42 protein-coding genes (2 of these 42 only partly in view) are annotated in these 57671 nt (G+C 72.5%); 13 read left to right on the forward strand and 29 right to left on the reverse strand.

Going from position 1 to position 57671, the window contains the following annotated elements; all coding sequences use genetic code 11:
- The 5 genes from CTZ28_RS01005 to CTZ28_RS01025 form a co-directional block, all read right to left on the reverse strand.
- Positions 1-542, reverse strand: partial view of an ABC transporter ATP-binding protein gene (locus tag CTZ28_RS01005; protein ID WP_183154205.1) — the 5' portion only. Its footprint begins 385 nt before the window's first position; 542 of the gene's 927 nt are visible here — the first part of the coding sequence; its start codon is at positions 540-542; its stop codon lies beyond the left edge, outside the window.
- A gap of 192 nt (positions 543-734) precedes the next feature.
- The gene (locus CTZ28_RS01010) at positions 735-2963 is read right to left on the reverse strand and encodes a hypothetical protein (protein ID WP_121887242.1); all 2229 of its coding nucleotides are present in this window, start codon (positions 2961-2963) and stop codon (positions 735-737) included.
- A gap of 195 nt (positions 2964-3158) precedes the next feature.
- Positions 3159-3584 (reverse strand): DUF6113 family protein, encoded by a 426-nt coding sequence (locus CTZ28_RS01015; RefSeq protein WP_121887243.1) that lies wholly within the window; start codon positions 3582-3584, stop codon positions 3159-3161.
- Positions 3581-4444, reverse strand: coding sequence for an N-acetyl-1-D-myo-inositol-2-amino-2-deoxy-alpha-D-glucopyranoside deacetylase (gene mshB, locus CTZ28_RS01020; protein WP_121887244.1), 864 nt, complete (start codon positions 4442-4444; stop codon positions 3581-3583). Before mshB ends, CTZ28_RS01015 begins: the two co-directional genes overlap by 4 nt.
- Positions 4445-4501: 57 nt before the next feature.
- Positions 4502-4696: a hypothetical protein gene (locus CTZ28_RS01025; protein ID WP_121887245.1), complete on the reverse strand. Its 195-nt coding sequence runs from the start codon at positions 4694-4696 to the stop codon at positions 4502-4504.
- A 201-nt stretch (positions 4697-4897) separates the two neighbouring features.
- On the opposite strand from CTZ28_RS01025, the gene CTZ28_RS01030 reads away from it, so the two are divergent.
- A complete protein-coding gene (locus CTZ28_RS01030) occupies positions 4898-7009 on the forward strand; it encodes a S9 family peptidase (RefSeq protein ID WP_121887246.1) in 2112 nt (703 codons plus the stop codon).
- A 128-nt stretch (positions 7010-7137) separates the two neighbouring features.
- On the opposite strand, the gene CTZ28_RS01035 is transcribed toward CTZ28_RS01030, so the two are convergent.
- From CTZ28_RS01035 to CTZ28_RS01055, 5 genes are read right to left on the reverse strand one after another with little or no spacing between them, the layout of a single operon-like run.
- Positions 7138-8187: an ABC transporter ATP-binding protein gene (locus CTZ28_RS01035; protein WP_121887247.1), complete on the reverse strand. Its 1050-nt coding sequence runs from the start codon at positions 8185-8187 to the stop codon at positions 7138-7140.
- Positions 8180-9154, reverse strand: coding sequence for an ABC transporter ATP-binding protein (locus tag CTZ28_RS01040; protein ID WP_121887248.1), 975 nt, complete (start codon positions 9152-9154; stop codon positions 8180-8182). The genes CTZ28_RS01035 and CTZ28_RS01040 overlap by 8 nt, the downstream gene beginning before the upstream one ends.
- Before the next feature lie 6 nt (positions 9155-9160).
- Complete coding sequence (locus tag CTZ28_RS01045) at positions 9161-10138, reverse strand: ABC transporter permease (RefSeq protein ID WP_121887249.1); 978 nt, start codon at positions 10136-10138, stop codon at positions 9161-9163.
- Positions 10131-11054: an ABC transporter permease gene (locus CTZ28_RS01050; protein WP_121887250.1), complete on the reverse strand. Its 924-nt coding sequence runs from the start codon at positions 11052-11054 to the stop codon at positions 10131-10133. Before CTZ28_RS01050 ends, CTZ28_RS01045 begins: the two co-directional genes overlap by 8 nt.
- A 6-nt stretch (positions 11055-11060) precedes the next feature.
- Positions 11061-12683: a peptide ABC transporter substrate-binding protein gene (locus CTZ28_RS01055; RefSeq protein WP_121887251.1), complete on the reverse strand. Its 1623-nt coding sequence runs from the start codon at positions 12681-12683 to the stop codon at positions 11061-11063.
- Between the two features lie 204 nt (positions 12684-12887).
- Between CTZ28_RS01055 and CTZ28_RS01060 the strand changes: the two genes are divergently transcribed.
- The 6 genes from CTZ28_RS01060 to CTZ28_RS01085 all read left to right on the forward strand — a co-directional run bounded on the left by CTZ28_RS01060 (position 12888) and on the right by CTZ28_RS01085 (position 19742).
- Positions 12888-13628, forward strand: a complete 741-nt coding sequence (locus tag CTZ28_RS01060; RefSeq protein WP_121887252.1) for a class I SAM-dependent DNA methyltransferase — start codon at positions 12888-12890, stop codon at positions 13626-13628.
- Positions 13629-13867: 239 nt separating this feature from the next.
- Positions 13868-15742: an ABC transporter substrate-binding protein gene (locus CTZ28_RS01065; protein ID WP_121887253.1), complete on the forward strand. Its 1875-nt coding sequence runs from the start codon at positions 13868-13870 to the stop codon at positions 15740-15742.
- 43 nt (positions 15743-15785) lie between these two features.
- Positions 15786-16850: an ABC transporter permease gene (locus tag CTZ28_RS01070; RefSeq protein WP_121887254.1), complete on the forward strand. Its 1065-nt coding sequence runs from the start codon at positions 15786-15788 to the stop codon at positions 16848-16850.
- The gene (locus CTZ28_RS01075; protein WP_121887255.1) at positions 16847-17758 is read left to right on the forward strand and encodes an ABC transporter permease; all 912 of its coding nucleotides are present in this window, start codon (positions 16847-16849) and stop codon (positions 17756-17758) included. Before CTZ28_RS01070 ends, CTZ28_RS01075 begins: the two co-directional genes overlap by 4 nt.
- Complete coding sequence (locus tag CTZ28_RS01080) at positions 17755-18753, forward strand: ABC transporter ATP-binding protein (protein ID WP_121887256.1); 999 nt, start codon at positions 17755-17757, stop codon at positions 18751-18753. Before CTZ28_RS01075 ends, CTZ28_RS01080 begins: the two co-directional genes overlap by 4 nt.
- Complete coding sequence (locus CTZ28_RS01085) at positions 18750-19742, forward strand: ABC transporter ATP-binding protein (protein WP_121887257.1); 993 nt, start codon at positions 18750-18752, stop codon at positions 19740-19742. Before CTZ28_RS01080 ends, CTZ28_RS01085 begins: the two co-directional genes overlap by 4 nt.
- A gap of 16 nt (positions 19743-19758) precedes the next feature.
- Here CTZ28_RS01085 and CTZ28_RS01090 read toward each other — a convergent pair whose 3' ends face one another.
- From CTZ28_RS01090 to CTZ28_RS01135, 9 genes are all read right to left on the reverse strand, one after another.
- Positions 19759-20127, reverse strand: a complete 369-nt coding sequence (locus CTZ28_RS01090; protein WP_121887614.1) for a PIN domain-containing protein — start codon at positions 20125-20127, stop codon at positions 19759-19761.
- A gap of 8 nt (positions 20128-20135) precedes the next feature.
- Positions 20136-20393, reverse strand: a complete 258-nt coding sequence (locus tag CTZ28_RS01095) for a hypothetical protein (RefSeq protein ID WP_121887258.1) — start codon at positions 20391-20393, stop codon at positions 20136-20138.
- A gap of 178 nt (positions 20394-20571) precedes the next feature.
- Positions 20572-21720, reverse strand: a complete 1149-nt coding sequence (locus tag CTZ28_RS01100) for an ABC transporter ATP-binding protein (protein WP_121887259.1) — start codon at positions 21718-21720, stop codon at positions 20572-20574.
- Positions 21713-22771, reverse strand: coding sequence for an ABC transporter ATP-binding protein (locus tag CTZ28_RS01105; protein ID WP_121887260.1), 1059 nt, complete (start codon positions 22769-22771; stop codon positions 21713-21715). The genes CTZ28_RS01100 and CTZ28_RS01105 overlap by 8 nt, the downstream gene beginning before the upstream one ends.
- A gap of 11 nt (positions 22772-22782) precedes the next feature.
- Positions 22783-23733, reverse strand: coding sequence for an ABC transporter permease (locus CTZ28_RS01110; protein WP_121887261.1), 951 nt, complete (start codon positions 23731-23733; stop codon positions 22783-22785).
- Entirely contained in the window at positions 23726-24658 is a 933-nt protein-coding gene (locus tag CTZ28_RS01115) for an ABC transporter permease (RefSeq protein WP_121887262.1), read from the reverse strand. Before CTZ28_RS01115 ends, CTZ28_RS01110 begins: the two co-directional genes overlap by 8 nt.
- 139 nt (positions 24659-24797) lie before the next feature.
- Positions 24798-26426 (reverse strand): peptide ABC transporter substrate-binding protein, encoded by a 1629-nt coding sequence (locus tag CTZ28_RS01120; protein WP_121887263.1) that lies wholly within the window; start codon positions 26424-26426, stop codon positions 24798-24800.
- A 769-nt stretch (positions 26427-27195) separates the two neighbouring features.
- Complete coding sequence (typA, locus tag CTZ28_RS01130) at positions 27196-29112, reverse strand: translational GTPase TypA (protein ID WP_121887265.1); 1917 nt, start codon at positions 29110-29112, stop codon at positions 27196-27198.
- 139 nt (positions 29113-29251) lie between these two features.
- Positions 29252-31447, reverse strand: a complete 2196-nt coding sequence (locus CTZ28_RS01135; protein WP_121887266.1) for an ABC transporter substrate-binding protein — start codon at positions 31445-31447, stop codon at positions 29252-29254.
- Between the two features lie 321 nt (positions 31448-31768).
- Here CTZ28_RS01135 and CTZ28_RS01140 point away from each other — a divergent pair, with 321 nt between their 5' ends.
- From CTZ28_RS01140 to CTZ28_RS01160, 5 genes are all read left to right on the forward strand, one after another.
- A complete protein-coding gene (locus CTZ28_RS01140; RefSeq protein WP_121887267.1) occupies positions 31769-32059 on the forward strand; it encodes a hypothetical protein in 291 nt (96 codons plus the stop codon).
- Between the two features lie 67 nt (positions 32060-32126).
- On the forward strand, positions 32127-32948 hold the full coding sequence (locus tag CTZ28_RS01145) for a hypothetical protein (RefSeq protein ID WP_121887268.1): 822 nt from the start codon (positions 32127-32129) through the stop codon (positions 32946-32948).
- A 19-nt stretch (positions 32949-32967) separates the two neighbouring features.
- Complete coding sequence (locus CTZ28_RS01150) at positions 32968-34977, forward strand: fumarate reductase/succinate dehydrogenase flavoprotein subunit (protein WP_121887269.1); 2010 nt, start codon at positions 32968-32970, stop codon at positions 34975-34977.
- Positions 34974-35750, forward strand: a complete 777-nt coding sequence (locus CTZ28_RS01155; protein WP_121887270.1) for a succinate dehydrogenase/fumarate reductase iron-sulfur subunit — start codon at positions 34974-34976, stop codon at positions 35748-35750. Before CTZ28_RS01150 ends, CTZ28_RS01155 begins: the two co-directional genes overlap by 4 nt.
- Before the next feature lie 174 nt (positions 35751-35924).
- Entirely contained in the window at positions 35925-37592 is a 1668-nt protein-coding gene (locus CTZ28_RS01160; RefSeq protein WP_121887271.1) for a hypothetical protein, read from the forward strand.
- 133 nt (positions 37593-37725) lie between these two features.
- On the opposite strand, the gene CTZ28_RS01165 is transcribed toward CTZ28_RS01160, so the two are convergent.
- From CTZ28_RS01165 to CTZ28_RS01190, 6 genes are all read right to left on the reverse strand, one after another.
- Entirely contained in the window at positions 37726-40314 is a 2589-nt protein-coding gene (locus CTZ28_RS01165; protein ID WP_121887272.1) for a SpoIIE family protein phosphatase, read from the reverse strand.
- A 703-nt stretch (positions 40315-41017) separates the two neighbouring features.
- On the reverse strand, positions 41018-41446 hold the full coding sequence (locus CTZ28_RS01170) for an ATP-binding protein (RefSeq protein ID WP_121887273.1): 429 nt from the start codon (positions 41444-41446) through the stop codon (positions 41018-41020).
- A 100-nt stretch (positions 41447-41546) separates the two neighbouring features.
- On the reverse strand, positions 41547-41957 hold the full coding sequence (locus CTZ28_RS01175; protein ID WP_121887274.1) for a (deoxy)nucleoside triphosphate pyrophosphohydrolase: 411 nt from the start codon (positions 41955-41957) through the stop codon (positions 41547-41549).
- Between the two features lie 30 nt (positions 41958-41987).
- Positions 41988-42179, reverse strand: a complete 192-nt coding sequence (locus tag CTZ28_RS01180; RefSeq protein ID WP_121887275.1) for an SPOR domain-containing protein — start codon at positions 42177-42179, stop codon at positions 41988-41990.
- A 293-nt stretch (positions 42180-42472) separates the two neighbouring features.
- Positions 42473-43225: a GntR family transcriptional regulator gene (locus CTZ28_RS01185; RefSeq protein WP_121887276.1), complete on the reverse strand. Its 753-nt coding sequence runs from the start codon at positions 43223-43225 to the stop codon at positions 42473-42475.
- Between the two features lie 149 nt (positions 43226-43374).
- On the reverse strand, positions 43375-44637 hold the full coding sequence (locus CTZ28_RS01190) for a DUF4190 domain-containing protein (protein ID WP_121887277.1): 1263 nt from the start codon (positions 44635-44637) through the stop codon (positions 43375-43377).
- A gap of 177 nt (positions 44638-44814) precedes the next feature.
- On the opposite strand from CTZ28_RS01190, the gene CTZ28_RS01195 reads away from it, so the two are divergent.
- Complete coding sequence (locus CTZ28_RS01195) at positions 44815-46005, forward strand: serpin family protein (protein ID WP_259471410.1); 1191 nt, start codon at positions 44815-44817, stop codon at positions 46003-46005.
- Positions 46006-46130: 125 nt separating this feature from the next.
- Here CTZ28_RS01195 and CTZ28_RS01200 read toward each other — a convergent pair whose 3' ends face one another.
- The 4 genes from CTZ28_RS01200 to CTZ28_RS46795 all read right to left on the reverse strand — a co-directional run.
- A complete protein-coding gene (locus CTZ28_RS01200) occupies positions 46131-47333 on the reverse strand; it encodes an RICIN domain-containing protein (protein ID WP_121887278.1) in 1203 nt (400 codons plus the stop codon).
- A 46-nt stretch (positions 47334-47379) separates the two neighbouring features.
- Complete coding sequence (locus tag CTZ28_RS01205; protein WP_121887279.1) at positions 47380-50436, reverse strand: hypothetical protein; 3057 nt, start codon at positions 50434-50436, stop codon at positions 47380-47382.
- 196 nt (positions 50437-50632) lie between these two features.
- Positions 50633-51340: a type VII secretion system-associated protein gene (locus tag CTZ28_RS01210; protein ID WP_121887280.1), complete on the reverse strand. Its 708-nt coding sequence runs from the start codon at positions 51338-51340 to the stop codon at positions 50633-50635.
- Positions 51341-51375: 35 nt separating this feature from the next.
- Positions 51376-57671 carry the end of a lonely Cys domain-containing protein gene (locus tag CTZ28_RS46795; RefSeq protein ID WP_183154206.1) on the reverse strand. 16411 nt of this gene lie beyond the right edge of the window, so 6296 of the gene's 22707 nt are visible here — the last part of the coding sequence; the start codon falls outside the window, past its right edge; the stop codon is at positions 51376-51378.

The raw sequence follows: 57671 nt of genomic DNA on the forward strand, positions 1-57671 counted from the left end.
TCACGCAGGGTGGCCCAGAACGCCCGGCGGGCGGAGACGTCCATGCCGGTGGTGGGCTCGTCGAGGACGATCAGGTCGCTGTCGCCTGCGGTGGCGAGGGCGAAGCGGACACGCTGGGCCTGGCCGCCGGAGAGCTTGTCGACCTTGCGGTCGGCGATCCCGGTGAGCCCGGCGCGGGCCAGCACGTCGGCGACGGGGTACGGCCGCGGGTGCAGCGCGCAGCCGAGCCTGACCAGTTCGGCGACGGTCACCTCGTCCGTCAGCCCGCCGGACTGCAGCATGGCGCCCACCCGGCCGGCCACGATCGCCTCGCGCGGGCCGGTGCCGAAGACGCGGACCGTGCCGCTGTCGGGCCGCTTGAGGCCGAGCAGCAGGTCCAGGGTGGTGGACTTGCCGGCCCCGTTGGGCCCGAGCAGGGCCACGGTCTCCCCCGGGCGGAGCGCGAGCGAGAGCCCGTCCACGGCCCGCACGCGCCCGTACACCTTGCTCACGTGTTCGAACCCGACCACGGGGGTGGTGGCCGGTGCCGCTGTCGTCGTCATGGCGTTCATGGTGACGGCGCGGGCCGGGGGCACGGCAGTGCCGGCCGTCCCGAGTGCCGGATGACAGATGTCATGTCCGTACCGGCACGGGGCGGCACCCCACGGCCCCGTGCCGCATCGCATGTCCGGGACGGTGTGCGGCCCGGGAGGGCTCGTCCACGGGGGCTGGCCCTCCTGCGGGACGGCCGGGCGTCAGTTCGGGTTGGTGTCGATGACTCCGATGCGCTCCGCCTGCGTCGTACCGCGCAGAGCCTTGCGCAGCGCGGCGACGACGTCCTGCGGCTGGACACCGCGCTTTCCGGTGGCGGTCTCGATCTGCACACCGTCGAAGGTGCTGCCGTACGCCTTCTTGAGCGCGTCGAGGTCGTACGTGTCGACGAGCTTGCCGCCGACGGCCTTGACGCCGAGGATCTTCGGCAGGGACAGCGGGCCGAACGGGATGCTGTGCGCCGCGTCGGTCTGCACGGTGACGATGTCGGACATCGCGGGCTCGGCGAACTCCTTCATCATCCGGTCGACCTCGGCGTTCGAGATCGTCGGCTGCTGGGCCGTGGTGGGCACGGTCACCGGGGCCGCCGAGCCGGTCTCCACCAGGGTGCGGTAGGCCTGTTCGACGGCCCGTACGGACTGGCCGGCGTCGATGCCCTTGCCCGCCTTGCCGTAGACGGCGACGGCCTTGCCGGACTCGAACTTGATCGTGCCCTCGGTGACCGAGCCGGAGTCGCCGCCGGCCTCCGCCAGGGCGGCCTGGAGCTTCTCCTCGTCGACCGGCATCGCCGGTTCGACCTCGCGCTTCTGGCCGAACAGGGAGCCGACCACGGACACCGGGTTGTAGTCGCTCCGCGCGGCCGTGCCCACCGTGGCCTGGAAGTCGAACTGGAGGCCCGCCTTGTCCGGTGCCAGGGAGACCGACGTGCCGTCCACCGACAGCTTCAGCGGCTTGCCGGTCCGGCTGCCGAACGCGTCGTCGAGCTTCTTGACGGCGTCGTCGCGGGTGCCGCCGCCGATGTCGACGCCGAGCACGGTGGTGCCCTTGGGCACGTCGGAGTGGTTCATCAGCAGCCCGGCGCCGTAGACACCGGCGCCGAGGAAGACGACGACGCCGCCGAGCAGCACCAGTTTGCTGCGGCCCTTCTTCTTCGGCTTGGCCTTCGGCACGTTCTGCGCGACCGGCTCGGGCAGCTTCGGGGCGGTGTGCGGCACCGGTCCCTCGGGCGTGCCCGGCGCGAACGCGGCGTCGGGGCCGGGCGGGACGACCGGGATGCCGCTGGTGAGGGTGTGTCCTGAGACGTTGTCGAGCGGGGCGCCGTAGCCGGAATCGGCCGGTTCCGGGACCTGCTTCTGCGGGGTGAGGACCGCGGTGTCGTCGCTGAGCCCGCCGCCGGGGCCGTGGTGCGCGCCGGCGCCGGGCCGGACGCCGGGGCCGCCCGGGCCGGGGTGGCCGCCGGGAGCGACGCCGTTCGGGCCGTCGAAGGGCTCGCCCCCCGCCAGGCCGTGGTCGCCGCGGCCGGCCGGGCGCGCGGCCGCCGGTGGCACCATCGGCCCGTCCCCGGTGACCGGTCCGCTGGTCGGCCCGGCGGGCCCGCCCGGTCCTGGCAGTCCCCCGGGGCCGCCGGGTCCGCCCTGGCCGCCCTGTCCGTGGGTGCCGTCGAGGCCGCCTGGCCCGTGCTCCGGGAAGTACGGCAGGTCGTCGTGGCGGGGCTCGCCCGCGCCGTCCGGGCCGGGCCGCGGGCCGCCGCCCAGCGGGCCGGAGGCGAGCGCCTCGGTCACGTCGAAGGAGCCGGTGCCGCCGCCGTGTCCGGGGGCGACGGGTCCGCCGGTGGCACCGCCGGGCAGCCCCGCCCCGTTCGTGCCGCCACCGCCGGGCCGGGGGCCGCCCGGCACGCTCATGGCGCCGACGATGCCGCCGGGCCGGCCGCCGCCACCGGGCCGCGGCGCGCCGGGCGTGCCCGGGGCCGCCGCGCCGCCGGCCGCCGAAGCGCCGGGCGCCGCGGCCCCGTTGGCGCCGCCGCCCGGACCGCCTTTGGCCGGGCCGGACTTGCGGGGGGCGAACCAGTCGCTCGCCTTCTCCTTTCCCGCGACCGCGGGGGCGGGTTCGGCCGGGGCCGCGCCGGGGCCGGCGAACGGCTGGACGGGAGTGGGCTGCGCGTCGGCGCCGGGGCCCTCGGCGGGGCTCTCGGCGTCCGCGACGGGCGTGCGCACGACGACCGGCGGGATGGGCCGCGATCCGGGGATGTTGATCCGGATCCGGGTCGTCAGCGTGGTCTCGGTCTTGCGCTCCTCCGGCTGCGTGGCCGAACGGCCCGCGTCCGCGCCGCCGTCGGCTGCCATGGGGGTTCCGTACGGCGGTGTGCCCGAGGGGTATGCGGCTCCGCCGCGCCCGTCGGGCCCGGAGGACGGAGTGTCAGTTTCACGACTCAAGACAGGTTCTCCCGGTTGGCTCCACCGCCCATGACAACCTCAGTGTGGGGGTCCCCCCGGCACGAGCGGAGTCGAGTGCTTGGGGAAGGCTCGGCGGCGCGCACCACCATACTGTCCGCTTCGGGCGCGTATCCCATGACCACCGGGGAAACCCGCACCGGACTCGCACGTGCGCCGCGCGGCGAAAGCGGTACGTCACTTGCCAAGTCGGACGCTGTCACCGTCCGGTTGCCGCCCCGGCCCAAGCGTGGCGCAGATCACAGCGGCGGCCATCCCGCCGAGCAGGAAGAGATACGAGCCGATCCCGGCGCCGAACAGGAAGTCCCCTTCCGGACGGCTTGCGGTGAGCAGCATGACGGCGACGACCCAGCCGGCGGCGGGCGCGACCGCGCCGCCGCGGGTGCCGGTGGCGCGTGCCCCGCCGAGGAACAGCCCCGCGGCGCCCGCCAGCGCGAGCAGCAGCCCGCCCGGGAACCAGCCGCTCTGCACCAGTGCCCCGGCCAGCGCGGCCACGACACCGAGCACGAGCAGCCCGGCGTAGGCCGCGATCCGCCCGGCGGAGGGGCGGTGCAGCGGCTGGGCGAGCAGCGGTCCGTGTCGTTCCCGGCCCGTTCCGCTCATGACGCCTCCTCGGGGGCGAGCCCGGCGAACAGATCGGTCTCGCGCGTGTCCGGCCGGGGGCCGCGCACCAACTCGTAGTGCTCCGTGGTGAACAGCGGCTGCGCCTGTTCGTTGGAGAGCGCGAACCAGGGCTCGGCCACCTCGATCTGGGTGGCGTGGGCACGCATCGCGGCGGCCTTGGCCGCGGCGTGCGCGGTGCCGTCGACCGCGGTGGTGATCCGGTCGTCGTCCACCACGCCCGGCAGGTCGTCGACGGAGCCGCTCCGGGCGAAGGGGAGGCCGGGCAGCTCGGTCCTGAGCCGGGCGAAGGCGGCCTCGGCGACGGAGCGCGGGATGCGGTTCCAGTAGACCTTGGGGACGCTCCAGCCGGCGTCGGCGGCCAGTTCGACGGCGCGCATGGCGACGCGGTGGGCCTGGATGTGGTCCGGGTGCCCGTAGCCGCCGTTGTCGTCGTAGGTGACCAGGACCTGGGGGCGCACCTCGGTCACGACCTCGGCCAGCCGGCCGGCGGCCTCGTCGAGGTCGGCCTGCCAGAAGCAGTCGGGGGCGTCGTTGTCGGGCAGGCCCATCATCCCGGAGTCGCCGTAGCGGCCGGCGCCGCCGAGCAGCCGGACGTCCGTGACGCCCAGCTCGCCCAGGGCGGACCGCAGTTCGGTCAGCCGGTGCGCGCCGAGGGCGGCCCCGGTCAGATGCCGCAGCCGGGGCGGAATGACCTCGCCCCGCTCCCCCAGGGTGCAGGTCACCAGCGTCACCTGCGCTCCCTGGGTCGCGTACCGGGCCATGGTCGCGCCGTTGTTGATCGACTCGTCGTCCGGGTGCGCGTGCACCAGGAGCAGACGGCGGGATGGCTGTTCCGTCATGCACCCCACCCTACGCAGCCGCGCCGGCGGTGCCGGGCGGCCCGGGTGGGAGGCGGGTCAGAACTTGATGCCGCCGATCATGCTGGCGACGTTCGTCGTCAGCTCGCTGATCGTGGGCGCGATGGTGGAGGAGGCGAGATAGAAGCCGAGCAGGATGCAGACGGCCGCATGGCCGCCCTTCAGTCCTGACTTCTTGATCAGCAGGAAGACGATGACCGCCAGCAGCACCACCGCCGAAATCGAAAGTGCCACGGCGGCTCACCTCCAAGGATCCCAGGGACGCGGGGGGTTCGGACTATGGGGGGTGTGGATCAGTTGTAGCGCAGAACAGCAAACCCATGCGGAAGCCAGCAGGTTCATACCCACTCAGCGATAGTGATCATAACTATCCGTGCTCGCGCATCCGTCGGCGCACGGCCGCACAAGGGGGCGCATGGCCAATATGGTCGAGGCATGACGACCGAGCCTGACTCCTTCCCCCGACGGCACGCCCGGACCCAGCGGTTCACCCTCGGCGCGCCGCGCGCCTTCACCGTGGCGCCCGACGGATCCCGTGTCGTGTTCCTTCGCTCACATTCCGGTACGGACCGGGCCAACTCCCTGTGGGTGCTCGACACGGCGGACGGCCGGGAGCGCCTTGCGGCCGACCCGCGTGCCCTGCTGGGCGGCGCCGCCGAGCACCTGTCGCCCGAGGAACGGGCGCGCCGCGAGCGCAGCCGCGAGGGCGGGGCCGGCATCGTCGGCTATGCCACCGACACGGCCCTGGAGTTGGCCTCTTTCGCGTTGTCAGGGCGGCTTTTCACGGCGGAGCTGCGGGCCGGAACGGCGCGTGAACTCCCGGTGCCCGGGCCGGTGATCGACCCCCGTCCCGCCCCCGACGGACGGCATGTCGCCTATGTGGCGCGGGGCGCGCTGCGGGTGGTGGACGCCGCGGGCGAGCAGGACCGGGCGCTGGCGGAGCCGGAATCGGAGGGGGTCGGCTACGGGCTGGCCGAGTTCGTGGCGGCCGAGGAGATGGGGCGGGCGCGGGGCTTCTGGTGGGCGCCGGAGGGGGACCGGCTGCTCGTGGCGCGCGTGGACGACACGCCGGTGCAGCGGTGGTGGATCGCGGATCCCGCCCGGCCGGAACGTGAGCCACACCACGTCGGCTATCCGGCGGCGGGCACCGCGAACGCGGACGTACGGCTGTTCGTGATCGGTCTGGACGGGGCGCGCACGGAGGTCGTCTGGGACCGGGAGCGCTATCCGTATCTGGCTCGTGTGCACTGGTCAGAGGCGGGTGCGCCGCTGCTCCTGGTGCAGCCGCGGGACCAGCGCAGCCAGCTGTTCCTTGCCGTCGACCCGGAGTCGGGTGCGACCCGGATGGTGCACGCCGACGAAGATCCAACATGGCTTGAACTTTTCCCTGGGGTGCCCTGCTGGAGCCCGTCGGGACAGCTCGTCCGGATCGCCGACGAAGGCGGCGCGCGGGTGCTCGCGGTGGGTGAACGTCCCCTGACGGGTGCCCAGTTGCACATCCGTGCGATGCTCGACGTCGGCGCCGACGACGTGCTGGTCTCGGCCTCGGCCGGCGAGGAGGCCGAGGCGGCCGAAATCGGCGAGGTGCATGTCTACCGGGTGAACGAGCTGGGCGTGGAGCGGGTGTCCCGGGAGCCCGGTGTGCACACGGCGGTGCGCGCCGGCGGCGTGACGGTGCTGGTCTCGACCACGCTCGACCGGCCGGGCGCCACGTGCCAGGTGCTGCGTGACGGAAAACCGTTGGCGACTGTCCGCTCGCACGCCGAAGACCCCGGTTTGTCCCCGCGCGTGACCCTCACCGAGGGGGGCGCACGCCGAATTCCGTGCGCCGTACTTATGCCACGGGACTACCCCTCCGACACGCTCCTGCCCGTGCTCCTCGATCCCTACGGCGGACCGCACGGACCGCGCGTGGTCGCCGCGCACAACGCGCATCTGACCTCGCAGTGGTTCGCCGACCAGGGCTTCGCGGTGCTCGTCGCCGACGGCCGCGGCACCCCCGGCCGCTCGCCGGCCTGGGAGAAGGCGGTGCACCGCGACTTCACCGTCTCCCTCGACGACCAGATCGAGGCGCTCCAGGACCTCGCCAAGACCCATCCGCTGGACCTGAGCCGGGTGGCGATCCGCGGCTGGTCCTACGGCGGCTGGCTGGCCGCCCTCGCCGTGCTGCGCCGCCCGGACGTCTTCCACGCGGGCGTCGCGGGCGCCCCGGTCACCGACTGGCGGCTGTACGACACCCACTACACCGAGCGCTACCTCGGCGACCCGGTGCGGGACGCGGAGGCGTACGCCCGCAGTTCCCTCGTCACCGACGAGGGGCTCTCGGCGCCGGCCGAACCGCACCGCCCGCTGATGATCGTGCACGGGCTGGCCGACGACAACGTGGTGGTCGCGCACGCGCTGCGGCTGTCCTCCGCGCTGCTGGCCGCGGGCCGCCCGCACGAGGTGCTGCCGCTGTCCGGCGTCACCCATATGACCCCGCAGGAACAGGTCGCCGAGAACCTGCTGCTGCTCCAGGTGGACTTCCTCAAGCGCTCCCTGGCATAGCCGGACAAACACCCGCGAACTGCTGTAACACGCAGGCAACTTCACGGAAGCGGTACCGATATACGGACGCGGGACGCTGAACAGCGTACGGCCGTGCGGGTGCCGTAAACGGGCCGGGGTGCGCCATGTCACCCCGGCCCGTTGCCGTGCTCCTCCACCGGCACCACCTGTTTCTCCTCCGCGAAGTGGCACGCCGAGTCGTGGGCCGCCGGTCCGGAGGTGTGCCGGAACGCCTCCGGGACCGCGAGGGCCGGCACCTCCAGCGCGCACCGCTCCCGCGCCTTCCAGCAGCGGGTGCGGAACCGGCAGCCGGAGGGGATGTCCGTCGGCGACGGCACCTCGCCCGTCAGGATGATCCGCTCACGGTGCTCGCGCGCCGCCGGGTCGGGCACGGGCACCGCGGAGAGCAGCGCCTGGGTGTAGGGGTGCGTGGGGTGGTCGTAGATCTGCGTGTCGCTGCCGGTCTCCACGATCCGCCCGAGGTACATCACCCCGACCCGGTCCGCGATGTGCCGCACGATCGACAGATCGTGCGCGATGAAGACATAGCTGAGGTCGAACTCCGCCTGGAGCCGCTCCAGCAGGTTGATCACCTGCGCCTGTACCGACACGTCCAGGGCCGACACCGGCTCGTCGGCGACGATGATCTCGGGACGCAGCGCCAGCCCGCGCGCGATGCCGATGCGCTGGCGCTGGCCCCCGGAGAACTGGTGCGGATAGCGGTTGACGTACTCCGGGTCGAGGCCGACGACGTCCAGCAGTTCCCGGACCCGTCGGCGCCGGTCGCCCCTGGGGGCCGCCTCCGGGTGGATCTCGAACGGCTCCCCGATGATGTCGCCCACCGTCATCCGCGGGTTGAGGGAGGTGTACGGGTCCTGGAAGACCATCTGGATGTTGCGCCGTACGGCCTTCAGGGCGCGGCCGGAGAGCCTGGTGATCTCCTCGCCCTTGAACCGGATCGAACCGGCCGTCGGCCGTTCGAGGTTGCACAGCAGCCGGGCGACCGTCGACTTGCCGCAGCCCGACTCGCCGACCAGGCCGAGGGTTTCGCCCTTGGCCAGCGTGAAGTCGACGCCGTCGACCGCCTTCACCGCGCCGGTCTGCTTCTTGAACAGGATGCCGCGGGTGAGCGGGTAGTGCTTGACCAGCCCGCTGACCTCCAGGATCGGCTCAGCCATCCAGGCACTCCCGCCAGAAGTGACAGGCGCTCCCGCGGTCCTCGTCCACGGCGTGCAGCGGGGGTTCGTCCGTCCGGCACACGTCCCGCGCCATCGGACAGCGCGGATGGAAGGCGCAGCCGGACGGGATGCGCATGAGGTTCGGCGGCAGGCCCTTGATCGCGTACAGCTCCCGGCCCTTGCGGTCCAGGCGCGGGATGGAGTCCAGCAGCCCCCGGGTGTAGGGGTGCGCCGGGGCCTTGTAGAGGGCGTGCACCGGGGCCGACTCGACGATCCGGCCCGCGTACATCACGGCGATCCTGTCGGCGACGTCCGCGACCACGCCCAGGTCGTGGGTGATCAGGACGAGCCCCATGGTGTACGCGCGCTGCAGCTCGGCCAGCAGATCCATGACCTGGGCCTGGACCGTGACGTCGAGCGCGGTGGTGGGCTCGTCGGCGATCACCAGGGCCGGCTCGAGGGCCAGTGCCATGGCGATCATGATGCGCTGGCGCATGCCGCCGGAGAACTGGTGCGGATAGTCGCGCACGCGCTGCGCCGCGCCCGGGATGCGCACCCGCTCCATCAGCTCGACCGCCCTGGCCCGGGCGTCCCTCTTCGACATGCCGCGGTGCACCACGAACATCTCGCCGAGCTGGTCGCCCACGCTGAGCACCGGGTTGAGGGCGGACAGCGCGTCCTGGAAGATCATGGCCAGTTCGGCGCCGCGGACCCTGCGCCGCTCGTCCTCCTTCAGCTTCAGCAGATCACGGCCGCGGAAGAAGACCTCACCGGCGGTGATCCGGCCGGGCGGCATGTCCAGGATCCCCAGCACGGCCTGCGCGGTCACCGACTTGCCGGAGCCCGACTCGCCGAGCACGGCCAGGGTCTCCCCCGCCGCCACCTGGCAGCTGACCCCGTTGACGGCCCGCGCGACGCCGTCCCGGGTCCTGAACTCCACGTGCAGGTCGCGCACTTCGAGCAGCACGCCGGCTCACCTCAGCCTCGGGTCGAGGGCGTCGCGCACCGCGTCGCCGAGCATGATGAACGCCAGGACGGTGATCGCCAGGGCGCCGGAGGGCCACAGCAGCGCGTGCGGGGCGTTGCGGATGTACGGGGAGGCGGCGGAGATGTCGATCCCCCAGGAGACGCTGGGCGGCTTCAGGCCGACGCCGAGGTACGACAGGGTCGCCTCCAGCGCGATGTAGGTGCCGAGCGCGATGGTCGCCACCACGATCACCGGCGCGACCGCGTTGGGCGCGATGTGCCGCAGCAGGATGCGGGCCGGGGAGGCGCCGAGCGCCCGGGCGGCCTGTACGTAGTCGTTCTGCCGGGCGGTGATGACCGCGCCCCGCGCGATGCGGGAGATCTGCGGCCAGCCCAGCAGCACCATGAACCCGACGACCGGCCAGACCGTGTTGCTGGTCACCACGGAGAGCAGCACGAGACCGCCGAGCACGACCGGGATCGCGAAGAACACATCGGTGAGGCGGGACAGGACCGCGTCCCCCAGTCCGCCGAAGAACCCGGCGAGCCCGCCGAGGACCGAGCCGAGGACGGCCACCCCCAGCGTGGCGCAGACCCCGACCGTGACGGACGCCCGGGCGCCGTACACGGTCCGTGTGTAGACGTCGCAGCCCTGGCCGTCGAAGCCGAAGGGATGGCCGGGCTGGGAGCCCTCCTGGGCCTTGGCGAGGTCGCAGGTGAGGGGGTTGCCCGAGGTGATCAGCGAGGGCCACAGGGAGATCAGGACGAGGAAGAGGATCACCAGGGCGGAGCCCAGGAAGACCGGATTGCGGCGCAGGTCGCGCCAGGCGTCCGACCAGAGGCTGCGCGGCCTGCCCCGGGGGCCGGCGCCCCCGGGCCCGCCGGGCGTCCGCTCCAGCGTGGCCGCCTCGGCGGCGGCGAGGTCCATCGCGCCGCCCATGCCGGCGGCGGAGACGGCACCGTCGGGCTCGTGCTGCTCAGGCATACCGGATCCTCGGGTCGAGTACGGCGTACAGCAGGTCGACGAGCAGATTGGCGATCAGGAAGACCAGCACGAGGACGGTGACGAAGCCGACCACGGTCTGGGTGTTCTGCCGCACGATCCCCTGGTAGAGCTGGTAGCCGACGCCGTGGATGTTGAAGATCCGCTCGGTCACGATCGCGCCGCCCATGAGGGCGCCGATGTCGGCGCCGATGAAGGTGACGACGGGGATCAGGGAGTTGCGCAGCAGATGCCGGGTGATCACCCGGTGCGGGGGCAGCCCCTTGGCGATCGCCGTGCGGACGTAGTCGGAGCGCCGGTTCTCCGCGAGGGAGGTGCGGGTCAGCCGGGTGACGTAGGCGAGCGAGACGGAGGCCAGGACGAGGCCCGGCACGATCAGCTCGCCGAAGGCGGCCGCCGGCGACACCGACGGCCTGATCCAGCCCCAGGCGACGCCGAGCAGCAGCTGGAGCAGCAGCCCGGTGACGAAGGTCGGTACGGAGATGACGACCAGGGTGGCCAGCAGCACACCCGTGTCGACGGGCCGTCCGCGGCGCAGCCCGGTCAGCACGCCCAGCGCGATGCCGACGACGACCTCGAAGAGGATCGCCACGATCGTCAGCCGGACGGTGACGGGGAACGCCGTCGCCATCAGCTCGGTGACCGGCTGGCCGTTGAACGCGGTGCCGAAGTCGCCGGTGAAGACCTTCCCCATGTAGGTCAGGTATTGCTGCCACACCGGCTTGTCGAGGCCGAGATCCCGCTTCAGCCGGGCGGCCGTCGCCGGGTCGCACTGCCGCTCGCCGCACAGGCCGGCGACCGGGTCGCCCATCACGTTCACCATCAGGAAGATCAGCAGCGTGGCCCCGACGAACACCGGGATCATCTGGAGCAGCCGCCGGACGACATAGCGCCCCATGACGGCTCAGCCGGCCTTGATCTCGTTGTAGACGGGGACGCTGAACGGGTTGAGCGCCACGTGGGACAGCCGCTGCGAGTAGCCCGCGCTGCCGTTCTGGTACCAGAGCGGGACGGCCGCCATCTGGTCCCGGACGACCCGCTCGGCCTGCTGGAAGGTGGCGACCGACCTGCGGGTGTCGGTCTCGGCGTTGGCCCGGTCGACGAGCCGGTCGAAGCCCTTGTCGGACCACTTGCCGTCGTTGGAGGAGGCGTTGGTGTAGTAGAGCGGCTGCAGGAAGTTCTGGATGAGCGGGTAGTCCATCTGCCAGCCGGACCGGAACGGGCCCGTCATCCGGTGCCGGCCGATCTGGTTGCGGAAGTCGGCGAAGGTGCCGACCGGGTTGCCGATGCAGGCCTTGTCGTTGCCGAGCGCGTTGTTGATGGAGTTGCACACGGCGTCCACCCACTCCCGGTGCGAACCGCTGTCCGCGTTGTAGGTGATCGTGACCTGGCCGCCGGGGAGGCCGCCGCCCTCCTGGACCAGCTTCCTGGCCCCGGCGGGGTCGTAGTCGCAGGCCCTGCCGCACAGGCCCGCCTGGTGACCGCCCTCCGCGCCGAGCACGGGCGAGGTCCAGTCGGTGGCCGGGGTGCGGGTGTTCCGGAAGATCGTCTCGGTGATCTGCCTGCGGTTGATCGCCATGGACAGGCCGGTGCGGACCTTCTCCGCGCCGGGCCTGCTCCAGTCCTTGTCGTAGTACGGGAAGGCGAGGGTCTGGATGATGCCGGCCGGGCTGTTGATGTAGCGGCCGTCGAGGTCGCTCCTGACGTTCTTGAGCTGCGCGGCCGGTACGTCGTCGACCAGGTCGAGATTGCCGGCCAACAGGTCGGTGTAGGCGGTGTTGTTGTCCGTGTAGACCATGAGGTTCACGCCGTCGTTGCGGGCCTTGTCGGCGCCGGGGTAGGCGCCCCACTTCCGCAGGGCCATCTGGAAGCCCCTGGTGTAGGAGTCGATCGTGTAGGGCCCGTTGCCCACGGGCTTGGCCAGCCAGGCCGCGTGGTCGGTGAAGAAGGCCCGGGGCAGCGGGGCGAAGGCCGCGTAGCCGAGGGTGTCCGGGAAGCTGGAGAACTTCTGGTTGAGCCTGACCGTGAAGGTGCGGTCGTCGACGACCTTCAGGCCGGAGAGCGTGCCGGCGCTCTGGGCGCCGCTCTCCGGGTGGACCTTGTCGTAGCCGTCGATGTAGCCGAAGAAGTAGGCGTTCTTCTGGTTGTTCTTCAGGCTCGCGCCGTAGTTCCAGGCGTCGACGAAGGACCGGGCGGTCACCTTCTCGCCGTTGGAGAAGGTCCAGCCGTCCCTGAGCGTGATCCTGAAGTGCTGCGAGTCGGTGGTGTCGATCCGCTGCGCCAGCATGTCCATGGCCCGGCCGGTTCTCGGGTCGTACCGCTTCAGGCCGCGGAAGATCATGTCGAGCACCTTGCCGCCCTGGACCTCGTTGGTGTTCGCCGGCTCCAGCGGGTTCTGCGGATCGCTCCAGGAGGCGCTGAACACCGAGCCGCGCGCCGCGCCGGTGCCGCTCCCGCCGCAGCCGGCCGCCGCGAGCACCACCGCCGCCGTGCACACGGCCCACGTCGTGTGGCTGGCTCGACGCATGGAGTGCCTCCTCCGGAACACGCGGCTACGCACTGTGACGCCAACCCCTGAGCACCGATCGATTACCAGCCAATATCACCGCAAGGCGCTCATAAAAGGTATGAAGGACACTCGTCGGCGAAACAGTCCACCCGTACGAGGGGTGAGACCGGGGCGGCGCCGAACGAGGCGGGACCGGGGCCCGGTGTATGACACACTGCCGCGGTGGTCGATCGCTCGTTCAGGGATCTTTCGCTCGCCTCGCTGTACGACGCCCTCAACCCATGGGGGCCTGACAGCGACTTCTATCTGGACCTGGTGATGTCCGCCCGGTCGGTGCTCGATGTGGGGTGCGGCACGGGCCAGTTGCTGGCGCGGGCCAGGCGCGCCGGACACGACGGCCTGCTCATGGGGCTGGATCCGGCCGCCGCGATGCTCGTCCAGGCGCGACGGCGCGAACCCGGCGTCGACTGGGTGCTCGGCGGTCTCGGGACCCGGCTGTGGAACGGCGGGTTCGATCTGGTCGTGATGACCGGGCACACCTTCCAGGCGCTCGTCCACGACGAGGAGTTGCGGCTCGCGCTGCGCGCCGTCAGGACCGCCCTGTCGCCCGGCGGCCGGTTCGTGTTCGAGACCCGGCATCCGGCGGCCCGCGCCTGGACGGGATGGACCACCGAGCACGTACGCTCCGTCAGCGACGCCGACGGCCGTGCCGTACGGGTGTGGCACGAGGTCGACGGGCCGCCCGTCGGCGACCGGGTGCGGCTCAAGGAGACGTTCGACGGGGCGGCTTGGGACCGGCCGCGGGTCAGCCGCTCCACGCTGCGCTTCCTCGGCCCGGACGCGCTGACACGGTTCCTCCGGGAGGCGGGACTTGGCGTGGTGGAACAGTACGGCGACTGGGCACAGGGGCCGTTGACGCAGGACAGCGCCGAGATCATCACCGTAGCGGCGCCCGTCCGCTGACCGCGGCCGTCCCGGCGCCAGCGCACCACCAGGCCCGCTTCACCGGTCTACACCAATGTTTGCTTCATCAAACATCAACTCGCCGTTTCCGCAGGCCAAAGGTGCTGCACACGGGCCGTTGACGCGCGCAGACCGCCGCTGATAGACACACTCATCACCCGCCCGGCGCCACCAGGCCACATCCGGCTGAAGTCCGAACAGACCGTCCCTGTGCGAGCGATGACGCGAGGTCACGATTCATGAGCAGGCAAGACCGGCACGGCAGCAGGCGTTCACTACCGAGAAGCCCACGATTCCGCATGCCCCGGCTGGTCGCCGCCGCCGGCGCCCTCGCCGTGACCCTCACCGCGGGCCTCGCGACCCCCCTCGACCCGGCGCCCCGGCGGGCGGAGGCCGCCCCGGCCGAGAAGGTCCTCACCGTCGCCGTCGCGCAGAGCGTCGACTCGCTCAGCCCCTTCCTGGCGGTGCGTCTGGTCAGCACGAGCATCCTGCGGCTCACCTACGAATATCTGACCGACTACGACCCCGCGGACGCCCGTCCGGTCCCCGGCCTGGCCACCGACTGGGCGCCGTCCGCGGACAAGCTCACCTGGACGTACACGATCCGCTCCGACGCGACATGGTCGGACGGGCAGAAGGTGACCGCGCAGGACGCGGCGTGGACGTTCGACAAGCTGATGACCGATGAGGCGGCCGCCACCGCGAACGGCAGCTTCGTCTCCAACTTCCGCAAGGTGACGGCCCCGAGCCCCACCAAGCTGGTCATCGAGCTGAAGAAGCCACAGGCCACGATGACCGCGCTGGACGTGCCGATCGTGCCCCGGCACGTCTGGGAGAAGGTCACGGACTTCTCGGCGTTCAACAACGACAAGACCTTCCCGATCGTCGGCGACGGCCCGTTCGTGCTCACCGACTACCGGCCCGACAGCTACGTGCGGCTGAAGGCCAACAAGACGTTCTGGCGCGGGGCACCGAAGTTCGACGAGCTGGTCTTCAAGTACTACAAGGACCAGGACGCCGCGGTGGCCGCGCTGCGCAAGGGCGAGGTCTCCTTCGTCGCCGGCTCGCCCTCCCTGACGCCCGCCCAGGCCGCGTCCCTCAAGGGCGAGAAGAACGTCCGCGTCAACGACGCCCCCGGCCGCCGCTTCTACGCCCTCGCCACCAACCCCGGTGCCAGGGCCAGGAACGGCGAGAAGTTCGGCGACGGCGATCCCTCCCTGCTCGACCGACGGGTGCGGCACGCCCTGTTCATGGCGGTCGACCGCAAGACCCTCGTCGACAAGGTCTTCCAGGGCCACGCCGTCGAGGGCCAGGGCTACCTCCCGCCCCGCTTCTCCTCGTACTTCTGGCAGCCGTCCGCGAGCCAGGAGCTCACCCACGACCCCGCGCGGGCCGCCGAGCTCCTCGACCGGGCGGGCTACCGGAAGAACGCGGACGGCAAGCGCGTCGGCAAGGACGGCAAGCCGCTGAACTACCGCGTCCTGTGCCACGCCACCGACCCGAACGACAAGGCGGTCGGCCAGTACCTCGAGGAGTGGTGGGGCGAGCTCGGCATCGGCATGCGGCTCGACTGCCTCGACAACGTCACCGACCCCTGGCTCGCGGGCGAGTACGACCTCGCCTTCGACGGCTGGTCCGTCAACCCCGACCCGGACTTCGTGCTGTCCATCCACACCTGCGCGGCCCTGCCCGGCACGCCGAAGGACACCGGGGCCACGGACAACTTCATCTGCGACAGGACGTACGACAACCTGTACACGCGGCAGCTGGCCGAGTACGACTCCGCCGAGCGGGCCACACTCGTGAAGCAGGCGGAGTCGAGGCTGTACGACCTGGGGTACATGAACGTCATGGCGTACCCGAACGCTGTCGAGGCCTACCGCACCGACCAGATCGCGTCGATCACGACGATGCCCGAGGCCGCGGGCAACATCTACGGCCAGGACGGCTACTGGAGCTGGTGGTCGGCGGTCCCGGCCGACGACTCCGGCTCGTCCGGCGGCGGCGGTTCGACCGGCGTCGTCATCGGTGTCGTCGCGGGCGTCGTGGTCCTCGCCGGCGCCGGGCTCTTCCTCGCGCGCCGCCGCCGCGCCACCGCCGACGACCGCGAATAGCCGATGCACCCGACCCTCGCACCGACTCAGCAGGCGGCCCGCCATGGCCGCTGACACCGCGTCGACGCCGGCCGAGGCCGCCGGTCCGGTTCCCGCCGGACCGGCGGCCGGCCGGCCGCGGGCCCGCTCCTGGACCGGATATCTGCGGTACGGGGCCGGAAAGCTGGGCGGCGCCGTCGTCTCGCTGCTCGCCGTCCTCGTCACCGGCTTCTTCCTGTTCCGGCTGATCCCCGGCGACCCGGTCCGGACCCTGACGGGCGGCCGGCAGGTCTCGGCCGAGCAACTGGACGAGTACCGGCGGGAGTTCGGGCTGGACCTGCCGCTCTGGGAGCAGTTCACGGACTACTGCGGCAAGGCGCTCACCGGCGATCTGGGCACCTCGTACCAGTTCCACGCCCCGGTCATCGACAAGATCACCGAAGCCCTGCCGAACACCCTGCTGCTGACCGGCACCGCGTTCGTGCTGTACACCGCGCTCGGCATGTACCTCGGCACCCGCTCGGCATGGCGGCACGGCCGCCTCGGCGACCGGCTGCACACCGGCCTGGCGCTGACCCTGTACTCCGTCCCGTCGTTCTGGCTCGGTCTGCTGCTCATCATCGTGTTCTCGGTGGGCCTGGGCCCCGTCCCCGGGCTGTTCCCGACCGGCGGCATGGAGTCGGGCGGCGAGGAGGGCTTCGGCTACGTCCTCGACGTGGCTCACCACCTCGTCCTGCCGGTGATCACCCTGGTCGCGGTCGAGTACGGGCAGACCCTGCTGGTCACCCGCTCGGCGCTGCTCGACGAGATGGGCAGCGACTATCTGACGACCGCGCGTGCCAAGGGCCTGCGGGACGACCTGGTACGGCGCCGGCACGCCGTGCCCAACGCGCTGCTGCCCACCGTCACCCTCGTCTTCGTCAACCTCGGCCGGACCGTCGCCGGTGTGATCCTGGTCGAGACGGTGTTCTCCTGGCCGGGCCTCGGCGGACTCTTCTACCAGGCACTGAGCGTGCCCGACCTGCCCCTGGTGCAGGGCCTGTTCCTCTTCTTCGCCGCGGCGGTGATCGTCATGAACACATTGGCCGATCTGCTCTATCCGCTGCTCGACCCGCGGGTGGGCCGATGAGCACCGAGGCCGCACGGCGCGGCCCGCGGGCCCTGGCCCGGCAGCGCCGCCGCCGGTCCGCGGCGCGGTTCTGGCAGCAGTACCGCACCCATCGCGCCGGGCTGCTGGGCCTCGCCGCGCTCGTCCTGTTCGCGCTGGTGGCACTGACCGCACCGCTGACCGTCGGCTCCGGCGTGTCCGACGTGACCGACGCGCCGGGCCGCCCCCTGGAGGCGCCCAGCGGGCGGTTCCCGCTCGGCACGGACCGGTTCGGCCGCGATCTGCTGGGCCTGGTGGTCTGGGGCTCGCGGGTCTCCCTGCTGGTCGGGCTGCTCGCCGCCGTGCTGTCGGTGGCGATCGGCGCGGTGGTCGGCATCTCCGCCGGGCACTTCCGGGGCGCGTACGGGACCGTGCTGATGCGGATCACGGACTGGTTCCTGGTGATGCCGACGCTGGTGCTCGCGATCGCGCTGGCCACCGTCATGTCCCGCTCCCTGGGCACGGTCGTCCTCGCCATCGGTGTCACCTCCTGGCCGACGACGGCACGGCTGGTGCGGGCGCAGACGCTGGCGGTGGAGTCCCGTCCCTACATCGAGCGGGCCAGGGCGCTCGGCGGCGGCCACTGGCACGTCATGACCCGGCACGTGCTGCCCAATGTGATGCCCCTCGTGCTGGCGCAGACCACACTGATGGTCTCCTCCTCCATCCTCGCCGAGGCGACCCTGGCGTTCCTCGGCCTCGGCGATCCGACGGTCGTCTCCTGGGGCGGGCTGCTCCAGGACGCGCGTGAGGCGGGCGCGGTCAGCGCCGGCGACTGGTGGTACCTGGTGCCGCCCGGCATCGCGATCGCCCTGGTCGCGCTGGCGTTCACGCTGTGCGGGCGCGCGGTGGAGTCCGTGCTCAATCCCAGGCTGGGGGTGACCCGTTGACGCTCCTCGACGTCAGGAACCTGACGGTGACGTATGCCGGCGGGGCCGCCGCCGTGCGCGGTGTGGACCTGTCGCTGGCGGCGGGACAGAAGCTCGGGATCGCCGGCGAGTCGGGCTGCGGCAAGTCCACGCTGGCGCTCGCGCTGCTGCGGCTGCTGCCCGCCGGCACCCGGGTCGGCGGGGAGATCCTGCTCGACGGCGAGGATGTCCTGGCGATGCGCTGGGGGCGGGTGCGGGCGGTGCGCTGGGCGGGCGCGTCGATCGTCTTCCAGGGGGCCATGCACTCGCTCAACCCCGTGCACCGGGTCGGCGACCAGATCGCCGAGCCGATCCTGCTGCACGGCCGGGCGACCGCTGCCGCGGCGCGGAAACGGACCGGCGAGCTCCTGGAACAGGTCGGCCTGCCCACGGCCCGGGCGACGGCGTACCCGCATGAACTCTCCGGCGGCCAGCGGCAGCGCGTCATGATCGCCATGGCGCTCGCCTGCGCACCGCGGCTGGTCATCGCCGACGAGCCGACCACCGCCCTGGACGTGATGATCCAGGCGCAGATCCTGCGGCTGATCGAGCAGCTCGTCACCGAGCAGGACCTGGGACTGATCATGATCAGCCACGATCTGGCGGTGCTGGCCGACACCTGCGACCGGCTGGCGGTGATGTACGCGGGCCGGGTGGTCGAGGAGGGCCCGGCCCGCACCGTCCACGAGGACGCCCGGCACCCGTACGGCAAGGCGCTGTCGACGGCGTTCCCGCACATCGGCGATCCGGCCTCCCGGTTCGCGCCCCAGGGTCTGCCCGGCGACCCGCCCGATCCGTTCGCGCTGCCCTCCGGCTGCGCGTTCCATCCGCGCTGCCCGGTCGCCCTGGACGTCTGCGCCACTCAGGACCAGATGCTGCACGAGGTGACCGGGGGACGGCGGGCCGCGTGCGTACACGTCGCCGCGGCCGTCCCGGGGCCCGCCGCCGGGGCAGCGGACACGAGGAGCACCACATGACGACACCGGCGTCTCCCCTGCTCAGCGTCCAGGGACTGCGGGTGGTCTTCCCCGGACGGCACGGTGCCCCCGAGGCACGGGCCGTGGACGGCGTCGAGCTGGACATCCGGGCCGGCGAGATCGTGGCGCTGGTCGGCGAGTCGGGCTGCGGCAAGACGACGCTGGCACGGTCCCTGCTCGGTCTGGAGCGGCCCGCCGCCGGCGTCGTGCGATTCGACGGGAAGCCGCTGGAGTACTCGTCGCGGGCGCTGCGGGCCTACCGGCGCCGCGTCCAGCTGGTGCTCCAGGATCCCAGCGGATCGCTGAACCCACGGCACACCGTGTACGACGCGGTGGCCGAAGGGCTGCGGATCCACAGGCACGCCGGGGACGAACGGAAGGCGGTCGCCGACGCCCTCTCCCGGGCGGGGCTGCGGCCGCCGGAGCGGTTCTTCCTGCGCTACCCGCACGAGTTGTCCGGCGGCCAGCGGCAGCGGGTGGTGATCGCGGGCGCGCTCGTCCTGGAGCCCGAACTCCTCGTCGCCGACGAGCCGGTGGCCTCGCTGGACGCCTCCGTGCGCGGTGAGATCCTGGCCCTGCTGCTGCGGCTGCGCACCGAACTGGGGCTCGCCGCCCTGGTCGTGACCCATGACCTCGGGCTGGCCTGGAACATCGCCGACCGGGTCGCGGTGATGTACCTGGGCCGGATCGTGGAGACGGGTCCGGTCGAAGCGGTGCTGACCGCGCCCCGGCACCCGTACACCCAGGCCCTGTTGTCGGTTCTGCCGGAGGCACCGGGCGAACCGGTCGTGCTGGCCGGTGAGCCCCCGGACCCCTCCCGCATCCCGTCCGGCTGCCGCTTCCGGGCCCGCTGCCCGATCCTGGCGAACGGCGAGGCCGACCGAGCGGGCGTCGCCGACCGCTGCCGCGCCGAGGACCCCGGCGTCCTGAACGCCGGCGGGGAGTCGCAGGCCGCCTGCCACTGGGCCGCGGAACGGGTCGGTGCCTGACGGCGGCGGGCCTCGCTCAGGAACTGAGATCGAGGACGCGGACCTTGCGCCCCTGCCGGCTCTGCGCGACGACCGTGGCAATGACCGCTCCGTCGGGTCGTTCGGGCGTCGGCCGGGCCGCGTACTCGATCTGCGCCGGAGCCCAGGTGGTGTCGTGCGCGACGGCCAGAGCCGCGGGCAGGTCCAGTTCGAGGACGGCGATGCCGGGCATGGCCGCAATGTGCTCGGCCGTACCCGGCCGGGTACGGTCGGCTTCCACCAACGCGCACGCGGGCGCGTACAGGAACCAGCCGGGTACGGCGTGGGCACGGTGAATCAGGCGGGACGCCAGGGCGTTTCCCGAAGCGGCGGCCACCATCGCCGTGGCGTCGAGGATCACATGCAGGGAGTCGGTCAGGAACCGGCCGCCGCGGCCAGCCTGCGGTCGAGCTCCGCGTCCAGGTCGGCCTCTTCCGCCCCACTGGGGTCGTAGCCGTTCCACTCCCGCAGCACAGCACGGGCCTGCGCGGCACGCTCGGCACGCTCGGCGGGTGTGAGCAGACCGTCGGCGAGGCGGGTGAGGTAGGCACGGAGCGACAGCCCCTCGCCGGCCGCTCTTTCGGCGAGCCGGTCACGAGCCTCGGCGGGGATGCGGATGTTGGCGTCGGGCATGGGCGTATCCCTTCACTCACTGCCGGTTCGGGGTACGGGTACAGGCCTGTGGTCACGCTACACATGGGCGAGCCGGTCGGTGGCACGAACGGTCGGCGTTCAGCGAGTCTCCCCCGGGAAACGCCGGTTCCCGGCGCCTGGGAAGGTGCCGGGAACCGGGGTGACAGAACATCAGGGGTCAGGCCGCGTGGACGACGTCCTTCTCCTCGGCGAAGTGGCAGGCCGACTCGTGGGCCGCCGGAGCGTCCGAGGTCTTGAAGCGCTCGGGGACCGCCAGCAGCGGCACCTCCTGGGAGCACTTGTCCTGGGCCTTCCAGCAGCGGGTGCGGAAGCGGCAGCCCGACGGCGGGTTGGCCGGGGACGGCACATCGCCGGTGAGGATGATCCGCTCGCGCTGCTCGCGGGCGTCCGGGTCCGGCACGGGGACCGCCGACAGCAGCGCCTGGGTGTAGGGGTGCGTCGGGTGGTCGTAGATCTGCTCGTCGGTGCCGATCTCGGCGATCCTGCCGAGGTACATCACCCCGACGCGGTCCGAGATGTGCCGGACGATCGACAGGTCGTGCGCGATGAAGATGTAGGACAGGTTGAACTCGTCCTGCAGGCGCTCCATCAGGTTGATGACCTGCGCCTGGACGGACACGTCCAGGGCCGACACCGGCTCGTCGCAGATGATGATCTCCGGGTTGAGCGCAAGGCCACGGGCGATGCCGATGCGCTGACGCTGGCCGCCGGAGAACTGGTGCGGGTACCGGTTGATGTACTCCGGGTTGAGACCCACGACATCCAGCAGCTCCTGCACCCTGCGGCGCCGGTCGCCCTTGGGAGCCACCTCGGGGTGGATGTCGAAGGGCTCGCCGATGATGTCGCCCACCGTCATACGGGGGTTGAGCGACGTGTACGGGTCCTGGAAGACCATCTGGATGTTGCGGCGCACGGCCTTCAGGGCGCGTCCGGACAGCTTGGTGATGTCCTGGCCCTTGTAGAAGATCTCGCCGGCCGTCGCGCGCTCCAGGTTCATCAGGAGCTTGGCGACGGTCGACTTGCCGCAGCCGGACTCACCCACGATGCCCAGGGTCTCGCCCTGGTGCAGGTCGAAGGAGACACCGTCGACGGCCTTGACCGCACCGATCTGACGCTTGAACAGGATGCCCTGCGTGAGCGGGAAGTGCTTCACCAGGTCACGTACCTGGAGAATCGGCTCGCCGCGCTCGACGGGCGCCTCGATGCGGGTGACCGCCTCGTCCTCGCTCCGGGCCTCGACGACGTCCACCTCGGAGACGTTCGGCGTGGCGTCCTGCGGCTCGTCGTTCTTGCTGAGCTCAGCCATGGATCGTCTCCTTCCAGAAGTGGCATGCCGAGGCCCGGCCCACCAGTTCGGTGCCGTCCTGCTCGGTGACCGGCAGCAGCTCCGGGACCTCGGTACGGCAGACGTCCTGGGCCTTGGGGCAGCGCGGGTTGAAGGCGCAACCGGTCGGGACGCGCAGCAGGTTGGGCGGCAGACCCTTGATCGCGTAGAGCTCCTGGCCCTTCTGGTCCAGGCGCGGGATCGAGTCGAGCAGGCCCCGGGTGTACGGGTGCGCGGGACGCTTGTACAGCTCGTGGACCGGGGCGCGCTCCACGATCCGGCCCGCGTACATCACCGCGATCTTGTCGGCGACGTCGGCGACCACGCCCAGGTCGTGGGTGATGAGGATCAGGCCCATGTTGTACTCGCGCTGGAGCTCCGCGAGCAGGTCCATCACCTGGGCCTGGACCGTCACGTCGAGGGCCGTGGTCGGCTCGTCGGCGATGATCAGGTCCGGTTCGAGCGCCAGCGCCATGGCGATCATGATGCGCTGGCGCATGCCGCCCGAGAACTGGTGCGGATAGTCGTTGACCCGGGCCGCCGCGGCCGGGATCTTGACCTTCTCCATCAGCTCGATGGCCTTGACCTTGGCGTCCTTCTTGGACAGGCCCTGGTGGACCCGGAACATCTCGCCGAGCTGGTAGCCGACGCTCAGCACCGGGTTCAGCGAGCTGAGCGCGTCCTGGAAGATCATCGCGATGCGCCTGCCGCGGATGGCGCGGCGCTCCTCGCCGGTCATCTTCAGCATGTCGTGGCCGCGGAAGAGGATCTCGCCCTGCGGGATCTGCGCCGGCGGCATGTCGAGGATGCCCATGACGGCCTGCGCGGTGACGGACTTGCCGGAGCCCGACTCGCCGAGCACGGCGAGGGTCTCACCGGCGTCGACGCTGTAGTTGACGCCGTTGACGGCCCGGACGAGGCCCTCACGGGTGTGGAACTCGACGTGCAGGTCGCGCACTTCGAGCAGCGGTGTGCCGTCCGCCCCGCCCTCGCCGGGCGACGGCACGGGAACGACTTCTTCGATGGTGGTCACGTACGCCTCCCTCAGCGCATCTTCGGGTCGAGGGCGTTGCGTACGGCCTCACCGAGCATGATGAATGCCAGCACCGTGATGCTGAGCATGATCGACGGATACAGCATGATCCACTGGGCGACCCGGATCTGGGCCCCGCCGTCGGAGATGTCGTTGCCCCACGACACGCCGTTGAGCCCCAGGCCCAGGAAGGACAGCGTGGCCTCGGCGCCGATGTAGACACCGAGCGAGATGGTCGCGACCACGATCACCGGGGCCAGGGTGTTCGGCAGGATGTGCCGGAACATGATCCGCGGGGTACTCGCGCCCAGCGCCTTGGCCGCCTGGACGTAGTCGGCCTGCTTGGTGGTGATGACCGCGCCGCGCATCACGCGGGCGATCTGGGTCCAGCCGAAGAAGCCGAGGGCGCCGATGACGACCCAGGCGGTGCGGTTGGTGAAGGAGTTCAGCACGACCATCGTGCCCAGCAGGAAGGGGATGCCGAAGAAAACGTCCGTCAGCCGGGACAGGACGGCGTCCATGGCCCCGCCGAAGTAGCCCGCGATCATGCCGACCAGGCCACCGATCAGGGTGACGACGATGGTGGTGCCGAAGCCGACGGCCACCGAGGCGCGGGTGCCGTAGATCACCCGCGCGTAGACGCTGCGGCCCTGCTGGTCGTAGCCCAGCCAGTCGGGGGCGCCGACGTCCCCGAGGCGCGGCTTCTGCAGGTAGTGCTTGGACAGGTCGCCGAGGACCGGGTCCACACCGGTGAACCAGCCAGGGAAGAAGGTGATCAGCATGAGGATCAGGATCAGCACGCTGGAGACGATGAAGATCCAGCTGCGGCGCAGGTCCGCCCAGGCGTCACCCCACAGGCTGCGGGACTTCTCCGGTTTGGTCTCCGGCAGCGGCCCGCCCGCCGCCGCGACCGCCGCCTCCTCGGCGGCTGCCTCGGGAACGGTCTTGGTCACGTCAGGCATAGCGAATCCTCGGATCCAGGACCGCGTACAGCAGGTCCACGAGCAGGTTGGCGACGAGGTAGACGAGGACCAGGATCGTCACCAGGCCCACGACGGTGGTCCCCTCGCGGCGCACGATGGACTCGTAGATGGTGCCGCCGACGCCCTTGATGTTGAACAGACCCTCGGTGACGACCGCACCGCCCATCAGGGCGCCCAGGTCGGTGCCCAGGTAGGTGATGACGGGGATCAGGGAGTTCCGCATCAGGTGGACACCCACCACGCGGCGCCGGGGCAGGCCCTTGGCGATGGCGGTGCGGATGTAGTCGGCGCGCACGTTCTCGGCGATCGAGGTCCGGGTGAGCCGGGTCACGTACGCGAGTGACGCGGCGGCCAGGACGATCGCGGGCATCAGCAGCTGGCCGTAGTTCGTCGAGTCGTTGACGTTCGGTTCGAGCCAGTGCAACTGCTCGGCGAAGACCAGCTTCAGGATGAAGCCGAGGACGAAGACGGGCACCGAGATGAAGAGCAGCGTGATGACGAGGACGACGTTGTCCGTCGCGCGGCCGGCCCGCAGGCCCGCCACGACGCCGAGGGTGATGCCCAGGACGACCTCGATGGCGAAGGCCAGCGAGGCGAGGCGGAGGGTCACCGGGAAGGCGTCGCCGAGCACGTCGGTGACGGGGCGGCCACTCGCGATCTGCGTGCCGAAGTCGGCATGCAGAATCATGTCCTTCATGTAGTTGAAGTACTGCACCAGGATCGGCTGGTCCAGACCGTACTCATGTCTCAGCGACGCGATGACCTGCGGACTGCCCGCCTTGTCACCGAAGAGTCCGCGCACGGGGTCACCGGGCAGGGCATAGACCATGAGGAAGATCAGCAGGGTTGTCCCGATGAAGACCGGGATCATCTGGAGCAGTCGTCGTGCGACGTAGCGCCCCATCGTGCCTCCATGTCAATCACGGCGGCAGCCGACGGGCCCTTTCCCCGCGCACCGTTGGACGATGCGCGCGGAAAGGGCCCCCCAGCCACTGCCGTCACCCGGGGCGCGGGCGCCGCGCCCCGGGACTACGGGCTTGTGGTTACTTCTTCTTGACCTGGACGCCGGTCAGGATCGGGTCGCCGTCCTGGGCGTACTTGACGCCACTGACGCTCTCCGAGAAGCCCGCGTTGACCTTGTAGTACCAGAGCGGAATGCTCGGCATGTAGTTCGGGAGCTGCTTCTCGATCTCCTGGTACTTCTTCTCCGACTCCTCCAGCGAGCTCGCGGCGTCGGCGGCGGCGATGTCCTGGTCGATCGTCTTGTTGGAGAAGCCGCCCTGGTTGCCGTCCGACTTGGTGCCGAACAGGTCGCGGACGAAGTTGGCGTTGAACGGGTAGTCCAGCACCCAGCCGGAGCGGTACAGCGACTTGACTTCCTTGGCGTCACGCGCGTTCAGGTCGGCCTGGAAGTCGGCCTTCGAGTCGCCCGTGCACTTCACGCCGGTGGCCTTGGTGATGGAGTTGCAGACCGCCTCCACCCAGTCCTTGTGGCCGCCGTCCGCGTTGTACTGGATGGAGATGGCGTTGCCCGGAACGCCGCCGCCCGCCTTGATGAGCTCCTTGGCCTTGGCCGCGTCGTACTTGGTGACGTCACCGGCCGCGTTCGGCTGGTAGCCGAGGACGCCCTTGGCGACCCAGCCGGTGGCCGGCTCACGGGTGCCCTGGAGCACGGTCTTGGTGATGGTGTCGCGGTCGATGGCCATCGACAGGCCCTGCAGGACCTTCGGGTCGATGTCCTTCCACTGCTTGGTGTAGTAGGCGACGGCGATGGTCTGGATCGCGGAGTAGGCCTGGTCCACGGCGCGGTCGCCGAGGTCCGCCTTGTAGACCGGCAGGTCCTTGGGCGCGATCTGGCGCAGGACGTCGACGTTGCCGGACTTCAGGTCCTCGTAGGCCGTCTCCAGGTTGGTGTAGTTCTTGAAGACCACACCACCGTTCTTCGCCTTGTTCGGACCCTGGTAGTCGTCGAAGCGGGTGACCTCGATCTGCTTCTTGTGGTCCCAGCTGACGAACTTGTAGGGGCCGTTGCCGACCGGGTTCTCACCGGCCGCCTTCGGGTCCTTGTAGAAGGACTCCGGCAGCGGGGCGAAGACCTCGTAGCCGAGCTTGTAGACGAAGTACGGGATCGGCTTGCTCAGCGTGATGGTGAAGCTGTTGTCGTCGACGACCTTCAGGCCGGACAGCTCCGTGGCCTTCGGCTTGCCCTCGGCCGGGGCGACCTCGTCGTAGCCCTGGATGTCGGAGAACCAGAAGCTGTTGGTCTGCTTGTTGTCCGGGTTGGCGGCCCAGTTCCACGCCTTGACGTAGGACTCGGCGGTCACCGCGGTGCCGTCGTGGAACTTCCAGCCGGGCTTCAGCTTGACCGTGAAGGTCTTGTTGTCCTTGGAGTCGACCGACTCGGCGTTGACGTAGACGATCTTTCCGTTCTCGTCGTAATCGACGAGACCGGAGAAGAGCGACTTGATGACGATGCTGCCGTTGGACTCCATGGTGTTGGCGGGCTGCAGCGGGTTCTGCGGCTCGCCGACCTCGACCGAGAACTTACCGTTCGGATCGACCGCGGCCTTGCTGTCGCTGCCCTTGTCCCCGTCTCCACCACCGCAGGCGGTCGCGCCCAGCGCCACAACCGCGGCAATCGCGACCCACTTGGCGCTCTTCGCACCGCGCATGGGTTCCTCCTCATGAGTCCAATGGTTCACCGCATGGAGAGGCACACGACACGGCACCGTCACCGGTGCCGGAGAGAGTCGAGTGCCCCCGTGCTCGGAGGTCGGCGCCACCTGAAAGCGCATGACCCGTTGATCCGAGCTCTACGCGCCTAACTATCTGCCATGGGCGAAGACCGAACCACATCCCTAAGGTCTCGGTTCGATCACAGCTAGCGCGAACTTCTTCCAAAATCCGGACAAAGGGTTTGCTGAAAGATCCCTGCGAAACGGACTTGTTACACATCTATCGGCCCCAGGTGTCCGCATTCCGGACACTCGGGATCGGAAATCCGGTTGCGATTAAACTCCGCTTCGTGCGGGGGCTCATCCGGCGTACCCGCATACGGTGCACACCGGAGGCGCAGCGGCCAAAGACTAATGGGATTCGGTCACACCGTGCCGACTGCCGGACGGAACCGAGGGTTTTCCCTAGGTCCTGTCGTCAAACTCCCGTCGTCCGCCCGGAGGGCGGGCCCTGCGGCGTCAGGTGCGTGCTCTCGGTGTGCCGGGCGCAGGTCCTCGTACTGGACGTACTTGGGCCTGTGTCCGGTGCGGCGACTGCGTGCATGGCATCGCGGGGCTGGGGGCACCTCCCGGCCGGAGGCTGGGGGAGGGAGTTTGACGACAGGGCCTAGCGGAACATGACGACGGGGCCGGGCGCTCCTTGAGGGAGGCCCGGCCCCGTCGTGGCTCGGCGGAGCGACAGGGGACCGTGTCCGGGTCCGCGGCCTCAGCCGTGCTTGGCGCGGCTCGCGGCGCGGGCCCGCTCGCGGGCGTCCAGGTTCACCTTGCGGATCCGGACCGCCTCCGGGGTCACCTCGACGCACTCGTCGTCGCGGCAGAACTCCAGCGACTGCTCCAGCGACAGCTTGCGCGGCGGCACGATCGACTCGGCCACGTCGGCCGTCGAGGACCGCATGTTGGTGAGCTTCTTCTCCTTGGTGATGTTCACGTCCATGTCGTCGGAGCGCGAGTTCTCACCGACGATCATGCCCTCGTACACCTCGGTGCCCGGCTCGATGAACAGCACGCCGCGCTCCTGCAGGTTGGTCATCGCGAACGCGGTGACGGCGCCGGCGCGGTCGGCGACCAGCGAACCGTTGTTGCGGGTCTGGAGCGTGCCGAACCAGGGCTCGTGGCCCTCGTGGATGGAGTGGCCGATGCCCGTGCCGCGGGTCTGGGTCAGGAACTCCGTCCGGAAGCCGATCAGACCGCGGGACGGCACGACGAACTCCATGCGCACCCAGCCCGAGCCGTGGTTGGACATGTTGTCCATCCGGCCCTTGCGGACACCCATGAGCTGCGTGACGGCGCCCATGTGCTCCTCGGGCACGTCGATCGTCATGCGCTCGACCGGCTCGTGGACCTTGCCGTCGACGTCCTTGGTGACGACCTGGGGCTTGCCCACGGTCAGCTCGTAGCCCTCGCGGCGCATCTGCTCGACCAGGATGGCGAGCGCCAGCTCGCCGCGGCCCTGGACCTCCCAGGCGTCCGGACGCTCGGTCTCGAGGACGCGCAGGGAGACGTTGCCGATCAGCTCGCGGTCCAGCCGGTCCTTGACCTGGCGGGCCGTGACCTTGCGGTCCTTGACGGCCGACTTCGCGTCGGCGCCCTTGCCGGTGCCGCCGCGGCCGACCAGCGGGGAGGTGTTGGTGCCGATGACCATGGAGATCGCGGGCTCGTCGACCGTGATCAGCGGGAGCGCGACCGGGTTCTCCGGGTCGGCCAGGGTCTCGCCGATCATGATGTCCGGGATACCGGCGACGGCACAGATGTCACCCGGGCCCGCCTTCTCGGCGGGCTTGCGGGTGAGGGCCTCGGTCATCATCAGCTCGCTGATGCGCACATTGCCGATGGAGCCGTCGCGCTTGATCCAGGCGACCGTCTGGCCCTTGCGCAGCTCGCCCTGCTCGACCCGGAGCAGCGCGATGCGGCCGAGGAAGTTGTCGGCGTCCAGGTTGGTGACATGGGCCTGGAGCGGGGCGTCCGCGTCGTAGGTGGGCGCCGGGATGTGCTCCAGGATCGTGGAGAAGAACGGCTCCAGGCTGGTGGAGTCGGCCGGGACGGTGCCGTTGTCCGGCTTGGTGAGCGAGGCGATGCCGTCGCGGCCGCAGGCGTAGACGATCGGGAACTCGATCTGCTCCTCGTCCGCGTCCAGGTCGAGGAACAGGTCGTAGGTCTCGTTGACGACCTCGTCGATACGGGCGTCGGGCCGGTCCGTCTTGTTGATGCACAGGATGACGGGGAGCCGGGCCTGGAGCGCCTTGCGCAGCACGAAGCGGGTCTGCGGCAGCGGGCCCTCGGAGGCGTCCACGAGCAGCACGACGCCGTCGACCATCGACAGACCGCGCTCGACCTCGCCGCCGAAGTCGGCGTGGCCGGGGGTGTCGATGATGTTGATGGTGATCGGGTCCCCGCCGGCCTTGGGGTGATACTTCACCGCCGTGTTCTTGGCGAGGATCGTGATGCCCTTCTCACGCTCCAGGTCGTTCGAGTCCATGACCCGGTCGTCGACCTGCTCGAGCTGGTGGGCGGCGAAGGCGCCGGCCTGCTTGAGCATGGCGTCGACGATGGTGGTCTTGCCGTGGTCGACATGGGCGACGATGGCGACATTGCGGATGTCGTGACGCGTAGCGGTCACAGCCATAGTGCGGCGTACTCCCGGGGTGTGAGGAAGGCCCTCGCGTCGGTTCGTGTGACGCGGGCCCTGCCGGGCTTGACATGCCACGGCCTCACCCCATGTTACGTGGCGCCGCGGGCGGGGACCTCCTCAGCCCCGGGGGGTCTCAGTCACCGGACGGGCCGGGCGCCGCCTTCGCCCCCTTCTTCAGGAACCCCATGTCCTCGTAGAGGGGCGTCCGGAACCCGAAGGAACCCGCGTTGACCAGGTTCTTGCGTACGGCGGTGAGCTGCGGGCGCTGGTAGAGCGGGATGGAGCCGGCCTGGGCCCAGATTCGGGAGTCGGCCTTGCGGATCAGCGCGCGCGACTCGTCCTCGTCAAGCGTGGCGACGGCCTGGTCGAACAGCTGGTCGACCTGGTCGGTGCCGATCCGGGTGTAGTTCTGCTCGACGTTCAGCGAGCCGTCGGCGGCCGGGACCGGCTTGGCGTAGATCGGGCGGGCGTCGGTGGCGGGGAAGGCCGAGGACGGCCAGGAGTACAGGGCCAGGTCGTACTGGCCGGAGGCGATGTGGTCCCGGAAGTAGCTGTCGTCCGGGACCTTGCTGATCTCCGTGGCGATGCCGACCTTGTCCAGCATCTGCGAGATCTGGTCGGCGACGGCCCGCAGGGACTCCGAGCCGGGGCCCGAGGGGAGCACGAAGCGGAGCGTGAGGGCCTTGCCGTCCTTGGCGAGCGGCCCGGACGCGACGGCCGGCGCCGCGGTGCCCCGCGGGGCGTACGCGCCGGGCGCCCCGCCCTGCGGCGGGTGCTGGTCGGTGTGCTGTGGGCCGTCCTGCCCCTGGCGCCTGCCGCCCGCGTTGCCCTCCGACGCGCTGGGCTGCGCCGCCCGCTCCTCGGAGTCCTTCGGGTCGTCGCCGGTGGCCCGGTGCGGCGGCTTGTCGTCCTGGCCGACGATGTAGGTGCCGTCGCCGCCCGCGGACTCCTTGACCGCCGGGGCGCCGGCCGCCTTGTCCGGCTTCTTCTCCGTGATCGGGCCGCCGGGCACCCACCCGGCGTCGGCGAGCAGGGACTGCGCCTGCGCGGCGTCCTGGCTGCCCAGGGAGCCGCTGCCGTCGGTGTAGGCGGGCTGGCCGGACAGCGCGAGGTGGCTGCCGACCGGGACCGCGGGCAGGCCGAGGGGGCCGAGCACCACCTTGGCGAGCGCCTTGCGGTCGAGGGCGCGGGCGACGGCACGGCGCACCCGCTCGTCGGCGAGGGGACCCGTGGAGCCGTTGAGGGCGAGCTGGGTGTAGGCGGGCTCCAGGGACTTGCGGACCTCGACGTCGCGCAGGGCCTCCTGCTCGCGCAGATACGTCGTGATCTTCTTGCGCGTCGTCGTCCCCTCGGGCAGCTGGTCCGCGGGGAAGCCCTGCTCCAGGGCCACGTCGCGCAGCTTCTTCGCGGAGGTGCGCCCGGCGCCCAGGAGGGGAGCGCCGCCGCTGCCCTGCGCGGCGCGGTCGATCCGGTCGACGTCCGCGGGGTCGATGTCGGCGAGGTCCACGGTGCCGTTCGCCAGCGCGGTGGCCCGCTGGTCGCGGGGCACGGCCTGGAGCACCAGCTCGGACAGCTTCGCGGGCTGCCCCCACCAGCGCGGATTGCGGTTCAGGACGACGCCCTTGGCCTTCGTGTCGACCTTGTCCAGCCGGAACGGCCCGGCGGTGACCGGGAGCTTGCGGCGCGCGCCGTCGTTGAAGGCGTCGGGGGTGCCCATGACGTCCTTCGGGTACAGCGGGGAGAACAGCGACCGCCAGTCGGCGTAGGGGCGGCTGAAGGTGACCCGGACCTCCAGGTCGTCGGCGCCGCGTTCGATCTTCTCGATGCGGTCGTAGCCGGCGTTGCGGGCGGTCCAGTAGGCGGTGTCCTTGCCGGACAGGGCGCGCCACTGGGCGGCGAAGTCGGCGGCGCCGATCTCCCGGCCGTCGCTCCACACGGCCTGCTGGTCGAGCTTGTACAGGACGACCTGGCGCGGCTCGGTCTCGACGACCTTGGCGGACTCCAGGTAGTCGGGGTTGCGGACCGGCTGCCCGTTGCCGTCGAGGCGGAACATCGACGGCAGGACTGCCTGGGCGACCCGCGTGGTGCCCGCGTCGGCGTCGGCCTGGAAGACGTTCAGGGTCTCCGGCAGCCGGTCCACGGCCCAGCGCAGGGTGCCGCCGTCGGTGACCTTGTCGCGGGAGACGGCGGCGATGTCCTGTCCGGCCAGCGGACGGCTCGCCTCGTCGTCGGAGCCGCAGCCGGCGAGGACGGACACCGCGAGCGCGCCCGCGGTGAGGAAGGCGGCCGAGCGCATGATCGCGCGTGGTCCGACGCCGGCGTGGGACATCGTGCTACCTCCGGGGAGCCCGGTGACAAGGTGGGTTCTGACACGTTTGGCGGTATTTTGGTGCTCATCAGATCTACGGACCCACTGAAAAGGAAAGGGTTCGCCGGCCGGGGGCGACACGGCGGCGGGGGCTGCCAAGCCCACCCGTGCGGCGCAACACGCACCCCGGCGCACACAGAGCGCGTGCGGGCGTGCGGCGACGGGGCGCGATCCACCAATCGCTGCACATGCCTTCACATCGGCAGGTGTGACGCGCAACACTCGCAGGCGCATGAACGTTGCCGCCTTGGACCGCGAGGTCCGCGGAAGTGAGGTCACGTCATGTCCGTGCACGACGACCTGACGTCAGTCCAGCGTTGCCTCGACGACCTGTCCCGGTCCGTCGGCCGCCTGGAGCAGCAGCTCGGGAGCGGCGGACTGGAGATGCGCCGCGTCCGTGCGGACGCCGATCACCTGCGCGAGAGCGTGTCGCTGCTGCGGGAGGCGGCCCCCGGGCTCGCCGAGCCGCGCCGCCCCGATCTCGTCACCATCTCCGACGCACCGTACGACGTCAGCCTGTGGACGGACTCGGACGACGAGGGTCTCGGCGCCCGCGACCGCCACGCCCCCTAGGCACTACCGCCCCCTCCCCCGGAAAAAACCGCAGGCCCCGCCACCCGAACCCGACCGGAGTCATCCATTGGCCACTGGTACGGAACCCCATAGCACCGGCGGCGGCGTACGCACCCGTACGCGCGCCGCGATCGCCGCGCCGCATCTGCGGACGGACCGCTGGTGGCTGGCCCCGGCCGGCACCGCGGCCGGCCTGTTCGCCTTCGTCGTGTACTCGACCTGGCGGGCCTTCGCCAACGCCGACTACTACGCGGCGCCCTACGTCTCGCCCTTCTACTCACCCTGTCTGGCGGAGAACTGCAGGACGATGCGCGCCGGCCCGAACGCCGACCTGTTCGGCAGCTGGTGGGCGATCTCTCCCGCGATCATCATCCTGATCTTCCCGCTCGGCTTCCGCCTGACCTGCTACTACTACCGCAAGGCCTACTACCGCAGCTTCTGGGCGTCCCCGCCGGCCTGCGCGGTCGCGGAGCCGCACACGAAGTACAGCGGCGAGACCCGCTTCCCGCTGATCCTGCAGAACCTCCACCGGTACTTCTTCTACGCCGCGCTCCTGGTCGCCGCGGTCCTCACCTACGACACCGTGCTGTCCTTCCGCGACGCCCACTACCGGTGGGGCCACATGGGTCTCGGCACCCTCGTGTTCCTCGCCAACATCGTGCTGATCTGGGCGTACACCCTGTCCTGCCACTCCTGCCGGCACATCGTCGGCGGCAAGCTCAGGCACTTCTCCAAACACCCCGTGCGCTACCGGGCATGGCAGTTCGTCGGCCGGCTCAACGCCCGTCACATGCAGCTGGCCTGGGCGTCGCTGGTGAGTGTGGCGCTCGCCGACTTCTACGTGTACCTGCTCGCGTCCGGTGTCTTCGACGATCCGCGCTTCTTCTAGATTGGGGTAGGGCCTACTGATGTCCGTGGTCGACCGACAGGAGTGGGACGTCGTCGTGGTCGGCGCCGGCGGTGCCGGGCTGCGCGCCGCGATCGAGGCGCGGGAGCGCGGCGCCCGTACGGCGGTGATCTGCAAATCGCTGTTCGGCAAGGCGCACACGGTGATGGCCGAGGGCGGCATCGCCGCGGCGATGGCCAACGTCAACGAGCACGACACCTGGCAGGTGCACTTCCGCGACACGATGCGCGGCGGCAAGTTCCTCAACCAGTGGCGGATGGCCGAGCTGCACGCGCAGGAGGCCCCGGACCGGGTGTGGGAGCTGGAGACCTGGGGCGCGCTGTTCGACCGCACGAAGGACGGGAAGATCTCGCAGCGCAACTTCGGCGGCCATGAGTACCCGCGGCTCGCGCATGTCGGCGACCGCACCGGCCTGGAGCTGATCCGCACCCTCCAGCAGAAGATCGTCGCCCTCCAGCAGGAGGACTACCGCGCGACCGGCGACTACGAGTCCCGGCTGAAGGTCTTCCAGGAGTGCACGGTCACCAGGATCCTCAAGGACGGCGAGCGAAGCGAGATGGGGGTCCCCCCGGCCGGAGGCCGGGGGAGAGTGTCCGGTGTCTTCGCCTACGAGCGCGAGACCGGCCGCTTCTTCGTCCTGAAGGCGCCCGCCGTGGTGATCGCCACCGGCGGCATCGGCAAGTCCTTCAAGGTCACGTCGAACTCGTGGGAGTACACCGGCGACGGGCACGCGCTCGCGCTGCTCGCCGGGGCGCCCCTGCTGAACATGGAGTTCGTGCAGTTCCACCCGACGGGCATGGTCTGGCCGCCGTCCGTGAAGGGCATCCTCGTCACCGAGTCGGTGCGCGGCGACGGCGGCGTGCTGCGCAACTCCGACGGCAAGCGGTTCATGTTCGACTACATCCCCGACGTCTTCAAGGAGAAGTACGCCGAGTCCGAGGAGGAGGGCGACCGCTGGTACGACGACCCGGACCGCAACCGGCGTCCGCCCGAGCTGCTCCCCCGCGACGAGGTCGCCCGCGCCATCAACGCCGAGGTCAAGGCGGGCCGGGGCTCCCCGCACGGCGGGGTGTTCCTGGACGTGTCGACCCGGATGCCCGCCGAGGTGATCCGGCGCCGGCTGCCGTCCATGTACCACCAGTTCAAGGAGCTGGCCGACGTCGACATCACCGCGGAGCCCATGGAGGTCGGGCCGACCTGCCACTACGTGATGGGCGGCATCGCGGTCGACTCCGACACGGCGGCGGCGCGCGGCGTGCCCGGTCTGTACGCGGCCGGTGAGGTGGCCGGCGGCATGCACGGCTCCAACCGGCTCGGCGGCAACTCGCTCTCCGACCTGCTGGTCTTCGGGCGCCGGGCCGGGCTGCACGCGGCCGAGCACGCGGCGGCGTCGGCGGACGACCGCCCGCGGGTGTCCGACGAACAGGTCGACGCGGCGGCGGCGGAGGCCCTGGGGCCGTTCTCGGCGGGCGGCGGCGAGACGGCGGGTGACCGCGAGGCGGCGGGCGGCGGGCAGGGGGTGGGCGGCCCGCCGGAGAATCCGTACACCCTGCACCAGGAACTGCAGCAGACGATGAACGACCTGGTCGGCATCATCCGCCGCGAGCAGGAGATGGAGCAGGCGCTGAAGAAGCTGGCCGAGCTGCGGGGGCGGGCGCGGCGGGCCGGCGTCGAGGGGCACCGGCAGTTCAACCCGGGCTGGCACCTCGCCCTCGACCTGCGGAACATGCTGCTGGTCAGCGAGTGCGTGGCCCGTGCGGCGCTGGAGCGCACGGAGTCGCGCGGCGGGCACACCCGCGAGGACCATCCGACGATGGACCGGGCGTGGCGCAACGTCAATCTGCTGTGCGCGCTCGCCAGGCCCGCCGACGAGCTCGCGGAGGCGGACCCGGCGCGCGGCCGGATCGCCCTCACCCGCGAGACCACCGAACCCATCCGCCCCGACCTGCTCGCCCTCTTCGAGAAGGAGGAGCTGGTCAAGTACCTCGCCGAAGAGGAGCTGTACGAGTGAGCAGCTACGAGGCCCGCTTCCAGGTGTGGCGGGGCGATGCCGAGGGCGGTGGCCTGGAGGACTTCCGGGTCGAGGTCAACGACGGCGAAGTGGTCCTGGACATCGTCCACCGCCTCCAGGCCACCCAGGCGCCCGATCTGGCGGTGCGCTGGAACTGCAAGGCGGGCAAGTGCGGTTCGTGCTCCGCCGAGATCAACGGGCGGCCCCGCCTGTTGTGCATGACCCGCATGTCGGTCTTCGGCCGCGACGAGACGATCACCATCACGCCGCTGCGCGCCTTCCCGGTGATCCGCGATCTGGTGACCGACGTCGGCTTCAACTACCAGAAGGCCAGGGAGGTCCCGGCGTTCGTGCCGCCCGCGGGCCTCGGTCCGGGCGAGTACCGGATGATGCAGGAGGACGTGGACCGGCCACAGGAGTTCCGCAAGTGCATCGAGTGCTTCCTGTGCCAGGACACCTGCCATGTCGTGCGCGACCACGAGGAGAACAAGAAGGCGTTCGCGGGGCCGCGCTTCCTGATGCGCGTCGCCGAGCTGGACATGCACCCGCTGGACGCCGCCGCCGAGACCGGCCTGGACCGCCGGGCCACGGCCCAGGACGAGCACGGCCTCGGCTACTGCAACATCACCAAGTGCTGCACCGAGGTGTGCCCCGAGGACATCAAGATCACCGACAACGCGCTGATCCCGATGAAGGAGCGGGCCGTGGACCGCAAGTACGACCCGCTGGTGTGGCTCGGCTCGAAGATCAGGCGGCGGACCGGCGCGAACTGAGCGCTCCGCGGGCAGGGCCGCGCCGCGCCGTCGGCCGGCTGCGGCGACATCGTGGCCGGTCGCACAGTTCCCCGCGCCCCTGCGGGCGCTGGAGGCCACCACCCGCTGTCCGTGGTCCCCCGCGTGTATCCGCCCAGGTCGCGGAGGCGGGCACCCGCCCATACGCTCCGAAATGTGACGTCATCCTTGATCCGGGGCCGGCCCAGGCGTAGCGCGTCGCACATACGTGTGCAGGTGGCGCACACCGTGCTGGGCGGCGTCATCTCGGTCGCGTGGCTGGTGCTGCCGGGGATGACGTTCGGCGGCGGGGATCCGGTTCCCGAGGCACGCGCCGGACGCGTGGCCGACGCCGCCGTGCCCGGGCGGACCGGGACGTCTCCGGACGATCTCGTCCTGCCGCTGGTGGCCGTGGGCGCGGCGGGGGTACTGGCGGGGTACGCGTACCTGCGGCACACCCGGCGGGCCAGGACCCGTACGACACCCGGGACGGGGTCCCCGCGCCCGCCCGCGCCGACGCCCGCCGAGTCCGACCGGCAGGCCCGCACCGCCCTGGTCGCGGCCGACGACGCCGTACGCACCAGCCGGGAGGAACTGGCCTGGGCCGAGGCACGGTTCGGGACGCCGGCCGTCGAGCCGTTCGCGCGGGCCCTACGGGCGGCCGAGACCGAACTGTCGGCCGCGTTCGCGATACGACGGCGCTACGAGGAGGGACTGCCCGGGGCCGCCGACGCCCGGCGGCAGGCGCTCGTCGGGGTGATCGGGCGCTGCGCGGAGGCCGGCCGGCGGCTGGACACGGAGGCGGCGGCCTTCGACCGGCTGCGGGCGCCGGTGCGCGACCTGGGCGGGGCGCTGGACATCGCGGAGAGGCGGTCCCGGGAGCTGGCGGGGCGGACAGCGGGCGCCGAGGCGACCGCGGCCGGACTGGGCGAGCGCTACGGACCGACGGCCGCCGAGCCCGTCCGGGGCCATGCCGAACAGGCCGAGGACCGGCTGCTGTTCGCCACCGCCGCACTCGACCAGGCCCGCCGGGCGGCCGATTCCGACGACGCCGAACAGGCGGTCCGCCGGCTGCGGGCGGCCGAGGGCGCCGTCGCCCAGGCGGACGTCTTCGTGACCGGCGTCGAGCGGCTGGCCCGGGAGCTGGCCGAGGCCGCGGCGCTGGTGCCGGCGGCGCTCACCGGGGCGGAGGCGGAACTGGCCCGGGCCCGCGCCGGGCTGCCGCGGGCACCGGCCGTCGAACCCGGGCCGGCGGGACGGCGTGACACCGCCGCGGCACCGGGCGGCCGGCCGGAGGCACCGCCCCGGGGCCGGACAGCCGCGAACCGGGTCCCGGCCGGCGAGTTCCGGGCCCGGCTGGCGCACGCCGACACCGTGCTGGCGGCCGTACGGGGAGAGCTGACCGGCGGTCCGTACGACCCCCTGGACGCGCTGCGGCGGATCGCGCGGGCCGTCGAGCCGGTCGGCGCGGGGCGCTCCGGCGCCGTACCGCTCGCCGGCTTCCTCGCCGCCCGCAGTACGACCGCCGCCGCCGAGGACTTCGTGACCACGCACCGGGCGGCGGTGGGCGCCGAGGCCCGCACGCTGCTGGCCGAGGCGGTACGGCTGCTCGCCCAGGGCGGGACCCGGACCGCGGACGAACTCGCCCGCACGGCCAGGCAGTTCGCCGAACGGGACGTGCGCACCCACGGCACCCCGTACACCGGCGAGGCCGGGTACGCGGCCGGCCTGGCCGGTGCCGTCCTCGGCGGCGTGCTGCTCGGCACGGCCCCCGACGGCGGCCCTCCGGCGAGCTTCGGCGGTCCACGCACCCGGGGCCGCCGCGGGCCCGCGCCGCCGGGCTAAGCAGGTCCGGTGAAGTCCGCTGCGGTTCGGCAGCGCCCTGAAGGGGCGCGGGGAACTGCGCGACCAGCCACGATGGTGCCGCCAGACGACCGACGGCACATCGCGGCATTTCCAGCGGAGCGCTTAGCAGCGGTCAGAACAGGCTGAGCAGGGCCTCCGCCGGGTCCGCCAGGGCGTTCTCGCCGTCGGGGAGCGGGAGTTCGAACCAGACCGTCTTGCCGCGGGGCGTCCGCCGGGAACCCCAGGCCGCGCTGAGCAGACCGACGAGTTGCAGCCCCCGGCCGCCCTCGTCGGTGTCCCGGGCCCGCCGGCGGCGCGGCTGGACCAGGCCGGAGTCCCAGACCTCGCAGACCAGGGTGCGGTCCAGCAGCAGACGGAGCCTGATCTCCCCCTCGCCGTACCGCAGCGCGTTCGTCACCAGCTCGCTGACCAGCAGCTCGGTGGTGTCGACCAGCGGTTCCAGGTCCCAGCCGAGGAGTTGCCCGCGCGCGTACTCACGGGCCCGGCCCACGCTGCGCGGCTCACGCGGCAGCGTCCAGTCGCCGACGGACTCGGCGGGCAGCCCCTGCACCCGTGCCATCAGCAGCGCGATGTCGTCCTCGCCGTGATGCGTGTCAAGGGTGTTGAGGACGTGGTCGCAGACGTCCTCCAGCGCGCTGGTCGGATCCGTCAGCGCGCCCACGAACGCCTGGAGGCCCTCGTCGAGCGGATGGTCGCGGGACTCGACGAGGCCGTCCGTGTAGAGGGCCAGCAGGGCGCCCTCGGGCAGTTCGACCTCCACCTCCTCGAACGGCTCGCCGCCCACGCCGAGCGGCATGCCCGGCGGCACGTCCAGCATCAGCGCCGCCTCGCCCGGCTCCACCAGTACGGGCGGCAGATGACCCGCGTTGGCGAACGTGCAGCGCCTGGTCACCGAGTCGTACACCGCGTACACGCACGTCGCCAGGTAGACCTCGGACAGGTCCGCGTCCCGGGGCTGACGGGCGGTGCGGGTGGCCTGCTGGATGCCGCCCGGCGTGCCGAGGCCCCGGGCGATCTCGTCCAACGCGGACAGCACCTCGGCCGGTTCCAGGTCGAGCAGCGCCAAGGTGCGTACGGCGGTGCGCAGTTCGCCCATGGCCACGGCGGCGCGCAGCCCGCGGCCCATCACGTCGCCGACCACCAGTGCCGTGCGGTGGCCGGGGAGTTCGATGACGTCGAACCAGTCGCCACCGACCTCCGTGGCCGCGTTGCCGGGCAGATAGCGGCAGGCGATGTCCAGGCCGGACGCCTCCGGGTCGCCCGGCGGCAGCAGGGACCGTTGCAGGATCAGCGCGCGTTCGTGCTCACGCCGGTACAGGCGGGCGTTGTCGATGGAGACCGCGGCGCGCGCGGCCAGCTCCACGGCGAGGTCCCGGTCGCGGTCGCCGAACGGCTCGCTGCCCTTCGTACGGGCGAACTGCGCGAGGCCGACGACCGTGTCGTGGGCCACCATCGGCACGGCCAGCGTGGACTGGACGAGGCCGCCCTCCTCGGCGGGGACGGTCTGCGGGCGTGCGGTGCGCAGGGCGTCCGCGCACGGCGAGTTGAAGGAGTAGTGGTGGACCGCGCCGACCGCGACCGGCGAGCCGCCGCCGACGATCGGCGCGCCGGAGACCGCGCTGGCGAAGGCGACGCGGCGCAGTTCGGCGCTGCCGTCGGCGAGGCCCGGCGGGGTCTCGTCACCGGCCAGCAGCCCCTGGTAGAGGTCGACGGATGCGAGATCGCAGAAGCCGGGGACGACCACGTCGAGGAGCTCGCGGGCCGTGGTCTCCAGGTCGAGGGAGTTCCCTATCCGGGCGCCCGCCTCATTGAGCAGGGCGAGATTCCGTCGTGCGGCGGCGGCCTCCCGGGCCGCCTCCCGGCGGGCGGTGATGTCCGTGCCGAGCCAGGCGATGCCGAGCGGACGACCGCTGCCGCTCTGCACGCGGTAGAGGTTCACGGACCAGTGCCGGCGCTCGTCGGAGCCCGGTACGAAGCCCGTGACGTGCATGTCCGTGATGGAGTCGCCGGTCTTCAGGACCCGGCGCAGGATCGCCGTGATCCGCTCCGCCTCGCCCCGTTGCAGATAGTCGTGGACCCCCCGGCCGCGGTGGTCCTTGGGCCTGCCGCCGAAGATCGAGGCGATCCGCGAGTTGACGCGGCGCACCCGCAGATCGGCGTCGATCAGGATGAACCCGAACGGAGTTTGACCGAAAATCGCCTGCGAGGCGGCGAGGTCCGTCTCGATGCTGCGCAGGGTGCGGACGTCGACCACGATGCAGACGGCGGCCCGTTCGCCCTCGGCGGTCCGGGTCGGCATGACGTACACCTCGGCGAGGCCCTCCTCGCCGCGCCCGTTCGCCAGCTCGCCGGGCACCCGGAAGGGCACCACTCCGGTCCACTCCCGGCCGTCGAGGACCTCGGCCATCTTGCGCTGGCCGCGCTCGCGCTGGTCGGGGTCGACGAACGCCTCGATGGGGTCCATGCCCACGGCGCGCTCGGCGGGGATCCCGAAGAGCTGCTCGGCCCGCAGGCTCCACTGGTCGACGAGCCCGCCGGGGCCGATCGAGAAGGACGCGACCTTGATGTAGTCGTAGATGGAGCCGGGCGGGCTGCTCTGCCACATGGCGTCGCCGGGCGCCGTGGCAGCCGCCACGCCCCGACCCCGCGCGCCGTCCGACGGGTCCTCGGACCCCGTGGCCTTCGCTGGTATCTCGCTCACGCGAACCGTCCCCTCCAGATCACCGCGCCCGGCACCGGTCACCGGGGGCGGCTGCCCGCAGTATCCAGCACTACGGGGCCGCACGACACGGTGTTCACGATCACAGCCTGGTCCAGGCGCTGTTCGGACCGGGCTGCGGCAACACTTCCAGTCTTCTAACCAGGGAGCACGCCGTCGAATCACGTCCTCCGGCAGCCGTCGTCGGACGGCCACCGGGAGGGGCCGGCACGGCGGGCTGTGTACACCGGTTCCTCCCGTCTTCCGCACCCCACCACACCCTCTCCCACCCGCGAACGCCCCGCTTCCCGCACACCGACACGCACGTTCCGGCCGTTCGGGCCGGCACCGCCAGTTCGCACTTCCGCACCCCACCGCCCACCCCACCACCCCCTCCTACCCACGCGGACACCCCGCCCTCGACGCACTGCCACGCGCCGTCCCGCACGCGAACGCCCCGCTTCCCGCACACCCGCGCCCCCACTCCCCACGCACCCGCGCCCTACCGCCCTCGCACCGCCGTCACGCGCCGCCAGGCCTCGTCGGGCCGGCCGTTCGGGCCGGCACCGCCAGTTCACACTTCCGCACCCCTCCGCCCACCCCACCACCCCCTCCTACCCACGCGGACACCCCGCCCTCGACGCACCGACGCCCCACTCCCCTCGCACCGCCGTCACGCGCCGGCAGGCGTCGGTGGGCCTGCTGTTCACGTCGGCACCGCCAGTTCGAACCAGACCGTCTTGCCGCTGTCGGCGGGCCGGGTGCCCCAGCGGCGCGAGGAGTTGGCGACCAGTTGGAGACCGCGGCCGCTCTCCTCGTCGGGCCGGGCGACGCGCTCGCGCGGCGGGTCGGGAAGCGAGTCGGAGACCTCCACGCGCAGAGTGGTGCCGAGGTCCGCGGAGCGGACCAGGCGGACCCCGATGGGGCCGGTCGCATGCCGCAGAGCGTTGGTCACCAGCTCGCTCACCAGGAGCGCCGAGAGGTCGGCGAGGCTGTCGAGCCCCCAGTCCCGCAGCTGGTCGCGGACCGCGCCACGGGCGGTGCGCACGGCGCCGGGGTGCGCCGGAAACGTCCACTCGGCGCAGTCGCCTTCGGTGTCGATCACGCCGATCACTTCCCAGGCCAGCGAACCCACCCCATGTCCGGTTTCGTGGGGTTAATAGGCACATACCCGATATCCAGGACCCGGTACCGCCCGGAAAGGCGCACAGTGGCACGAACGGCGTACGGGAGGCTCAGCCGGCTTCCGGAGCCGGCCGGCCCACCACCTCGCGCACCGCGGGGACATCCTGGTCGAGCCAGTCCACCTGCCAGATCTCGCCGGGGGCGAGCAGGCGCAGCGCGTCATGGTCCTGGAGGGGTTCGGGGGCGGCGGAGCCGGGGCGCAGCCGGACGGTCCACACCTGGAGCACGTACGGGGACTTCAGGGGCCACTCCCCCGGGATGCGCGCGACGACCTCGGCGTCGACGCCGAGTTCCTCGCGCAGTTCGCGCACCAGGGCGTCCTCGGGACGCTCGCCGGGTTCGACCTTGCCGCCGGGCAGTTCCCAGCGTCCGGCCAGTTCGGGGGGTGCGCTGCGGCGCGCGGCGAGCAGCCGGCCGTCGTCGAGCAGGGCGGCTCCCACCACCACGATCCGTTCCGTCATGCGCCGGAGCCTACGGGAGCGCGCTCCGGGTCAGGCGCGGGTGCCGTCCCCGATCGGGCCGATGCGCTCGACCCAGTAGAGCTGTTTGTGCCCTCGGTCGTCGAGACTGTCGGCGATCTTCTGGGCCTCGGCGCGGGTCGCGTACCTGCCCACGCGGTAGCGATTGCCGTTGTCGTCCTGCCGTATGACGAGCCAGGGGAGAGAGACCGCGCCATCGCTCATCGCGCCCCTCCGCTGTCCGTCGCCCCGCCCTCTGATAAGGAAATCGCAATCCGCATATGCCCGAGCGTACGCCTAACCTTCACTCAGCGAATACGGCTTTTCACAAAGAGGTACGCAACCAGCCAGAACACCGGGGGCGCACGATGACACGTGCGCCCTCCGTGCGTACCGGTGCCCGGGGTCGGGGCGTGCCGAGGACAGCGCGGGCCACCTGCGAGGACGGCCGGTTTCCAACGGCCCGCCGGCACAGGCGGATCCGGGCGTGGTGACGACGAACACCCGGGGGGTGTGCGCTACTTCACCGGCAGGTGGTACGAGACCCGGTAGCGGTCCGCTGGGATCACCACGTCGGCCGTCTCGACCGGACGGCCCGAGGCGTAGAACGTGCGCTGGACGACGATGACGACATGTCCGGGGACGCCGCCCAGTACGTGCAGTTCCTCGGCGAGGCCGGGACGGGCGCCGACCTCCTCGGTGACGTTGTCGACGATGACGTCGATCGCGCGCATGCGCTCGACGACGCCCATGCCGCCGAGCGGGCCCTCCTCGGGGAGCATCACCGGCGTGCGCCCGGTGACGGCGAGGGGTTCCCAGGAGGTGGAGAGCATCATCGGCTCCCCGGCGTCCCGGAACAGGTACTTGGTGCACATCACGCGGTCGCCGGCCCGGACGCCGAGCCGCTCGGCGATGACACCGCTCGCCTCGGCCTGCTCGCTCCTGGACTCCCAGGTGCCGCGGGCCGTGACGTCGGCCTGCTCCTGCCGGAACGGCGTGGCGCCGCCGTCCGGCCGGAAACCGGAGCGGGCCAGACGCCTGGGCACCGGCCGCTCGCGCACATACGTCCCCGAGCCGGAACGCCCCTCGACCAGACCCTCGGCCATCAGCACCTTGCGCGCCTCCAGCGCGACGGTGTCCGACACGCCGTACTCCTGGCGGATCCTGGCCTGTGACGGGAGCCGGGTATGGGGTGGCAGTGAACCTTCGACGATCTTCTTGCGGAGATCACCCGCGACACGCAGGTACGCCGGTTGCTCACCGAAAGTCACTGGCCGCTCCCATCAGGTTGTACAGACAGCAACAGCCTGGCAACCCTGGGTTGAGACGTGCAAGCAGAGGCCAGAGAATCACTCGATGTGATTACTTACGGCCCCGGAAGGCCGTGCCCAGGCATTTTTTCTCCCCGGTCCCGACACGATCACACCTCCATGCCGCCGCCGCCCGCACCGGCACCGCCGTCCGCCTCCGACGGCGGGGTCGCGGCCAGCCCCAGAGCCTTGCGCGCCGTGACCGACCGGCTCGGGTCGAGAAGGTCGTAACCGTTCTCGTAGTGCGGGTAGAAGGTGTCCACGTCGCCGGACCCGGCCGCCTTCGACCACTCCGCCCTGGCCTTGTCCAGATCGTCCGCGAGGGCCGCCACCGGCCCGCTCGCGCCCTTCGGCCAGTCGTGCCCGCGCAGCATCCCGGTCTGCTCGCTCAGCGCCGTGGCGACGCGCCGCGCCCACGCCCGGTGGCCCGGCAGGTCGTCCTCGACGTACTCCGCGTCGGGCGCGGTGTCGAGCGCCGCGTTCAGGACGTGCGCGGCCTTCAGATAGGCGAGCTGGTCGGCGTCGAGGACGGTCTCGTCGTTGCGCAGCGAGCCGGTCAGCGGCTCGCCCTCGTTCGTGTTGCCGAACAGGCACGTCACCGCGCGGTCGCCGACCGCCCAGCTCTCCGGGGTGGGCACGAGGTAGTACACGTCGACGTCGTCGGGCACGGCCCAGGCGTCCATCGCGTAGCCGTCCTGGAGCCCGTAGCAGCGGTCGCCTGCGGTCTCGTCCAGCGCGTCCTGGCCCGGGTAGGAGCCGTCCGGCAGATCGAAGGAGGCGAACACCTCGGCGTCGTGCTCCCCGGCGCAGCCGACCTCGTCGAGGTCGTAGGTCTCGCCCTGCAGCGAGCCGCCCGGCGCGTTGAAGCACTCGCCCTTGGACAGCGTGAAGACCGCGTTGTCGCGCGCCCCCTCCTTGAACCCCTCCCAGAACGCGCCCGCCCCGCCCGTGGCGAGCATCAGCGCCCACAGCGCGAGCCCGGTCCCGGACAGCACGGAGCCGGCGATCGCCAGCCCCCTGCCGCGCTCCCCACGCCGTCTGACCTGCCGGAGCGCGACCAGCCCCAGCACCAGGCCCACGCCCGGCAGACAGCACAGGATGCCGAGGACGAGCGAGGAGATGGCGAGCCCGTTGACGGGCGCCGGCCGGGCGTAGGGGCTGTAGCCCTGCCCCCACGCCGGGTACGACGGCTGCCCGTACGGATCCTGCGGATACGGACCCTGTGGATACGGGCCCGGCGGATACGGACTCTGCTGGTACGGATCCTGCGGATACAGTCCCGGCGCATACGGACCCGGCTGCTGCGGATACGGGCCGGGCTGCGGGGAGTGCCCTTCGGGCTGATGGGGGCCGGGGGGCGGGGGTATGGACACCGGTACCGTGCTCCTGGGTTCGGACGGCGGCAGCGCTGAACTGACGTACGACTTCGCGCATGGTAAGCGCGTTACGGGTGGGGGTGGAATGCGGGTCACGCGTGCGACGGTTCCCGCGGTGCACGGTCCGGCTCATGGACCCCCGCCTCGCTTCGAGGACGAGTGGGAGAACGACGAGTGAGCGACCTGACGCCCGAGACGGTCCGCGCGGTCAACGCGCTGACGGCGAGCTGGGCCGGGGCCTCGGACGGGGGCACCGTGCTCTCGGCCGCCGGGGTCTGGCCCCTGCTGGCCTTCCTCGCGGACGGGGCGGCGGGCCCGGCCCGCTCCGAACTGGCCCAGGCCCTCGGCGTGCCCGCCGGGCAAGCGGCCGGTGCGGCACGGGAGGTGCTGGCCGCGCTGGACGGCATGCCCGGCCTGGGCGCCGCCCTCGGCCTGTGGACCGGCCGCACGCCGGACCTACGGGACGAGTGGCGGGCCGGGCTGCCCGCGGACACCCACGGGACGCTCGACGACGACCCGGTGGCCGCGCAACGGACGCTCGACGCCTGGGCGACGAAGCGGAGCGAGGGGCTGATCGAGCGCATGCCGGTCACGCTGACGCGGGACGCCGCCATGGTGCTCGCCACCGCCCTCACCCTGCGCACGGACTGGCGGCGCCCGTTCACGGAGCAGCCGTGCCGCCCGGCGGCCGGCCCCTGGCGGGGGCAGACCCTGCTCGGACTCCACCGCAGGGGCGTGCGGCCCGACCGGATCGGCGTGGTCAGCGCCCCCGAAGGTCGGGTGACCGCGCTGAAGGTCCCCGGGAACGACGGCATCGACGTCCATCTGCTGCTCGGTGAGGAGCGGATGACGTCCGGTCAGGTGCTGCGGGCCGGCACCGGGGCCCTGGAACGCGCGCTGCCGGTGGTCGGGGGCGGCCAACTCCCCTACGGGCACGTGGGACCGGGCCTGAGCGTCGAACGGCAGCCGGCCGTCACCCCCGAGCCGGTCACCCTCGACGTCACCACCGTCGCCTTCGACGTGACGGCCGACCACGATCTGCTGGCCCTGCACCGGTTGTTCGGACTCACCACCGCCCGGGACACCGGCCGGGGCCACTTCCCCGGCATCAGCGGATCCCCGCTCGCCGTCGGTGCGGCCGCGCAGTCCGCGGTCGCCCGGTTCGGCGCGCTCGGCTTCCGGTCCGCGGCGGTGACCGCGGTCCTGCCCGCGCCGGGCGGCATACCGCAGTACCGCCACGAGACCACCGTCGTCCGCGCCGTCTTCGACCGCCCCTTCGGCTTCCTGGCCGTCCACCGGCCGACCCGCCTGGCCCTGGTGGCGGGATGGGTGACGGGGGCAGTGGCGTACGACACGGGGACCTGACGGGCGGGACGGTCCGTCCGGTGCGCGACGGGGCGGGCTGACGGGGAGCGTGCCCGGCGGCCGTGAAAGGCGCAGCCGGCCGTGGTGGACACCGGCCGGCTGCGCCCCCGTTCAGGCGATCCCGCTCAGGACTGGCTGATCATCCAGCGCTGCGCGCTCAGCTGCGTATCGCCGCACTTCGCCACCTGGAGCCTGGCGTCGTCTCCGGCGACCCTGCCGCCGGTCACCTCGATGCACAGGTTGCTCGCGACATTGCGGATCCAGTAGCCCTCCGGCCGCGGATCCAGCCACCAGAGCTGGTTGTCGGCGTTCGTACCGTCGCAGGAGAACTCGCTGATCACCGTCTCGGGTGACACGCTGCCGTTGTAGGGCAGGTCCAGGCACAGCCCGTCCTGACGGTTCTTGACGACGAACAGGCTCGCTCCCCCGGGCCCGCCGTCCGCGTCCGTCACCTGCAGGTCCCAGAGCTGGTTGTCCGTGTCGGTCGGCCGGCAGATGTACTGGTTCACCGGGCCGTCGTTCTGGCCCTTCCCGAAGTTGGGGAGGTCGGCGCACTTGCCGGTCGCGACGTTCTTCAGCAGCACATTGGTCCGGTGGGAGACGGCGTTGGCCAGTTGCCGGGCGGTGGGCGCGGCGGCCTTCTTCGCCTTCGCCTTCGCCGTCACTGTGGGCTTCGCGACGGGCGTCTCCTTGACGACGACCTGGGGTGCGGCCTTCACCTCGACGGCCGACGCCTTCGGCGAGGGGGACTTGGACGGGCTCGGCGAGGCCGAGGGCGACGGGGACTCGGCCGTGTAGTCGGCGGCCGGCTTGTCGTCGGACAGGCCGGGGTCGAGCGTCGTGCCGCCGACGGGCGCCGTGTTGACGACACGTTCGTCGTCGCCGCGCAGGCCGAGCACCAGGAAGGGTACGGAGATGAGGACGGCTCCCGCGATGGCGGCCGCGGCGAGCATGGGCCCGCGGGGCCGTCCCGGCGATTCCCCGGCCGTGCCGGGGTCACCGGGGCCGCCGTCGTGCCCGGCGAAGAGGACACCGGCCGCGGCCTCGGGTCCCGGTCCGTCGCCCGCGGCCTGCTGCTGTTGCCGCTCCGGTTGCTGCGCGGGGCCGGCGGGTGCCGGTTCCGCGGCGGCGGCCCCGGAGCGCCGTCCGAAGAGCCGCCTGGGGGCGGGCGTGGCGGATTCCGGTATCGGTACCGGGGCGGTCGGGTCGGGGGTGTGCGGTCCGAGGTCGGCGCCGGGGTCCTCGCCCGGCGGGGGCACGGGAACCGCACGGCGGACGGCGACGGGGGACGTCGTCTCGCCGGCCGGCGGTTCGTGCTGACGTGGCATGGACACTGCTCCTTGTCGATGAGTGGGGGGCTGGGCTGCGCTCTCGTCAGTGGTCGCCCGGGTCGCCGACGGGTCCGGCGCACCGGTCGGGCCAGTCGCCCGCGCCGGGTGCCGTACGGTCCGTCAGGGCATGCTCCAGGCGCGTGAGCGCGGTGTCGTCGGCATCCTCCGGGACGGGGGACACCGCCTGGGTGTCGGGCAGTTGGCGCAGCAGCACCAGGGGGGCCGCGCCGTCGGTCCGTACGTCGAGCACCTTGAAGGCGGTGCCCGGCGCGAACACGACCTCGTCGCCGCCGTCCAGCAGTTGCCGGACCCGGCGACCGGTGATCGACCAGATCGCGAAGCCCGCGCCCGCGATCCGGTCCTTCCCGGCCGGGTCGAGCGGCAGTCCGCTCAACGGCGCGGGATCCCGTAGCACATCACCGGGCCGCAGCTCGCCGAGGCCAGTCGCGCCGCCCGGGCCGCGCAGCACGGCCCCGCGGTGCGACGGCAGCCGCCCGAGCCCGGAGACCAGGCACCCGGCGTACGGCACCAGGCGCTGTTCCCCGGCGCGCAGCGAACGCGTCAACTCCGCGTGATCGAGGGGGCCTTCGCCGTCGCGGAGGTACATCCGCAGGGCGATCAGATCGATCCGGGCCGCTTCCATCTCCTCGCCCCGCAGCGCGGGCATGCCGGCCAGCGCCCGGTTCACCGCCGCGCTGTGCCGCTCCCACACCGGCTCCGCGAGCTTGCGGAAGGAGTTCCGCTCCGGAGTGGTGCTGCGGTGCCGCGGCGGCACCGGTACGGCGGGCAGCGGCCGGCCGGCGCCGGCCGGGGGCCGGGGCGCGGGAGCGGGGGCCGGGGCGACGCCGCCGTCGTCGGGCTTCCGCGGGGCTTCTGTCCGGGGCGCCTCCGTCCGCGGGACCTCGGTACGGGGTGCCTCGGACGGAGGCGCCCCGGTACGGAGTACTTCGGTCGCCGTCGGCGGGGACGGCGGCCGGGGCACCGCGCCGCCGGCGGTCGGCACGGGGCGCGCGGGGGCGACGGGCGGGGCGGGTGCGCCGGTGGCGACCGGCTCGGGGCGGGGCGTCCGCGGCGCGGGGAGCGGCCGGGACGCCAGCCCGGCGACCACGGACTCCGAGGTCACCGCCTCGGGGGACGGCTCGGCGACCGGTCTCGCGACGGGATTCACGACGGGTTCCACGACCGATGCCACCACCGGCTCGGACACCGACTCGGTGAGCGGACCGGCGGCCGGCTCGGACGCCGGCTGCGGGGTGGGCCCGCCGGATGACAACGTTCGCTCCACGGACCCGCCGTCCGGACCGCCCGCGGACACGGTGGCCGGGCGACCGGGGGCCGCCGGGCCCGGCCCGGTTCGGCCGGTCGCGGTGACGGGCACCCGGCTCGGCTTCGGCGGCTCGGGGAGACCGTCCGGGACGGGCACCGACGTGGCAACTGCCGCCGCGACACCCGGAACCGATCCGCCGTCACCGGCCGCCGCGGTCTCTCCGGCGCCACCGGCCGCCGTCGCCGGCAGCGGTACCGGCCGCGAACCGACGCCCTGGACGGGGCCGTTCACAGGGCCGGTCACGGGGCTGCTCACCGCGCCGCCCGTCCGCGCGGCGGCCCCCTCGCGCCGTACCGGACGCGCGGTCCGTGACGCCGGCGCGAAGCGGATGACGCGCAGGGCGTGCTCGGCCGTCAGGATGCGCAGGGCGCGACCGCCGTCGGGCGCGAGGGCGTGCACGTCGAGCGTGGTGCGGGCGCGCAGATCGGGGGCGAGGCGGCCGAGGAAGCGGGACAGGACGGGCCAGAGGGAGGCGTCGAGACGGTCGCCGACGCGGCCGACCTCGATGACCGGACCCTCGATGCTCACCTGCCGGGTGTTCCGCGGCGGTGGGGTGCCGTCGCGGGGGCCCACCCACAGCCCGGCCCTGGTGATCACGGCCTGCCAGTCGTCGGAGAGACGGATCGTGCCGTCCTCCGCGCCCCCGAGGTCCGGCACGGGCGAGGTCCAGCGCAGCAGCCGGGGCGCGGGGGCGGGCGGCGGGCCGGGAGCCGGGCCCGCGTCCGGGTCAGGCGCCGGCTCCGGTGCCGGCTCCTCCGGAGGCAGGCACATCACCGCGTCCACGAAGGGCAGCCAGCGCGCCTCCCCGTCCGGCCCGATCAGCACGGACCGTACCCGGTACGTGCCCAGCGGGCCGTCGGCGGCGAAGAGCGGGAGACCGGTGGCGACTTCGACCTCGGCGTTCAGCAGGGCGGCCACCGACTGGCCGAGCGGCAGCAGGTCACGTCGCCCGCCGGGAACGAGCCGGACACCGGGGCGTACGGCGGCCGGGAGCGCGCCGAGGAGTTCGGCGACGTCGGTGGCGACGACGTCCTCGCCCCACGGCACGCCGACGATCACGGCGGGGCGTCTGGGGTCCACGGGTATGGCGTGGAACAGGTCGCCGGGCCGGGGCGCGGTGGCCTCGGCCGGACGGATCAGCAGACCGGCGGGGATCTGGTCCACCACGCAGCCGTCCGCCGTCCGGACCGGCGTGCGGCGCACCGCGGCCTGCCAGTCGGGCGCGGGGGCGCGCGGCCCGAGCACCTCGGGCTCCTGTCCGGGCGCGAACCGCCACCAGCCGGCGTCGCCGGGGGGTACGAACACCGAGCCGCCGGGCACCACGAGCACCGGGCCGTCGGGGGCCTCGATCGTCAGGTCCCAGGACTCGGCGATCCGGCGGGCCAGGGCGGGCCGGGCCGGGCGGTCGTGTCCGGCGCCGGACATCACCAGGCGTACCGATCGGGTGCCGGTGTCCCGCAGGGAGTCGAGGGACTCGCTGAGCCGAGGCCAGAGGGCCGCTGCCGCCTCGCCGTCGGCGATGGCGACGATCGTGACGGTGCCGTCGTCCGCCGTGCGCAGGGCGCGGGCGAGGTCGGCGACGTCGGCCGGGAGCAGGGTGTCGTCGGTGGGCAGGCGGAGCAGCAGCAGGCCGTCATGGTCCTCGACCAGGACCCGCGGCCCTGCCCCGGGTCCCGGATCCTGCCCAGGTCCGGTGGCGGCGGACCGCTCGCGCTCGGCGCGGGAGGCCGCGGCGGCACGGCGCCGGGCCAGACGGCCGTTCCAGCGGCTCATCCGATGTCCTCCCGCGGCGTACTCACGTCACCCACCCGTACGCCTCTCCCCCACACACCTGACGTTCGTTCCAGTTGCACCGGCCACACGCCCGTTCCACGTACTCACGAAGCCCTCGACTCACTCAACTAACTTTGAACCAACACTGGTTGCCAGCGACTCTCGAACCAGGTGAACGTCGGACGACATAGGATCATCAGCTCCGTGTCGGCCGGTGCGGGACGTCGTCGGCTTCGGCCCCGGTCCCGCGTGCGATCGTCTCCGCCAGGGGTCCGAGTTCCAGGACCGCGCCCGCGGGGCTGGACGGGTTGACGTACAGCCGGTGTCCGGGCGGCAGTTGGGGCAGCAGGTCGTGCGTGGTCCGGCGCGCGAAGGCGAAGCCGCCGACGAGGCCGAGGTGGACGGTGGAACTGAAGACGGGGACCACGGGGGTGCCGTCCGCCGCGGTGGCGGTCACCGGCGATCCGTCGGGCAGCGTGAGCACGGCGAGTTCGGCCGCGGCCAGGGCGTCGGCCACGTCCTCGGGCGGTCCGTAGCCGGTGACGGCCAGCTGGAGGGCGGCGTCGACGGCGTCCGTGGGCTCCGGCCAGCCGAGGGCCTCCGGAGAGGGCCGGTAGACGTCGTTGTCCTCCCACTCCTCGATCTCCCCGCCCGGTCCGGAACGCCACCGGCCGGCCACGGCGAAGTCGGGCGGTACGCCCTCACCGTGCCAGCCCGGATCGACCGCGCTGATCCAGTGGTCCGGGGCGAGCCGGGCGGCCTCGACGACCTCCTCGGGCGGCTCGGGCGGGGCGTCCCGGAAGGCCGGGCCGGTGCCGGCGTCGGCACGGGTGTCGGTACTGGTGTCGGTGCCGGTGCCAGCGTCAGGTGACGCGGGCGACGCGGTCGTGGGCTGAGGTGGCATGAGGTCGTCCAGGTGGTGGGAGGGTGGCGGGGGGATCACGGTAGGGCCGCCGATGGCTCGCCGGCCGGGGCGGGGTCGAAGTGCCGTACGCCACCGCCAGGTCCGACGATCGTGATACGGATGCCCAGCTCGGCCGCGGCCAGGGTGGCGGCGATCTCGGTGACGGTGGCACCGGCGTCGCCCCACGTGCGCAGCAGCCGGTACCGCTGGGCGAGCGAGAGGCTGACCTCCCCGGGCGGCAGCCCTCCGGAGAGAGTGGCGTAGGCGAGCAGATCCCCGGTCAGTTCTACGCCGAGAGCGCCCAGTTCGTCCATGGTCAGCATGGGGCGCCCACCGGCCCAGTCGCCCGCGCCGAGGCGCGGGACGCGCTGCTCCGCGTCGGGTTCGGCGAGCCGGGACTCGACCCAGCGGTGCAGCGCGTCGGCGGGGTCCGGCCCCGAGAGCAGCGCGCCGAGGCCCGGCCCGTGCAGCCGGCTGGGCGCCCCGGTCCGCAGCGCGTCGGCCAGGGCTCCCGGCAACCAGTCGCCGTCACCGCCCGGCTGACGCAGCGTCAGCTCGGTGGCGTCCGGGTCCGGGGTCGACGGCTGCGGCGCCTGCCGGGCCTCGGCGGCGGGGCTCGGCAGGGGCGCGGAGGCGCGGGCGGTCGTCGAGGTGCCGCCGGACGTGAGGACCGGGGCCGCGGCCGGGCGCTTGAGCGGCCGCGGGCGGATGACGGACCAGTCCCCGTTCCTGCTGTACTCCGTGGTGGTCATCACGAGGTCTGTCACGCCCGTCGACGGGTTTTCCCGGAGATCCATCCGGCGCCGGGTCGCGACCACCGTGCGGCTGACGGCGTCCCGGCTCGCGAGAACCTTGCCGAGTCTCCTCGTGTCCGGACCGAGACCCACCGGGACGATGCGCGCCTCGCTGGGGGGCGTCGCCCTCAAGTCCGGGTCGTGGCGGATCAGTTCGGCGATCTCCTCGTACGGCACGGACCGGGCGGTTCCATCGGGCCACGGAATGGCGACCGTGTCCGGTTCGGTACCCGGAGTCAGGACCATGACGTACGGGGTGCCGCGATCGGCTCCCCCGGCCCACGGAGTGGGATAGTCCGGCTGCGTGCTGCCACCGGTCGGATCGACGACGGCATACCGACCGGTGTCGATCCGGCCGGTGTGCGGGTGCGGCGACCAGTTCCGTCCCACGGCACGGTCGCCCGTGGCGAAGATGCGGGTGCTGTCGTCCAACGCGCCGTGCCGTTGCAGGTCGTAGGCGGCGAGCGCGGTCGCGCTGTGGACATCACGGCCCACCGCCGCCGCCCCGGCCGCCGTCCACAGCAATGCCTCCCGATGCGCCGGATCACGCGGGTCCGCTCCCGCCGGCAGATGCAGCACCTGCCGGGTGAGGGCATCCGCGTCCGGGTGGTCGTCCACCGCCTCGACGGCCCGGACGGTGGCCCACAGCAGCTGCCGGCGATCAGCCTCGGTGACCGTCCGGTCGGGCGGGATGTCCAGCACCTGCCGGGCTCGCGCATCGAGGCCGCCGGTGGCCAGCAGCTCCCGTGCCCGGTCGACGGCCGGCAGGGAGACCAATTCCGACAGGGCTGCCGTGCCGTCGGCGTCCAGCGCGGCGCGCGCCGCCTGAAGCGTGGCACGCACCTCGGCCGGCTCCGGCGGCGTGGGCCGGGGGGTACCGGCCACGGGCCGCTGTCCGGTGTGCGCCCAGGTGACCCGCTCCAGCAATTCGAGGGTGAACCCGCTGTCACCCGCGTGGTCCGGGTCCCGCCGCCGCATGATCTCCAGGGCACCGAGTCCGCTCAGCGCCGTCCGGTAGGCATGGTGATCGTCCTCCACCTGGACGCCGAAGGTCTGCCGCAGTGCGCGTACCAGCCGCAGGGCGGTGTCCCGCCGCTCCTGCGCGTCGATCCGCAGGTCGCCGAGGCCGGCGGTCTCGGCGAGGGCGTCCAGACCGTCCTGGTCGGGCTCCGGCCGCACTTCCGTCCAGTCGGCCAGGGACCCCAGGGCGGACGTGTACACCCCCTGCCTGGCCACCCGGCCGTCGTTCCAGAAGACGTGCGTGCGGTTGGGCGAGAAGACGGTGCGCCGGGTCTCGTTGGCGATCTCCTGGGCGACGGACGGGGCCGCGAGACGGTCGGCGGCGAAGGGGGTGGGGATGTCGAAGCCGACCCGCTCCCCGCTGGCGAGAGCGTCACCCCAGCACGCCATGAGCACGATCGGGACGTCCGGGGCGAGCCTGCGCAGGCTCCGTGTTCGGCGGAGATAACGGCCGGTCTCCCGGCCCCGTGTCCTGCGCGGTCCGGAGTCGGTACCGGTCAGCTGACTGGTGCCCGGCTCTCCGTGCACCCAGACGTACCAGGGCCTGCGCCCCCGCCACGGCACCGGACGGGGAGCGCCGACCGGCCTCTCGGTGACCGGGTCGATGGCATACCACTCGCTGGACGACACCAGGTCCGCGATGCTTTCCTCGCGCAGCCACTGGTCGCCGTTGCCCATCAGGGCCCGGCCGGCCGGACGCCCGTCGAGGGGCATGGTGACGCTCTTGATCTCGTCGGCGTGGACCGTGGTGCCGTCCGTCAGGTGCAGCTCCGCCGACACCTCCGGCCGACCGGTGTCGGCCCAGTCGTCCGGCTCGCTCACGACCCAGGTGCCCAGCGGCAGCTTGGCGTCCCGGTCGTCCAGCACGTTGATGCGACGGCGGGGGCGCTGCGGATCCTTGCCCAGCACGACCGTCCCGGTGTGCGCCCACACCGGCCGCCCGGCACGGAACGCGGCCCGGCGGGGCAGCTCCAGGCCCATGTCGGCGGCCTTCGGCGAGACCAGGACCACCGGAACTGCGGGGTCGGTGCGTGTCAGGACGGGATCCAGGGCGAGGAACTCGGCGAACACCTCCTGGGAGGTCCGCCACCGTCTGCCGTCGGGCAGCGCCAGCTCGACCTCCGTGTGGTCCCCGCCCGCGGTGGCGACCAGGTACGGGTCCGGTGTGCCGTTCGCCGCCCAGGGCCCGGGGTACGGCGTGCTGGTGAATTTCTTGAGCGACACCACGTGAAACGTGGTGGTGTCGGCTTCCTGACCGGCTTGGTCCGTCCAGTGGCGGCCCCGGGGAGTGCCGTCCGGCGCGGTGAGCAGGGTGCCGTCGGCGAACAGGCCCTGTCCGCTCAGGTGGAAGGCGGTCAGGGCGGCCGCGCCGGTGGCCCGTCCGGCGGCCATCGCGTCGGCCACCAGGTCGTACAGGGGGCGCAGCGAGTCGGGTACGGCGTCGGTGCCGAGGGAACTCCCGGGTGCCGCCGAGGGGTTGCTCGGCCGTGCGGCACGCGGCGCGGCCGGGTCGGAGTCGGGGCGCGGCAGCACCTGTTCCGCGACCTCGTCGAGGCTCAGTGAGGAGGGCGTCGGATCGAAGAACGCGAGCCGCGGGTAGAGCTGCCGCAGCCTGTCGAGCACGGGGGACAGCGGCGACCGCTCGACGTCGATGACCGCCCGGCGCCGCGCGACAGGCCCGTCCGCCGTGGGGGTCGTACCACTCACCGGGACCGTACGGCCCCCGCTGCGCACGGCGATCGAGAAGTCGTCGACCCCGACCGCCCTGCCCCGGCGCGCCCGGACCGCGGCCGACTCCGCACCCGACGCGGCCAGTTCGCGGCCGATCGCGGCACGCAGCGCGTCGGCCACTGCCTGCGCCCGGCGCAGGCCGGTGCGCTCCGCCTGCCGGACGGCGCTGGAACCGATCGTGAACCGGGGGCCGTTGCCGTAACCGGTGACGGTGATCGCGGGGACGCGCAGTCCGGCGCTCAGGTCGCGCAGGCCGTCGGCCACGATCTGCCGGGCCTGTCGATCGATCAGCCGCAGCGCTTCCTCGTCCAGATCCGTCCCCTCGGTGAAGTCGACGTACGGCCGGGGCGGCGCCGGGATCGGCACGGCGGCGGTCACCGAGAGCATGGCGGCCGGGTGCGGGGAGCCCGGCTCCGCACCGGCGGACGTGACACCGGGCCCGGGCGACGACGGGGTGAGGGCGACCGGGGCGGACACGAACGACGCCACGGGCACGGGCGCCGGAACGGGACCGGCAGCAGCGCCGGGCCGCGTCCCCTCGCCGCCCGGCACCACCGGCTCGCGGGACGCACTGCCGGGCCCCCGGGCGGAATCGGGGGCAAGCCCCAAGCCGGGGTTCGGGGTCGGGGCCGGAGCTGAGGGCGTGTCTGAGGCCGGAGCCGTGTCCGAGGCCGGAACCGGGGGCATGTCCGAGGCCGGGGCCGCGTCCGAAGCCGGGGCCGGGGCCGGGGACACGTCCGGAGCCGGAACCGGGGGCATGTCCGAAGCCGGGGCCGCGTCCGAAGCCCGGGCCGCGTCCGAAGCCGGGGCCGGAGCCAGGGCCGGGGCCCCGTCCGGCGCCGAGGCCGGAGCCGGAACCGGGGGCATGTCCGAGGCCCAGGCCGCGTCCGGAGCCAAGGCCGAGGCCCTGTCCGGAGCTGTGTCCGAGACCGGGGGCGTGTCCGAGGCCGGAGCCGCGTCCGGAGCCGGAACCGGGGGCATGTCCGAGGCCCGGGCCGCGTCCGAAGCCCGGGCCGCGCCCGAAGCCGGGGCTGGAGCCGGGGTCGAGGCCGGGGCCGGAGCCGGGGACGGGGGCATGTCCGAGGCCGCGTCCGAGGCCGGAGCCGGGGCCGCGTCCGAAGCCGAAGCCGAGGGCGGCGGCGGGGGCATGTCCGGGGCCGGAGCCAAGGCCGAGGCCGTGTCCGGAGCTGTGTCCGAGACCGGGGGCGTGTCCGAGGCCGGAGCCGGGGGCGGCGGCGGGGGCGTGTCCGAGGCCGGAGCCGTGTCCGGAGCCGTGTCCGGTTCCCTTCGGGAAGGCCCGTCCCGGTCCGGGGCGGGCGACTCCCCGTCCTCGTCGAACTCCTCGTCCAGATCCGTGTCGGACACCCGGTCGTCCCAGTCCGACCAACGGTCCGAATCCGTGTCCGTATCCGTGTCCCTGTCCGGGTCCCTGCGGGGAGGCTCCTTCAGGTCCGTGTCGGACACCCCGTCACCCCAGTCCGGCCGCCGGTCCGGATCCGGGTCCGGTGTGCGGGCGGTGGGGGCGTTGAGCGGGGTGAACCCGGGTGCCGGAGCCGCTGCGGTGGTGACGATCGGCTGCTGGCCCGGCGGCGAGAACCGGGCGAGCTGCTGCGCCTGCAACGCGTCGCCGGGCCGGGTGGCGGCCCAGTCGGTGGGGGAGGTTCCGCCCACCGAGAACGGCCCGGTGTTTCCGGTCCGGCCCAGGCCCGCCATCCCCGATGACGTCCAGACCGGCCGGGACGTGGCCCAGGAGACCGCGTGCCGCAGCGGGAGCGGAGCGCCGGCCTTGGGCACCGCGGCACCGGCCGATACGCCGGACAGCACGATGTCGGTGGTCAACAGCTCACGGCCGGCGAGTTCGGGATCGCGGGCGATGAGCTCGGCGACCTCCGCGTCCGGCACGGCGAGCGGGCCACCGGGCAGGTTGAGCCAGGTCCGGCCGGAGCCGGCGCCGCCCACCGAGACGATGTACGCGGGACCCTTGCCCTGGGCGACCCAGGGCGACGGATTCTCGCCCACCCGGCGCAGCCCGCCGCCCGGCCCCGGCGCCACGGTGCCGAGGACGGACCCGTCCACCTGCGCGCCCCCCGGCAGCGGTTGCGCCCAGTTACGGCCGGACGGCCGGCCGGCGGCGTCGCGCATCCCGGTCTGCGGGGCGAAGGCGCCCAGCTCCTCGAGGTGGAACGCGGCCAGCTCGACGGGGTTGGCCGGATCCCGTCCGGCGGCGATCGCCCTGGCGGCCAGCCAGCCCAGGTCGACGCGTTTCGAGGCGTCGGGCGCGGGCAGGTGCAGCGCCCTGGCGGCGATGCCGCCCACGTCGGCCACCCCGGCGAGCCACTCCAAGGATCTGACCTGGGCCCAGAAGAAGCGTGATATCTCCCTCTCGCCGACGGTGGCCGACGGGTCAAGGCGCAGCACCTTGGCAGCCGCCGCCGAGAGGTCCTTGAAGGACCGTGTCTGCTGGGCGATCCCGGTGAGGTGCGGCACCTGGACGAAATCGGTCAGTGCGGTGCCCCGGGGCGCGGCCGCCGCCCGCGCGAGCAGCCCGCGGTAGGCGGCGGCGTCCAGCGCGCCCGGGCCGCCGCCGTGGTCCCGCCGGTCGGCGAAGGCCACCCGCTGGAACAGGTCCATGGTGAAGGGACCCAGCCCGGCCAGCTTGGGATCCTGGTGCCGCATCGACTCCAGCGCGCCGATGCCCCGGAGCAGGTCGTCGTAGGAGGGGTCGCTGTCGATGCCCCGGCCAAGGCCCAGCCGCAGCGCTCGCACCAGCCGCAGGGTCCGGTCGA

The sequence above is a fragment of the Streptomyces shenzhenensis genome, from assembly GCF_003688995.1.
Lineage (GTDB): Bacteria > Actinomycetota > Actinomycetes > Streptomycetales > Streptomycetaceae > Streptomyces > Streptomyces shenzhenensis_A.

Coding starts and splice junctions, on each gene's coding strand:
- CTZ28_RS01015 (WP_121887243.1), bottom strand. CDS start 3,584: ATGAGCGGAACGGGCCGGGAACGACACGGACCGCTGCTCGCCCAGCCG.
- mshB (WP_121887244.1), bottom strand. CDS start 4,444: ATGACGGAACAGCCATCCCGCCGTCTGCTCCTGGTGCACGCGCACCCG.
- CTZ28_RS01030 (WP_121887246.1), top strand. CDS start 4,898: ATGACGACCGAGCCTGACTCCTTCCCCCGACGGCACGCCCGGACCCAG.
- CTZ28_RS01035 (WP_121887247.1), bottom strand. CDS start 8,187: ATGGCTGAGCCGATCCTGGAGGTCAGCGGGCTGGTCAAGCACTACCCG.
- CTZ28_RS01045 (WP_121887249.1), bottom strand. CDS start 10,138: ATGCCTGAGCAGCACGAGCCCGACGGTGCCGTCTCCGCCGCCGGCATG.
- CTZ28_RS01050 (WP_121887250.1), bottom strand. CDS start 11,054: ATGGGGCGCTATGTCGTCCGGCGGCTGCTCCAGATGATCCCGGTGTTC.
- CTZ28_RS01055 (WP_121887251.1), bottom strand. CDS start 12,683: ATGCGTCGAGCCAGCCACACGACGTGGGCCGTGTGCACGGCGGCGGTG.
- CTZ28_RS01065 (WP_121887253.1), top strand. CDS start 13,868: ATGAGCAGGCAAGACCGGCACGGCAGCAGGCGTTCACTACCGAGAAGC.
- CTZ28_RS01070 (WP_121887254.1), top strand. CDS start 15,786: ATGGCCGCTGACACCGCGTCGACGCCGGCCGAGGCCGCCGGTCCGGTT.
- CTZ28_RS01075 (WP_121887255.1), top strand. CDS start 16,847: ATGAGCACCGAGGCCGCACGGCGCGGCCCGCGGGCCCTGGCCCGGCAG.
- CTZ28_RS01085 (WP_121887257.1), top strand. CDS start 18,750: ATGACGACACCGGCGTCTCCCCTGCTCAGCGTCCAGGGACTGCGGGTG.
- CTZ28_RS01095 (WP_121887258.1), bottom strand. CDS start 20,393: ATGCCCGACGCCAACATCCGCATCCCCGCCGAGGCTCGTGACCGGCTC.
- CTZ28_RS01100 (WP_121887259.1), bottom strand. CDS start 21,720: ATGGCTGAGCTCAGCAAGAACGACGAGCCGCAGGACGCCACGCCGAAC.
- CTZ28_RS01110 (WP_121887261.1), bottom strand. CDS start 23,733: ATGCCTGACGTGACCAAGACCGTTCCCGAGGCAGCCGCCGAGGAGGCG.
- CTZ28_RS01115 (WP_121887262.1), bottom strand. CDS start 24,658: ATGGGGCGCTACGTCGCACGACGACTGCTCCAGATGATCCCGGTCTTC.
- CTZ28_RS01120 (WP_121887263.1), bottom strand. CDS start 26,426: ATGCGCGGTGCGAAGAGCGCCAAGTGGGTCGCGATTGCCGCGGTTGTG.
- typA (WP_121887265.1), bottom strand. CDS start 29,112: ATGGCTGTGACCGCTACGCGTCACGACATCCGCAATGTCGCCATCGTC.
- CTZ28_RS01135 (WP_121887266.1), bottom strand. CDS start 31,447: ATGTCCCACGCCGGCGTCGGACCACGCGCGATCATGCGCTCGGCCGCC.
- CTZ28_RS01140 (WP_121887267.1), top strand. CDS start 31,769: ATGTCCGTGCACGACGACCTGACGTCAGTCCAGCGTTGCCTCGACGAC.
- CTZ28_RS01150 (WP_121887269.1), top strand. CDS start 32,968: ATGTCCGTGGTCGACCGACAGGAGTGGGACGTCGTCGTGGTCGGCGCC.
- CTZ28_RS01175 (WP_121887274.1), bottom strand. CDS start 41,957: ATGACGGAACGGATCGTGGTGGTGGGAGCCGCCCTGCTCGACGACGGC.
- CTZ28_RS01180 (WP_121887275.1), bottom strand. CDS start 42,179: ATGAGCGATGGCGCGGTCTCTCTCCCCTGGCTCGTCATACGGCAGGAC.
- CTZ28_RS01200 (WP_121887278.1), bottom strand. CDS start 47,333: ATGCCACGTCAGCACGAACCGCCGGCCGGCGAGACGACGTCCCCCGTC.
- CTZ28_RS01205 (WP_121887279.1), bottom strand. CDS start 50,436: ATGAGCCGCTGGAACGGCCGTCTGGCCCGGCGCCGTGCCGCCGCGGCC.
- CTZ28_RS01210 (WP_121887280.1), bottom strand. CDS start 51,340: ATGCCACCTCAGCCCACGACCGCGTCGCCCGCGTCACCTGACGCTGGC.